Consider the following 56,021-nt stretch of genomic DNA (forward strand, 5'->3'; position numbering starts at 1 on the left):
GACCAGTTCGTCGAGGGTGGTGGTGATGCCGCCCTCGACGGAGTTCTCGATCGGCACGAACGCCGCCTCGGCCTCCCCGGCCCGCACCGCGTCCAGCGCGGACTGCACGGACACGTACGGGATCAGCTCCCGTGTGGCCGCCTCCGGAAGCCTGCGCAGAGCGGCTTCGGTGAAGGTGCCCTCGGGACCGAGATACGCATAGCTCGCTGGCATGACCTCACCCTAGCCTCAGTGCCGCGGAGCCCCTCATCCCTCCAGCAGCCCCTGCCCCACGTACTCCCCTTCCGCCGCCCCGCCCGGCACCGCGAAGAGCCCGCTGGACTCGTGGCGGATGTACCGGGACAGCGCGTCACCGCGGTCGAGCTTGCGCTGGACGGGGACGAAGCCGCGCAGCGGGTCGGCCTGCCAGCAGACGAAGAGCAGGCCCGCGTCCGGGACACCGTCCGTGCCGATGCCGTCGTGGAAGGACCAGGGGCGGCGGAGCATCGCCGCGCCCCCGTTCTGGTCGGGCCGGGTGATCCGGGAGTGGGCGTTGAGGGGGACCACCAGGTCGCCCTTGGCGTCCGTCTTCTCCAGGTCCATCGCGGTCGTCTCGGAGCCCCCGGTCAGGGGCGCCCCGTTGGCCTTGCGCCGCCCGATGACCTGCTCCTGCGCTTTCACCGTGAGCTGCTCCCAGTCGTCGAGGAGCATGCGGATACGGCGTACGACGGCGTAGGAGCCGTTCGCCATCCACGCGGGGTCTGCTGACGCGGGGACGAAGATCCGGCCATCGAAGTCCGGTTCCGCCGGCTTCGGATTGCGGGTGCCGTCGATCTGGCCCATCAGGTTGCGTGCCGTCATCGGCTGGGCGGTGGCGCCCGGTGAGCGGTTGAAGCCGTTCATCTGCCAGCGGACCTTCGCCGCGGCGCCCGCGTCCTTCTGGATCGCGCGCAGGGCGTGGAAGGCGACCAGGGCGTCGTCGGCGCCGATCTGTACCCACAGGTCGCCGTTGCTGCGCGCCCGGTCGAGCTGGTCGGAGGAGAAGGCGGGCAGCGGGTCGAGGGCGACCGGCCGCTGCTTCTCCAGCCCCGTCCGGGCGAAGAAGCTGTGCCCGAAGCCGAAGGTGATCGTCAGCGCGGACGGGCCGGCGTCACGGGCGACATCCGTGTCGCCGGACGCCGTCGCCTCGCCCGCCATCAGCCGCCGGGCCGTCTGCGACCAGCGGCGCAGCAGGGCCGCCGCGCCCTTGCGGCCCGCGTCGGCCGCCAGGTCGAAGGCGACGAGGTGCCCGCGGGCCTGGAGGCCCTGGAGGATGCCGGGCTGATGTTTCCCGTGAAACATCGCCTCCTCGGCGCCGAGCGAGGTGAGCGGGGTGGCCTCGGCGGGCCGGGCGGTGTACCCCACGGCTCCGCCGGCGGCGCCGAGCACGAGCCCGGTGGCACCGGCGGAGCCCAGCAGTCGGCGTCGCGAAAGGCCCTCCTTGGGGAGGGCGTTTTCCGCAACGCCGTCATTAACTGCCCTCTCGGCGGTCCGGGCCTCCGGGATGGACTGGTCAGCCATGGTGGTTCAGCCGATCTGCGCGTTCTTGGAGACGGTGGTCTGGTCGATGTCGGAGGTCCGCACGGTGACGGCGACCTTCCAGTCGCCCGCCATGGGGAGCTGCACCCCGCTGGCGGTCCAGTGGCCGGTGGTGATGCGGTCGGGGGTGACGGGCAGCGGTCCGATGTTCTTGGCCTCGAGGGTGAAGGACACCTTCACCTCGGGCACGTCGAAGGCACGCCCGTTGGGGCGCTCCACATAGACGTGCATCTCGTTGGCGCCGACCCGCGCGGGGTTGAGGTCGACCCGGACGATGCCCTTGCCGTCCTCGCCGCCGGTGTCGAAGGGGATGTCCAACGTGACCGCGGAGGACGTGTCCCCAGAAGGGGACGAGGAAGCGGACGAGGACGTGGCGGCCTTGGCCTCTTCCTCGGTGCGTCCGGGTTCGGTCTGGGTCAGCACGGTGGTGACGGCGAGCAGGACGACGGCGACGCCCGCCTCGGCGAGTACCGAGCGGCGCAGTCCGAACCGGTCGGGGTCGGCGTCCCGCTGCCGCTTGCGCCGGGCGGTGTCGACGGCGGCCTGCTGCCGGGCGAGCTGGGCGGCCCGCCCGGAGTCGGCGCCGGCCGCCCCCGCGCTGACGTGCGCCTTCTCCCGTACGACAGCCTCGTCCGCGTCGGCCTCGTCCGCGTCGGCCTCGTCCGCTGGCGACACATCCTTCGCGATCACGACCGCCGCCGTGTCCCCCAGGCGTGCCGTCCAGCGCCGTGAGATCCACGCGATGCCGACGAGCAGGGCGACGAGCCCGATCTTGACGAGCAGCAACTGGCCGTAGGTGGTGTCGGTGAAGGCGGACCAGGAGCCGAGCTGCCTCCACGACTGGTAGACGCCGGTCGCGACGAGGGTGACGACGGAGGTGAAGGCGAGGGTGGAGAAGCGGCGTACGGCGGAGCGCTCGATGGGGGTGTCCGCGCGGTACAGCGCCACGAGGAGGGCGCACAGCCCGCCTAGCCAGGCGGCGACGGCGAGCAGGTGGAGCACGTCGACGGGCATCGCGATGCCCGTCTGGAGGCCCGTGGAGGCGTGCTCGGCCATGGCCCAGCTCGCGGCGAGTCCGGCGGCGACCACGGTGCCGCCGATCGCGAGCCCGAAGGTCAGGTCGCGCTTCTCCTCGTCCTCGCGTTTGTCGTAGGCCCCGAAGAGCACGGCGATGAACAGCGCGGCCGCGCTGAGCAGCAGCAGTCGGGAGACGAGCGCGGCGCCGGTCTTGGTCTGTAGGACCTGGCCGAGCAGGCTCAGGTCGAAGACGTCGCCGAAGGTGCCGGAGCCGGTGTAGGAGCCGCGCAGGAGCAGCAGCAGAAGGGTGGCGGCGGCGAGCGCGAGCCATCCGGAGACGACGAGCCGCTGCACGGCCCGTACTCCGGAGCCGCGCTGCCAGCAGGCGAGGACGAAGGCGGCGCCGCCGACCATGACGATGAAGCCGGCGTAGGAGACGTAGCGGCCGAAGCCGTAGAGCCAGCCGACGACTCCGCCGCCGGCGGTCTGGTCGGAGACCGAGACGCTGGTCTGGGAGGGGGCGCCGATGGAGAAGGTGTAGGCGCCGGCGACGGGGTGGCTGTCCTCGGAGACGACCTGGTAGGTGACGGTGTACGTGCCGTCGGGCAGGCCGCTGTGCAGGGAGACGGCGTAGGTGGTGCCGCTGACGTTGGCCGGCTTGCCCTCGTCGACGCGCTTGCCCTTGGGGTCGAGGACCCGCAGCGAGCCGTCGGACATGGCGACCTTCTCGGAGAAGGTGAGCGAGACCTGGTCGGGGGCCTTGGCGACCACCGTCCCCTGTTGGGGGTCGCTGCCGGTCAGCGCGGCGTGCGCGGAGGCCGGTCCGGCGCCGGCGAGGAGCAGTCCGGTGGCCGCGAGGAGCAGCAGTACGAGGACCCGCACGCGGGGGGCGATGGTCTGCGTCAAGGTGGTGCCTCCCTCAGTGCCCGGTCTTGGGGGTGTACGTCGCGGACTTCACCGGCATCTCGACGGTGACCGGGTCGGAGTCGGCGAAGTGGAGTTCGACGGAGACGGTCTGGCCCTGCTTGGGCTGGTGCTTCAGCTTCTCGAACATGAGATGGGTGCCGCCGCTTTTGAACACGAGTTGACCGTGGGCGGGTACGTCGAGGCGGTCGGCCTGCCGCATGGCGGAGTCGACGGTCTCGTGCATGGTGACCTCGCCGAGGTCGCTGGTCACGGACGTCAGTTCGGCCTTCGTACCGCCCTTGTTGGTGACGGTGAGGAAGCCGGCGGCCATCGTGTCGGAGACCGGCTGCGGCATGTAGGCGCCGGCGACGGACAGTTCGGCCTCGCCGTCGTCGGAGGAACCGCAGCCGGTGAGCAGCAGGATCCCGGTCAGGCCGGCGCCGAGCAGGGCGGTGCGCCTCACGGGGTCTGTCCCTTGACGAGCTTGGGGAGGTCCTTGATGTAGTCGTCGACGGTGGCGTCCTCGGTGTAGAGGACGTATCCGCCGTCGGTCTTCGGGGAGAAGGCGACGACCTGGGTGCCGTGGGTCGAGACGATCTTGCCGTTCTTGTCCTTGTGCGGTGCCTCGATGGTGATGCCGAGGGTGCGGGCGCCGGCCTGGATGGTGGCGAAGTCGCCGGTGAGGCCGACGACCTGGGAGTCGATGCCCTTGAGCCACTTGCCGAGGGCCTTCGGGGTGTCCCGGTCGGGGTCGGTGGTGACGAAGACGATCCGCAGTGCGTCCTGCTGGGCCTTGGGCAACTTGCTCTTGGCGACGGCGATGTTGCTCATGGTCGTGGGGCAGACGTCGGGGCAGTTGGTGTAGCCGAAGTAGATCAGCGTGGGGCGGCCCTCGGTCTGCTCGCGGAGGTCGTACTTCTTGCCGTTCGTGTCCGTGAGGACGAGGTCCGGCTTCTCGAACGGCTTGTCGAGGACGATGGCGGCCTTGGTGTTGGCCGAGTCCTCGGAGACCACGGAGACGGGTGAGCCGGTGTCGTCACCGCTGCCGCAGGCGGTCAGGGTCAGGGAGGCGGCGGCGAGCAGCGCGGCCGCGGCGAACGTCTTCTTGCGCATAGAGAAATGTCCCAGATGTGAGTGCTCCGGCGTGCACCGGGGGCGGTACGGGCGGCCGTGCTACCCCCGGTGCGACGCGCGGACGGTCGGACTCAGGCGTCGGTGCCCGGGGTGGTGCGGCGGCGGCCGGCGAGCACGCCGTAGGCGACCCCGAGAGCGCCGACGACGATGCCGACGACGCCGAGGACGCGGGCGGTGGTGTCACTGCTGTCGGCGGGGGCAGCGGTCTCGGCGGCGGTGTTCTCGGCCGACTTGGAGTCGTCGGAGGTCTTCTCGGCGTCCGTCGAGCCGTGCGCGTGGCCGTCCTCGGTGGCCTCGGAGAGCGTCAGCACGGGCGCCGGGTTCTCCGGCTCCTCCTGGCCGTCCTGCTGGACCTCGATCCAGCGGACGACCTCCTTGTTGGAGTACGTCTGGATCGCCTTGAAGGTCAGTTCGTCGGCGTCCTCGGGGAGGGCGCCGACGGAGACCGGGAACTTCTGGAAGAAGCCCGGCTGGATGCCCTTGCCGGTGGCGGTCCAGGTGATCTTGGAGACGGCCTGGTCGATCTTCTCGCCGTGCATCTCGATGGGCTTGTCGAGCGTGGCCTTGGTGACCTTGACGTCCCAGCCGTCGATCGGCTCCGGCATCGCGGAGGCGAGCGGGTGGTCGGTCGGGAAGGTGACCTCGAGCTTGGTGGTCGAGGCCTTGTCGCGCTCGTTCGGCACCTTGAAGTCGACGACCGCGTAGCCGCCCTTGGCCGCGGCGCCCTCGGGCTGCACGCTGACGTGGGCGAACGCGGGGGAGGACAGGACGACGACGGCCGAGGCGGTGAGGGCGCCGACGGCGGCGACACGAGAGGTCTTCATGAAAAGGGGCACTCCACTTCGAGAGGTGATTCCGGTGATGAAGAGGGGTACGCGCGCGTGGAGGTGCCGACGGAGTCGGACACGGGCACGCGTACGTGGGCCGCACGACGGCGGCCTCCCCTTCCCGGGAAGTGGCGCGCGTCGTGTCAGGCGGCGAGGACGAGAGCGTCTGCGGCCGGGGGGCCGCGCCTGATCACCGTGTGCTGGAGTGCGGTGGTACGGGGTGTGGGCGGCGCGAGCAGCGCGGTGCGCGGCAGCGCCGGGCCGGTCAGCGGTGCGCCGGGCAGGCCGGCCCGCAGGGCGCGCACGAGGGCGAGCGCCCCGCGCAGGGACCGTACGAGTGCTCCCTCGGCGACCCCGTGCGCCGACAGTTCGGCCAGCCGCAGCAGGGCCAGGTCGCCGTGGCGCAGCAGCCAGCCGGCGGCCAGGGCCGCGAGGACGTGCCCGAGCAGCATCGGCAGGGACGGCAGCAGCGAGACGGAGGTACCGCCCGAGGTGGCGCCCCCGGACATGTCCATGTGCGTGTGCGTGCCCGGGTAGAGGCGCGCCTCGGTCAGGATGCGGGCCGCCTGGGCGGGGCTGATCGCCGCCATGGTGGTCCCGCAGACCAGCCGCGCGGCCTGCTCCACGAGTGAGGCGTCGGACATGGAGGGCATGGGGGACATGGAGGACGCAGGGGCCGTGGTGGTGTGCTGGCCCAGTCCGAACAGCGCGTGCAGTACGACCTGTCCGGTCGTGAGCAGCGCCGCGATGCCCGGCAGCGACCGCACGCGTCCGGCGAGCGGTGCCACGACCGCGACCACCCCGAGGAAGCCCGCGCCCAGGGTCCACAGCGGAACCGTGGCGCAGGAGGCGAGCGTGTGCCCGCCCGCGGCCAGCACGACGCAGACCGCGGCGAACACCGCGGCCCGCAGGACCCGGAGTCCGGTTCCGGTGCGCGCCGTAGGGGGGTGGGGGGCAGTCATGGCGGGCTCATCATCGCACTGGCCTTACCGTGGCCATACGGCAGGTCCACAAGATGACGTACGGGGCCTACGACCGGAAGATCACGTTCTGTGGCGAACCGGCCCCACATACCCCATTCAACGCCCCCTACGCATCCCCCATATGGGCGGCGTCACGTCAACAGTGTGCTTACACCCGGGCACGGGCGGCAATAGGTAACGGTATGTCGAGCCGCGGCCGGGAGGCTGGAGCATGAGCATCTGGTGGTCACTCCATCTGCGGCGCGAGGCTGCGAGCGTTCCGCTCGCCCGGCGGCTGCTGCTCGGCACCATGGAGACCGCGGGCGTCGACCCCGACATCTCCTACGACCTCTCCGTCGCCCTCAGCGAGGCCTGTGCGAACGCCGTCGAGCACGGCGGGGACACCGGGCACGGCGGCACCTCGGAGGCGTATCGCGTCACGGCCTATCTGGACGGCGAGAAGTGCCGGATCGAGGTCGCCGACTCCGGCCCCGGCTTCACCCGGCCCTCCCCGGCGCTGCGCCGCGCGCCCAGCGAGGCAGAGAACGGCCGAGGGCTGTGTCTGATCCAGGAACTCGCCGACCACGTCCACATCGGCAACAAGCCCGGCCGGGGCGGCGCGGTGGTGAGCTTCGACAAGATCCTCAAGTGGAAGAAGGACGCTCCGCTCATGGCGGTCTAGGGCCGCCCGCCGGCGGTGTCCGCGCGATCCAACTGCCGTTGTCAGTGCCTCTGGTTAGGGTCGCGGCATGGAGATCGAGCCCGAAGTGCTCCCCGGCGGTGTGGTCATGCGGCTCGCCGCGCCCGGCGACGCCGCCGCGCTGTGCGCCGCCTACGTCGACAACCGCGAGCACCTCCAGCCGTGGGAGCCGCGCCGCCCCGAGGACTTCTTCACGGTCGGCGACCAGCGGATACGCCTGGAGGCCAGGCTCCGGGAGTTCGCGGAGGGCCGGCTCGTGCCGTGGCACCTGGAGGCCGACGGGCGGATCGTGGGGGCGATCACGCTGACCGGGATCGTCCTGGGCCCCTTCCGCAGCGCCTATCTCGGCTACTGGATCGCCGCCGACCAGCAGGGCAGGGGGCTGGCGACGGCCGCGGTGGAGCGGGTGTGCGCGGTCGCCCGGGAGACGGTCGGGCTGCACCGGATCGAGGCCACCACGCTCGTGGACAACGCGGGTTCGCAGCGGGTGCTGGCGAAGTGCGGCTTCGAGCGGATCGGCCTGGCGCCGCGCTATCTGGCCATCGACGGCGAGTGGCGGGACCACCGGATGTTCCAGAGGATCCTGCACGACGACGATCCCCGGATGTGACAAAAGCCGCGTAAGCGCCGGTGAACGCAGGGAACTTCAGCTTCCTCAGCATTCACAGGCAGCTCTCAGCGTCCTCCGATCCCGCTGACGGACACCGTCCCTAACTTCCTGATCATGACGGGAAACCACAAGGACAAGACGATCACCCGGCGGCGCGCCATCGCCGTGACGGGCGGCACGGTCGCCGCGGGCGGTCTGGCCATCGCCGGCTACCAGTCGGCCTTCGCCGACACCGAGAGCACCGCCGACGCGACCGCCACCGCGTCGGCCACCAGCACCAGCAGCGCGTGCATGACGCTCATGACGAGCGTCACCGAAGGCCCGTACTACCTCGACGGCGCCCTGGTGAGGAAGGACATCACCGAGGGCAAGAGCGGCGTCCCGCTCACCCTGCGCCTGACCGTCGTCGACGCCACCGACGGCTGCACCCCGGTCCCCGGCGCGGCCGTGGAGATCTGGCACTGCGACGCCTGGGGCTACTACTCCGGCTACACCACCGCCAACCCCGGTGGCTCGGCCCCCGCCGAGAGCGAGGACGGCTCGACCGCCAACGACGCCACCTACCTGCGCGGTTACCAGATCGCCAACGGCAACGGGGTGGTCAAGTTCGAGACGATCTTTCCGGGCTGGTACACCCCGCGCACCTGCCACATCCACGTCAAGGTCCACACCGGCGGCGAGAAGGAGGACGGCACCTACGAGGGCGGCAAGGTCAACTACACCGGCCAGTTCTTCTTCGACGACGACATCGCCCAGGAGATCTTCACCCTGGAGCCGTACGCGAAGCACTCCGGCAGCTACACCACCCTCGACAACGACATGGTGTACGACGGCGGTGGCGCCTCCAGCGGCCTGCTCACCCTGAAGGCCGTGCACAAGAAGGACCCGTCCAAGGGCTACAAGGGCTTCCTCACCCTCGGCATCGACCCCGACGCCGAGAGCACCGGCGCGGGCAGCGGCGGCGGTGGCGGCGGCACGCCCCCGAGCGGCGCGCCGACCGGCGAACCGCCGTCCGACGCTCCGTCCGAAAGTGCCACTGCCTCGACCTCGGCGTCCTCGTAAGGTACGGCCATGAGCAGCCGCGAGGACGAAGCGCTGGCGCATGCCGCCGTGACCGCGCTGACCGGGCAGCTGGCCCTGGCTCCCAAGCCCGGGTTGCCCGATCCGCGCGACCTGGACGCACGGACCACCCGCCTGGACCACTGCGCCCTGCGCTGGTCGGCGAAGGCGCTCGTACCCGGCCTCGCGGCCATGGCCGCCGCCGCCCGCCGCACCGGCGAGCCGACTCCCGGACTCCGCGGCGAACTCGGCGCGATCGGCCGCTGCACCGAGCACTCGGTGGGCCTCGCGGGCGGCGGTCACCGGGGCGCCCTGTGGGCTCTCGGCCTGCTGGTCGCCGCGGCCGCCCTGAACCCCGGGGGCACGGGCTGGGACGTCGCCGCGACCGCCAAGGGCATCGCCCGGCACCCCGACAAACGGGCCCCGCGGCGCCCGTCGCGCGGCTCGTCGGTGTCGGCGAAGTACGGTGCGGCCGGGGCGCGTGGCGAGGCGCGGGCCGGATTCCCGCACGTACGGCGGGCGTTGGACGCGCTGGCCGCCGCCCGCAAGGCGGGTGCCACGGAGGCGGAGGCCCGCCTGGACGCCCTGCTCACCGTGATGTCCACCCTCCAGGACACCGAACTCCTCTACACCGCCGGTCCACTTGGCCTGCGTCACGTCCAGGCCGGCGCCCGCGGCGTCCTGGAAGCGGGCGGCACGGCCACGGCGGCGGGCGCGACGGCCCTCGCCGCCTTCGACGAGGACCTGCGCACGCGCGCGTGGAGCCCCCGCGGCAGCGCGGGGCTGCTGGCGGGGGCGCTGTTCCTGGACTCGCTTCCGGTACGCGCCGGTTCACCGGCCGCAGCCGCCTGAACGCCGGACAGCCGCCCGGACCCGTTCCGGGCGGCCACCCCTCGCCTCGGCCACCTGTCGGCTGACGAGCAGCGGCTGCCGTCGTTTGACGACCAGCGGCTGCTGTCAGTTGACGAGCACCGGCCGCGGGCCCGCCTCCGGCTGGGTGACGGCGACCCGGCGCCGCGCGGCCGGGCCCATGGCGTACGACGCCACGAGCGTCGCCGCTCCCAGCAGCAGCCATCCGGCCGTGCCCCACCCGAGCAGCAGCGTCGTCAGCACGAGCGGGCCCAGCGTCCGGGCCACCGTCACGCCGGTGCCGAAGAAGCCCTGGTACTCGCCGACCCGGTCGGCCGGCGCCAGCTCGAAGGACAGCTGCCAGGACCCGGCGGACTGCCCCATCTCCGCGACGACTTGAAGCACCGCCCCGGTGACCAGCGCCCCGGCGGCCACCCACGCCGAGCCGCCCGCCGACAGCGCGAACACCGTGCACGCGGCCAGCATCACCCACCCCGCCCGCCGCACCGCGCGCGTGGCCGACGCGAGCCCGGTGACCCCGCGCGCCATGCGCACCTGGAACAGCATCACGGCCCCGGTGTTGAGCACGAACAGCGCGGAGACCAGCCAGGCCGGCGCGTGGGTCCGCTCCGCGATCCACAGCGGCAGCGCGAGGCTGAGCAGCGGCATCCGCAGCAGCAGGACGGTGTTGAGGAGCGTGACGACGACATACCGCCGGTCGCGCAGGACGGCGAGGCCGTGACGTTTCCGCGTACCGGCACGAGGCGCCTGCGAAGACGTCGGCGAAGGCAGCCGCAGCAGCACCCCCGCGCACACCACGAAGCTCAGCACGTCCACCGCGAACACCCCGAGATACGCCGCCCGCGTCCCGGCCTGAAGCGCCAGCCCGCCCAGCCCCGCACCCACCGCCAGACCGGCGTTGAACGCCGACTGCAGATGCGCCAGCAGCCCCGTCCGCTCCCCGGCGGGCACCAGCCCCGCCAACAGCGTCTGCCGGGCCGCCGCCAGCCCCGACTGCGCGGCGGCATAGACGCACGCGGCCAGGACGAACGGCGCGAACCCGTGGACGAACAAAAACGCTGCCACCGCGCCCCCGGCCACCACCGCCAGCAGCACCGCCGTCCCGCGCGCTCCACATCGGTCCGCGAGCCGCCCCAGCGGCACCCCCGCCACCGCGCCGAGGGCCCACGCGAGGGTCAGCCCGAGCCCCACGCGCCCGGGGTCGAGGCCGACGACGTACGTGAAGTAGAGCGCCGACGTCACGAGGAAGGCACCGTCACCGACGGCGTTGGTCAACTGGGCGAGAGCGAGGACGCGTTGCGGCCCCCGGGGCGGGACGAGTGAGTTCGTCATACGACCGACGTTAGAAGCCGACTGGACCGACGGACAGGCCCACTTCTCAGCGCCTTTCCTGACCCAATCCGTCGAGCACTCGCCCCAGCACCTCCAGGGCCTGCGGATAGGCCCGCTCCCGTGGCGTCCCGTATCCCACGACCAGCCCCTGCGCCCGCCCGTCTCCGTCGTCCGGCGAGTGCCAGTGGTCGTCCAGCCGCCCCACCGCGAGCCCCGCCGCCTCGGCCCGCGCCAGGGTCTCCTTCTCGTCGGCGACCTCCACGAGGGCGTGCAGCCCGGCCGCGATCCCCCGCACCGCCCGCCCCGTCCCGAGCCGGTGCAGCAGTTGGTCCCGGCGTCGCCGGTACCGCAGTCGGCAGGCCCGTACATGGCGGTCGTAGGCATGGCTGTCGATGAGTTCGGCGAGTGCCAGCTGGCCGATGGTCTCGGTGTGGTGATCGCTGTGCAGCTTGGCGTCGGCGACCGCGTCGACCAGGTGCGGCGGCAGCACCATCCAGCCGAGCCGCAGCGCGGGCCCCAGGGTCTTCGACGCGGTGCCCAGATAGACCACGTGCCCGGGCGCCATGCCCTGGAGCGCGCCGACGGGCTGCCGGTCGTAGCGGAACTCGCCGTCGTAGTCGTCCTCGACGATCAGCCCGCCCCGCGCGCGTGCCCAGTCGGTGACCGCCCGCCGCCGCGAGGGATGGAGCGTCACCCCGGTCGGATACTGGTGCGCCGGCGTCAGCACGACCGCCCGCGCGTCCCCCAGCTCCCCCGCGCAGGCACCCTTCTCGTCCACCCGCACCGGCACGACCCGACCGCCACCCCGGCGCACCACCTCCCGGTGGAAGGCCAGCCCGGGATCCTCCATGGCGACCTCGCCGCCGTCGAGCACGCGCGTGAGCAGCGCGAGCCCCTGCACATACCCCGAGGTGATCACGATCCGCTCCGGCGGCGCGACCACCCCACGCGCCCGCCCCAGATACCCAGACAGCGCGGTCCGCAGCTCGATGCGCCCGCGCGGATCTCCGTAGTCGTACGCCAGCGAGGGCGCCGTGGCGATGGCCCGCCGCAACGCACGCAACCAGGCCGCCGCGGGAAAGGCCCCGACATCCGGACTCCCCGGCCGCAGATCGAACCGAGGCGCACGCGCGCGTGAGGCGACGGGCGCGGCCTCGGCATCGCCGACCGGAAGAGACGCCACCTGTGTCCCCGACCCCTGCCGAGCGGTCAGATACCCCTCGGCGACAAGCTGGTCGTAGGCCGCTTTGACGGTCCCCCGAGAAACCCCGAGCTCCTCGGCCAGCCGCCGAGTAGCGGGCAACCGGGCCCCAGGAGCGAGCCGCCCATCGCGCACGGCATCACGAAGGGCACGCTCAAGCCCCGACCGCCGCCCTTCAGCAGCGATCAGCTCAATATGCAGGTCCACTGCAACCCCCAAGGGGCGCGGGGAACTGCGCGACCAGCCCCCACACACCCGCACAACGTGACGAAAGGCCGGGCACCCCACTGGTACCCGGCCTTCAGGACAATCCTCAGCCCTTGAGAGCAGCCATCCAGCTCTCGACCTCGTCGGACCGCCGAGGCAGCCCCTCGGACATGTTCCGGTTACCGTCCACGGTCACCAGAATGTCGTCCTCGATCCGCACCCCGATACCCCGGTACTCCTCGGGCACGGTCAGGTCGTCGGCCTGGAAGTACAGCCCGGGCTCGACGGTGAGCACCATCCCCGGCTCCAGCGTGCCGTCGACATACGACTCCACGCGCGCGGCAGCGCAGTCATGGACGTCCATGCCGAGCATGTGCCCGGTCCCGTGCAGCGTCCACCGCCGCTGAAGCCCGAGCTCCAGCACCCGCTCGACGGGCCCCTCGACAAGACCCCACTCGACGAGCCGCTCGGTCAGCACCCGCTGCGCGGCGTCATGGAAGTCCCGGTACTTCGCACCCGGCTGCACGGCGGCGATGCCGGCCTCCTGGGCGTCGTACACGGCGTCGTAGATCTTCTTCTGGATCTCGCTGTAGCGGCCGTTGATCGGCAGCGTGCGCGTGACGTCGGCGGTGTAGTACGTGTGCGTCTCGACGCCCGCGTCGAGCAGCAGCAGGTCACCGGAGCGCACCGGCCCGTCGTTGCGCACCCAGTGCAGGGTGCAGGCGTGCGGACCGGCGGCGCAGATGGAGCCGTAGCCGATGTCGTTGCCCTCGACCCGCGCGCGGAGGAAGAACGTGCCCTCGATGTAGCGCTCGCTCGTCGCCTCGGCCTTGTCGAGGACCTTCACGACGTCCTCGAAGCCGCGCGCGGTCGAGTCGACGGCCTTCTGCAGCTCGCCGATCTCGAAGTCGTCCTTGACCAGCCGCGCCTCGGAGAGGAAGACCCGCAGCTCCTCGTCGCGCTCGGCGGTGACCTTGTCGGTCAGCGCGGCCTCGATGCCCGCGTCGAAGCCCCGTACGACCCGCACCGGGCCGGTTGCCTCGCGCAGCGCGTCGGGCAGCTCGCGGACGTCGGCGGCGGGGATGCCGTACAGCTTCTCCGCCTCGGTCAGGGAGTGCCGGCGGCCCACCCACAGCTCGCCCTGGCCGGAGAGCCAGAACTCGCCGTTCTCACGGTCGGAGCGCGGCAGCAGATAGATCGTCGCCTTGTGCCCGTCTCCCACCGGCTCCAGGACGAGGACGCCGTCCTCGGTCTGGTTACCGGTGAGGTACGCGTACTCCACGGAGGCCCGGAAGGCGTACTCGGTGTCGTTGGAGCGGGTCTTCAGGTTGCCCGCGGGGATCACCAGCCGCTCGCCCGGGAAACGCGCGGAGAGCGCCGCACGGCGGGCCGCGGTCTCGGCGGCCTGGGCGATCGGCTCCAGGTCGCGCAGCTCGGTGTCGGCCCAGCCGGACTTCATGTTCTCGGCGAGCTCGTCGGAGACGCCCGGGTACAGGCCGTTCTTCCGCTGCTTGATGGGCTCTTCCGACTCAGTCTCCGGGGTCTCCGGGGTGAGCTCGTCGGCCACGGTCATCCTCCTCGATACGGCACTGGACCTCCTCCATCGTACGGTCGTACGGAAGGGGGCCCAGGGCCGGAAGGCCTGTTACACGCCGCTGCCGGCGTTACACGGGGCGCTACTCGAAACGGGCGGCGAGCAGCACGACGTCCTCGTCGGAGTCCGCGGCGTCCAGTCCGTCCGGCAGCACCGTGCGCAGCACGTGGTCGGCGATCGCGTCCGGGTCGTGCCGCAGCGCCCTGGGCACTCCGGCGGCGGCCGCGTGCAGCCGGGCGAAGGCGCGGTCGGTGGCGTCGCCGGTGCGGTGCAGCAGCCCGTCGGTGTAGAGCAGAACCGTCTCTCCGGGTTCGGCCACCAGCTCCACGCTGGGCGCCTCCCAGCAGGCGAGCATGCCGAGCGGCGCCGACACGGACGTCTCCACGAACTCCGTGCGCCGCTCGCCGACCAGCAGCGGCGGGCAGTGCCCGGCACCGGCCAGCGTGATCTTGCGCAGCGCGGGCTCGCAGTAGGCGAACAGGGCGGTGGCGGAGCGGGCGGGCTCGGTCAGGCGCAGCAGCAGCTCCAGGTCGGACAGGACCGCGACCGGGTCCTCGCCCTCCATGACGGCGTACGCCCGCAGCGACGCTCTGAGCCGGCCCATCGCGGCGACCGCGCTGGGGCCCGAGCCGGTCACCGAGCCGACGGCGAGGCCGAGGGCCGCGTCGGGCAGCGGCAGCGCGTCGTACCAGTCGCCGCCGCCGCGCGGGCCGGTGCGGTGCCGGGCGGCGAGCTGGACACCGGCGACGCGGGGGAGCCGGGACGGCAGCAGCTCCTCGGCCATCGTCGCCATGGACGCGCGCGTGCGCTCGACCTCGACGACGCGGGCCAGGTGTTCGGTGGCGTAGCGGGCGTACAGGCCGACGAGATGGCGCTGGCGCTCGGAGGGCTCGGCCGGTTCGTCGTAGAGCCACACGGCGGCGCCCAGGCGGCCCGCCGCGTCCGACGACAGGGGCAGCGCGTAGCTCGCGGCGTAGCCGAGGCGGGCGGCGACCTCGCGGTGGCGGGGGTCGAGGCCGTCCTCGGCGAACAGGTCGGGCTCGGTGATCTCGCCGTCGCCGTCGGGCAGTCCCTCCAGGATGCGGCCGTACGACATGACGCTGCGCGGCACCGTCTCGATGTGACCGAGGTCGGCCCGGGCGAGGCCGAGGCCGATGGTGGTGTCGGGGCCGAGTCCGTCGCCGGGTTCCAGGACGACGAGACCGCGCCGGGCGCCCACCAGGGTGGCTCCGGCGCCCAGCAGTTCGGTCAGGGCGTCCGCGAGTGCGTCCGTGCGGGCCAGCCGTTCCGTGAGTTCATGGAGGGTCGTGAGGTCGGAGACCCAGCCGGCGAGCCGGTCCTGGAGCAGGGCTCCCGGGGCGCCCGGTGGAGGGGTCGATGAGGTGTCCGGGGCTACGGGCGCGGGCGCGACAGTGTGTGCGGGCGAGGGAACCGTTGAATCGATTCCGGCCACTTTCGGAGGGTGAGGGGCGTTCATGGCGTCCGGCTTTCCGACCGGTGCGTATTGCTCAAAAGCATCGCAAACCCCCATGTCATTCTGCGCCGCTAGCAGTGTCTCCACATGTACACGCACTCGTGAGGGGATGTCCAGCATTGTCCTGCCGGGATTCCTGGTGTCCATGGGTCACCGGTGCACCCCTTGCCGAAAAGCGAAGTTGGCTTGAAACTAACTCAGGTAACGCCTTATTGCGGTCGACTGGCCTTGCTCCACAGAGCGTCACAGCGGTCGTGATGGGTACGTACTCGGAGAAGGCCAGGGGTGGTTGACAACCTCCCGGAACCTGGTGACGGACCCGGGCGTCTTAGCCACCGACGACCGAGCCCCATCCTCCCGTGGCGGAGGCGAAGAGATACACGCGGGACGGCAAACGCCAGACTTCGCCACCCCCACGCCACGCCCATGCTTTTGATAGATGCAGTGTGGGCCCGGCTGCCGTGGACGCAGCCGACGTTCGGCCCATAGGGGTTCCCCTTGTCTCGGACAGGGGTGTGATGCGCCAACAGGTACGCACAGTGCAGTGATCGACACATGGTGTGATGTGGCCCACGGTGTTGCCAGCGGTGCAACGGAAAGGAACGAGCGCTCATGCGCGAGATCCTCGGAAAGGCACGCAGGCTCCTGTCCAAGCGGAACGACGGGGGGCCTGAGTTGATCAGCGCGGCCCTGACCTTCGCGACGGAATGGCAGTGGCCCGTACTCCCGGGCGCGGCACCGGACCCGCAGGGCCGGGCCCGCTGCTCGTGTCCCGACCCCGAGTGCACGGTGCCCGGGGCGCACCCCTTCGATCCGGGCCTCCTCGCGGCCACGACCGACGAGCGCATGGTGCGCTGGTGGTGGACCAACCGGCCCGCCGCCCCGATCGTCCTGGCCACCGGCGGACCGGCCCCCTGCGCGGTCTCCCTGCCGGCCCTCGCGGCCTCCCGGGCGCTCACAGCCCTCGACCGCCAGGGCATGCGCCTGGGCCCGGTGATCGCCTCGCACCACCGCTGGTCGATCCTCGTCAAGCCGTACTCCATGGAGCAGTTGGGCGAACTGCTGTACGCCAAGGACTTCGTCCCCGGCTCGCTGCGGTTCCACGGCGAGGGCGGCTACCTCGCCCTGCCCCCGTCCGAGACGGGCCACGGCGCCATCCGCTGGGAGCGCGCCCCGCTGCCCGGCTCGGCCTCTCCGTGGGTGCCCGACGTGGAGGCCGTGGTCGACGCGGTGGTCGACGCCCTCACTCGTACGGGTGTGAGCGCGCCCGAGTTGTAGGGGTGTCGGGCGCGCACGGAACCAGCCGTGCGCGCCTGGTCGTTATCGTCCCCTTCCATGAACCTTCGTCTCCTCGCCCTCTCGGGCGTCGTGGCATGCGCGGTCGCGCTGCCGCTGGCCGTGGCGTCCGCGGGGCAGGTGGGAGACGACGTCCGTGCGGCTGTACGACCGTCCGGACAGGACCGGTCCTCTGACGACAAGGCGCCGTCCGCCGCGCCCTCCCGTTCCCCCCTGCTGCTCGGCCTGGGACTCGCCACCGCCGCGCGCTGCGGGCCCGAACTCACCTCCGCGGACGGCATCGAGGCGCAGACCTGTGTGCTGACGCAGGGCGAGGAGACCTGGGCGCGGACCTACTACCGCAATGTCACCGGCGGCGCGCTGGACTCGGTGCTGAGCCTCATGGGCCCGGACGACCGGACCGTGCAGATGCGCTGTGCCGTGGGCGCGGGGGACGAGCCGGGGACCTGTGAGACACCCCGGGAGCCCACCCGGGGCGGACCGGAGGCCTACACGGCGGTCGCGGAGTTCGCAGGGGAGGCGGGAAGCGGGCCGCTGCTGCTGCGTTCCGGAAGCAACTCTTCGGCGTCTGACGGCAGTTGACGTGCCCCAGCGGTCCGTGAACGGAGGCGGGCAGAGAAAGACCCGGTTGCTGGCGACGGGGGATGCACCAGCAACCGGGCTACTCGAACGGTAACAAGAGATCGGCTGTTCGCAAATTCGATCTCGGAAGTTCGTCGGCTTTCCGGACACCGACTCACTTGGTCCGGACGGGAGTTGTGATCCGTTCCCAGCGATCCTCGAGTGCCGGAGCAGCTGACCGACCGGTCAGCCGCTGTCCGGTCTCGAACCTGTATGTCAGCTGAGAGTCACCTGTCGGTTGGTCAGGCCGCCCCGCGCGCGACGCTCGTCCGCGGTGAGCGGCGCGTCCGAGGCCAGGGCGGCGGTGAGCCGCTCGGCGAACTCGGCCGCCGGCTTCTCCACGTCGTCCGCCGAGACCCCGCTCGGCAGGTCCCAGACCGGCACGGTCAGGCCGTGGGCGCGGAAGGAACCGACCAGCCGGGTGCCCTCGCCGAGGCTGGACCTCCCGGCCGCGTGCAGTCGCGCTAGGGCGTCCAGAAGCTGCTCCTCGCCGTACGGCATGACCCAGCGCAGGTGGTTCTTCTCCGGCGTCTCGCACCAGTAGGCGGCGTCCACACCCTGGAGCTTCGCGGTCGGGATGGCCGCGGCGTTGGCCCGCTCCAGGGAGGCGGTCACCTCCGGGGTGGCGTTCTCCGCGTCCGGGACCCAGAACTCGAAGCCCTCGTGCACGACTGGCTCGAACACGCCTTCGGGGTCGAGGAGATCCTGCAGCCGTGGACCGTCGGCGGGGGCGCGGCGGCCCTGCACCGGGGTGCCAGGGTCGGCGGTGAGCGCACGCTGGAGGGTGTCGGCGAGGTCGCGGCTGATGTCCCCGGACGCCGTGTCGTTCTGCAGGCCCAGCAGGACCGAGCCGTCGTCGCGGCGCAGCGCCGGCCAGGCCATCGGCAGGACCGTGGCCAGGGTGACCGACGGGACGCCCTCGGGGAGGCCGCCCTTCAGGGGCAGCTCGACCGTGGCGGCCGGCACCAGCTCGCGCAGGGCCACCCAGTCGCCCTCACCGGCCAGGCCCTCGAACGGGCGCTGCACCAGCTCGGTCACCGCGTGCGCGGCGGCCCGGCCGTGACACGCCTTGTAGCGGCGGCCGCTGCCGCAGGGGCAGGGCTCACGGGCACCGACGACCGGGACCTCCCCGTCGGCGATCTGAGGGCGCTGGGCCTTCGTCTGGGGTCGCTTCTTGGCCATCGTGGGGTCTCCCGGTTACGGCTCGTCTCGTACGGCGGGAGCCTAGCCGTTCACGCCATGCGCGACGGGAGCCTGTGGACAACGTGCCGATGTGCCGGGTCGCCCCGGTGCGGCGAGCCCCGGCCCTCAGTCGAGGTCGGTGAAGGCGTCCGCGAAGTCCAGGTCGGGCATGGACGACACCGAGGGGGCTGTGACGCGCGTAGCGAAGTCGTCCCTGCGGTGACCGGCGTCCGGATCATGAACGTCGTCGTGCACGACCACCCACACCGTGATCTCGCCGCGGGCGTCGTCCCGGACGCCCCAGTCGTCGGAGAGCGCGGTGATGATGTTGAGCCCGCGGCCGCCGTGCGCGGTGACCGAGGGCGTGGCCGGAGCAGGGCGGGTGGGCCCGCCCCCGTCCGTCACCTCGACCGTGAGTCTGCCGCTCGGCTCCACGCGCCACGCGGCGCGGACGTCGCCGTCCCCGGCCAGGGCGTCGCCCAGCGGCCGGCCGTGTTTGCACGCATTGCTCAAGAGTTCGGAAAGGATCAGTACGGCGTCGTCGATGACCGTTTCCGACACACCGCCCGTCCGTAGCTGAGAACGCATCCGGTGTCTTGCTTCCCCCACGCCCGCAGGGCCATGGGGTACGGCCATGCTCGACGACGTGGGCACCTCCTGTGCCACCACCAACGCCACCCCCGAGACCTCCTTTGCCCCACGCCACGGTGTGGATGCCCCATTGGCCTGTACCGGAAACCGGCCAATCCAGGTCCGCCGACGCATTCGCCGCGATCGAACACGGACCGAACGCGCCGGTGCACTCCCTGTAATCGGATGGCCGGATTTCGGCGATTTGGCCGAGACCGAAGATGCTTCAGTCAACTCGTGGGGTCAAGGTTTCTTCACAGGTCTTTACCAGTGAGTCACCGTCAGGAGTCGGACCGGTCATCGCCCCAGTCGGCGCAGTACCGCGCGGGGCCGGTTGGTGATGATGGCGTCGATGCCCAGCTCGACGCAGAGATCGACGTCCTCGGGCTCGTTCACCGTCCACACGTGGACCTGGTGGCCGGCTCGTTTGAGCCGCTCGATGTAGGCCGGGTGATTGCGCACGATCCGGATCGAGGGGCCCGCGATCCGCACCCCCGCTGGAAGCCGGCCGTCCCTGAGGCGGGGCGAGACGAACTGCATCAGGTAGACCGTCGGCAGCGCCGGCGAGGCGGCACGCACGCGTGCCAGCGACCGGGCGGAGAAGCTCATGATCCGCACCGGGGAGTCGGCCGCCGTGGCGGGGGCCTCCAGCCCGAACCGCTTCAGCAGCACCAGCAGCCGCTCCTCCACCTGACCGGCCCATCGCGTGGGGTGCTTGGTCTCGATGGCCAGTTCCACCCGCCTGCCCGCGTCCGCGACGAGTTCGAGGAGCCGCTCCAGGGTGAGTACGGAGGTCTCCTCGCGGTCCTCGGGGCGGTGTTCCCAGTCCGGCTCCTCGTCCCGGTTCTTCCAGGAGCCGAAGTCCAGGGTGGCCAGCTCGGCCAGCTCCAGGGCGGAGACCGCCCCGCGCCCGTTGGACGTGCGGTTGACGCGTCGGTCGTGGACGCAGACGAGATGGCCGTCGGCCGTCAGGCGCACATCGCACTCGAGGGCGTCGGCGCCGTCCTCGATCGCCTTCTTGTACGCGGCCAGAGTGTGCTCGGGGGCCTCTTCGGAGGCTCCGCGGTGGGCTACGACCTGAATGCTGTGCTGCCGTGCGTGGGTCACCGCGTCATGGTGCCACCGCTGCGGGGTACGCGTCGCACGAGGTGGGCGACGATCGGACGAGGAGCGAGCGCCGAGATGCGACCGTTTCGTCTGGAAGGTCCCATATAAAGGATGGTCGCAGACCCACAGGCACCGCTTATGGTGCTCTGACGTCCTGTGGGAAAAGCTGACGGCATACAAAAGCACATGCACAGCTGCATCGCGCCGGACCGTCGGCAAGCGTGAACGAGCGTGACCGAGTGCGACCTTAGGACAACAGCCGTGGATCGAGGAGACAAGCTGTGAGCACCGAGAACGAGGGCACTGCCGTACCCCCGGCCCCGTCCGCACCTCCCGTGCCGGTGGATTCCCCCGCAGCCTCCCCGGCCTCCCCGCAGGCGAGCGCGCCCGACAGCGGCGCCCCGACGACCCCGCTCCCCACGACGCCTCCGCACGCCCCCGGCGCGCCGGAGCAGGAGCTGGTGCACGCGGGCCAGACGCCGGCCTACGCGTCGGCGGGATCGAGCGGCCCGCAGGGCGCGCAGGCCCAGCCGGGCTCACCGGGTGAGGGCACTCCGGGCCAGGCCTCCGGGTATGGCGCGCCGGGCCAGCAGGGTCCTGGTTATGGCGGGCAGGGCGAGGGCGCTCCGGGCCAGCAGGCGCCCGGCTACGGCGTCCAGGGCCAGGCCCCGCAGGCCGCGGACGCCTCCTGGCCGCCTCCGCCGCCCGCCACCCCGGCGTACGCCGACAGCGGCTCCGGTGGCGCCGGCGCCGATGGCTGGGGCGCCTCCTACCAGCAGCCCGCCCCCAAGTCGGGGCGCGGACGCGGCGGTCTGATGGCTGCTGTCCTGATCGCGGCCCTGGTCGCGGGCGGCCTGGGCGGCGGCCTCGGCTACACCCTGGCCAAGAACGACGACAACACCTCGTCGACGACCGTCGCCGCCTCGGACAGCGGCGGAGACGTCAAGCGCGACGCGGGCACGGTCGCGGGCGTGGCCGCAGCGGCCCTGCCGAGCACGGTGACCATCGAGGCCGAGTCGAGCAGCGGCGAGGGCGGCACCGGCACCGGCTTCGTCTTCGACCGCGAGGGCCACATCCTCACCAACAACCACGTGGTGGCGGACGCGGTGGACGGCGGCAAGCTGACCGCGACCTTCCCGAACGGCAAGAAGTACGACGCCGAGGTCGTCGGCCACGCACAGGGCTACGACGTCGCGGTGATCAAGCTCAAGAACGCGCCGGGCGACCTGAAGCCGCTGACGCTCGGCAACTCCGACAAGGTGGCGGTCGGCGACTCGACCATCGCCATCGGCGCCCCCTTCGGCCTGTCCAACACGGTCACCACCGGCATCATCAGCGCCAAGAACCGCCCGGTGGCCTCCAGTGACGGCACGGGCTCGAACGCCTCCTACATGAGCGCCCTCCAGACGGACGCCTCGATCAACCCCGGCAACTCGGGCGGCCCGCTGCTGGACGCCCAGGGCAACGTGATCGGCATCAACTCGGCGATCCAGTCGACGAGCAGCGGCGGCCTCGGCGGCAGCAGCCAGTCCGGCTCGATCGGCCTCGGCTTCGCCATCCCGATCAACCAGGCCAAGTACGTCGCCCAGCAGCTCATCAAGACCGGCAAGCCGGTCTACGCCAAGATCGGCGCGTCGGTCTCCCTGGAGGACTCCAGCGGCGGCGCGAAGATCACCGAGCAGGGCGCCAGCGGCTCCGACGCCGTCGAGTCCGGCGGCCCGGCCGACAAGGCCGGTCTGAAGCCCGGCGATGTCATCACCAAGCTCGACGACCACGTAATCGACTCCGGCCCGACCCTCATCGGCGAGATCTGGACCCACCAGCCCGGCGACAAGGTCAAGATCACCTACGAGCGTGACGGCAAGACCAGCACGGTGGAGCTCACCCTGGGCTCCCGCGAGGGCGACAGCTGACCTCACGCGCGCGGCCGTACCGCTGACCCCACGCGCGCGTGGGCACCGGTTACTCTTGTCCCCGCGCCGCCGGTCGACGAGCGGTGGCGCGGGGTGGGTTGCCCGAGTGGCCTAAGGGAACGGTCTTGAAAACCGTCGTGGCAGCGATGTCACCGTGGGTTCAAATCCCACACCCACCGCATGTGTTCGAAGGGGTGTCTCTCCAGGAGAGACACCCCTTCGGCGTTCTCACCGCGCGTCCCCGGGGCGCCAGCGGCCCGGCCGCGCCCTTCACCTTCGTCCCGGCGTGAGCGGCGGGTCCTGTAGGGCGTGGTCCTGGGCCAGTTCGTCCCAGGCCACGTCCCGGAGGGCCTCCTCGGCGTCGCAGCCCGAGGGCACGAAGGTCGTCGACTGGAACCAGACGACGGTGAGCCGGGAGCGGTACAGGACCGGGTCGTGGGACGGGTCCAGGGCCGTGGAGCGGAAGGCGCCGACACAGGCCACCGGCGGGAGCATCTCGACCGGGCCGTGGGCACCCGCGTACTGGTCGGGGTACTCGCGCGGCGGCGGGAGGAGGTGGAGGGGAGCGGTCGGGTAGGCGTGTGCGGCCGAGTGCAACAGGCCCTGGATCCTCACCTCGTTGACCGGTCGGCACGGATAGCCCTCGGGCAGTTCGCCGTACGTCGAGGAGAGCCGCAGTTCGGCGAGGACGACACTGCGGCCCGAGGCGAGGGTGAGGCGTGCCAGGGCCATGGTCGGCACTCCGGGACGGTGGCGCATCGTGCTCCCGTGGATGGTGCTGTACGTGGTGCCGCGGCATCCGTCCTCACGGGCGGTGCCCCGTCATGCGTGCCGCCGACGCGATCGTGGCGCGGGCCTCGCGTTCGGACAGGCCGGTGTTGAGGGCCGCCTCGACGAGGGGGTCCAGGAGGGCGGGGCCGATGCCGTCCTCGTAGGCACGGCAGGCCGCCCAGAACAGGCGGGTGTTGCGCTGGCCCTCGTGCGCGGCCAGGACGAACTGCACCAGGCCCTGCCCGTGGTCGCCGGTCGACGCGGGCGTGGGGTGGTGGGTGGTGCGGGGCGGCGGGAGCAGGAGGCGCAGCAGGGCCGGCGGGCAGGCCGCGGGCGCGAGGTGCGCCGTGCCGGGGGCTGTCGCGTACACGCCGTGGTCGGTGCGGGAACCGGGGCCGACGAGATAGCCGCCGGCGCCGCGGATGTCGATGCCGGGCGCCAGCCGCCCCGCGGAGTTGGGGACGACCACGTCGGGCGGGCCGCTCAGCCACAGATGGCGGCCGCCGCTCGGGGTCAGGACGACCACCGTGGCCGGGATCGTGAAGAGGTGGCGCAGGGCCAGTTCGCGCAGGGCCGTCGAGGAGTCCGTACCGGTTTTCGTGTCGAGGTCGACGCCGATCAGATGGTGGGGCGGGAGGCCGCAGGCGATGCCGTAGCCGGTCGCCCAGGGGGCCGCGGCGAAGAGTTCTCGGATGCGGGACGGGTCGGTGGCGGCGTCGTAGACCCCGTGCCCGAAGCGGCCGCACTCGCCGTGGCAGGGCGGGCCCGGCGCGGCCTCCGGGGTCGCGGGGGTCGGCGCTCCTGGGGTCGCGGGGGCTGGGATTTCGAGGTTCGCGGTGCCGTCGCGGTGCGGCGAACGCAGCGCCGGGAGCTTGGTCCGGGACAGGGGGATGACAGCCAGTCCGCGCTCGGCGGCGGACAGGGCGTGTGCGAGGGCCAGCGTCGTGGCCTGCCGGTCTGTGGTGGCCATGACTCCATTTTCGTACGGGTGTTCGAAAAAGGGAAGGGAGTTCGGCGGCGACTCGCCGGGCGGGGCGGATTGGCCGGAAAGGTGCCGGAACGCTTCACCTCTTGCGGCGCTTGGGGTGGAGATGCCCGGAGAGGGCTGGTCCGATGCCTTAGATCGCGAAAGGGGTTTATCGACTTGTCCTCACGCTTGAGGGGGAATGGTGGCTTCCGGGGTGGTTCGCCGGGGATTCGGTGGGCAACTCTGGTCTCGCGACGTCGTGAACGACACCGGGGCGGTCGGCCAACTGTCCTGGTAACAGGCTTACTTGACGTATTTCCGGCTCAAGCAGCCGGGTTCTGGAGGAAGAACATGGCAAGCATCCGTACCGCCCGCGTTATCGCCGCCGTCTCCGCCCTTCCGCTCGCCGCGGCTCTGTTCACCGGCGTCGCGACGGCGGACAACGGCGGCTTCGCGGACGACGGATCGAACGCGGGTGTCGCGAGCGTCGTCGGCAGCGGGGTCGGCGGCGCCAACAACGGCAACTCGTCCACCACGCAGCAGAACGCGGTCGGCTCCGGCGCCTCGAACCAGAGCAACACCGCGCAGGTCAACGGCTCCGCGTTCACGGCCATCAATCAGGGCAACGACAACACGTCCATCAATTTCACACCGCTGTGGTGGTGAGCCCGGGGTGAACCGAGGGGGTGTGCCGGGGGGTGGCCTGAGGGGGTGAGCCGAGGGGAGGGCCGGTGGACCGGGGGGTCGGCCGGCCTGATCCGCCGGGTGTGCTCAAAGGGGTGGTCGTGCGGCTGCGCGGCGGTGCTTCGGTGCCGCCGCGCAGCCGTTTTCGCATGACCTTGACAGCTCCGACTATCTGACGGACAGTCAGAAATCTTCTCGAAGTTCGTGGCCGGGTGGTGGGAACCCGGGCGGCGGCTGCGGTGTACCAGAAATGACAGAACGCGACGGGCGGGACGACAGGGTCGCGGAAGACAGAGCGAGACAGAGGAAGACAGAGGAAGGCAGAGGGGGAGGCTGAGGTTCATGGCGCACGAGCCGCGGGTGAGCGACGAGTTGGGCAGGCGACTGAAGGCGTACGAGGGCCGGACCGCCGCCGTCTCCGCCACCGGGAAGGACCCTGTCAACGCGCCGATGATCCGGCACTGGTGCGAGGCCATGGGCGACACCAACCCGGCGTACACCGGCCCCGACGCCATAGCGCCCCCCACGATGCTCCAGGCGTGGACGATGGGCGGCCTCTCCGGTCACTCGGGCCGCTCCTCGGCGTACGACGAACTGCTCACCCTCCTCGACGAGTCGGGCTGCACCTCGGTCGTCGCCACGGACTGCGAGCAGGAGTACGTCCGCGCTTTGCGCCCCGGTGACGAGATCACGTTCGACGCCGTCATCGAGTCCGTGTCGGACCGCAAGACGACAAAACTCGGCACGGGCTACTTCGTCACGACCCGCATGGACCTCCACGTCGGCCCCGACCTGGCCGGCACCCACCGCTTCCGCATCCTCAAGTACGCACCGGCACATCGGAGGGAGGGCCCACCGCGAGAGGAACCCGAGCGGGAGAAGCCCCCGCGTCCACGCCCCGTCGTCAACCGTGACAACGCCGGCTTCTGGGAGGGCGTCCGCGAGCGGCGTCTCCTGATCCAGCGCTGCACCGGCTGCTCCACCCTGCGCCATCCGTGGCTGCCCGGCTGCGCCACCTGCGGACACCCGGGGTGGGACACGGTCGAGGCGAGCGGTGCGGGTCAGGTCTACTCCTACGTCGTCATGCATCACCCGCCCTTCCCGGCCTTCGACCCTCCTTACGCGGTCGCGCTGATAGAGCTCACGGAAGGCGTGCGAATGATCAGCAACGTGATCGGGGTGCCGTACGAAGAGGTGCGGATCGGTATGCCGGTGCGGCTCGAATTCAAGGCGTACGACGAGGAGTTGGTGCTGCCGGTCTTCCGGGCCGAGGAAGAACGCGTCGCCGTCGGGGGAGGCCCCCGTGCGGCCCGGTGAGCAGCTACCGCCGTTGGAGATCCCGGTGACCCGCACGCTCGTCGTCGCCGGGGCCATCGCCTCCCGCGACTACCAGGACGTGCACCACGACGCCGAACTGGCCCGGCAGAAGGGCTCCCCCGACATCTTCATGAACATCCTGACCACCAACGGCCTGGTCGGCCGCTACATCACCGACCACTTCGGACCGACGGCCGTCCTGCGTCGCGTGGCCATCCGGCTGGGCGCCCCCAACTACCCCGGAGACACGATGGTGTTGAGAGGCGAGGTCGAGGAGGTCACCGAGGAGGCGGACGGCGACACGGCGACGGTCCGCGTGACCGGGGACAACGGCATCGGCAGACACGTCACGGGGACGGTGACGGTCACGGTCCCCTCGACAGGGGACGCGCCCTCGGCGGCCGACGCCCCTTCGACAGCCGTGCCCTCGACGGCCGCGGTGCCCTCGACAGCGGACGTGCCCTCGGAAGCGACCGCCCCCGCAGGAGGTGCCGGATGAGTGTGCGGACGCGGGACTCCCTCGGCGGGCGGGCGGCGATCGTCGGTGTCGGGGCCACCGAGTTCTCCAAGAAATCCGGGCGCAGCGAGCTGAGCCTGGCCGCCGAGGCGGTGCGGGCGGCGCTGGAGGACGCCGGGCTGACTGCCGCCGACGTGGACGGGATGGTGACGTTCACGATGGACACCAGCCCCGAGATCACCGTCGCCCAGGCCTGCGGCATCGGTGAGCTGTCCTTCTTCTCCCGCGTCCACTACGGCGGCGGCGCGGCCTGCGCGACCGTCCAGCAGGCGGCGCTGGCGGTAGCGACGGGCGTCGCGGAGGTGGTGGTCTGCTACCGCGCCTTCAACGAGCGTTCGGGGCGTCGCTTCGGCTCCGGGGTGCAGCACCGGGAGCCGTCGGCGGAGGGGGTCGCGCTCGGCTGGTCCCTGCCGTTCGGGCTGCTCACCCCGGCGTCCTGGGTGGCGATGGCGGCCCAGCGCTATCTGCACCTGTACGGCCTGACCCCGGAGGCCTTCGGGCAGGTGGCCGTCACCGCGCGCAGACACGCGGCGACCAACCCGGCGGCCTACTTCCACGGCCGCCCCATCACCCTCGCCGAGCACACCGCCTCGCGCTGGATCGTGGAGCCGCTCCGCCTCCTCGACTGCTGTCAGGAGACGGACGGCGGCCAGGCCCTGGTCGTCACCTCGCTGGAGCGGGCGCGGGACCTGCCGAATCCGCCCGCCGTCGTGGCAGCCGCAGCTCAGGGGGCGGGCCGGGCCCAGGAGCAGATGACCAGCTTCTACCGCGACGACCTGGCCGGCCTGCCGGAGATGGGCGTGGTGGCCCGCCAGCTGTGGCGGACGTCGGGGCTCACGCCGGCCGACATCGACGTGGGGATCCTGTACGACCACTTCACACCGTTCGTGCTGATGCAGCTGGAGGAGTTCGGGTTCTGCGGGAAGGGGGAGGCGGCGGACTTCGTGGCCGAGGGGCGGCTGCCGCTGAACACCCACGGGGGGCAACTGGGGGAGGCGTATCTGCACGGGATGAACGGAATGGCGGAGGGCGTGCGTCAGATCAGGGGGACGGCCGTGAACCCCATACCCTCGGCCCGCCGGGTCCTGGTGACGGCGGGGACGGGAGTGCCGACGTCGGGGCTGGTGCTCACGGCGGACGGATGATCCCGGCCGGGCCCGGCCGGGATCATCCGTGCCGGGCCCGGCCGAGCCCCGTCGGATGCCTCCGATCGCCTTCGACGACTGCCTCCGGTGGACGACCCCCAGGGGTCATCCCGCAGTAGTTCCCGGGCCCTCGTCCACCCTCAGGAGGTGGAGCCACCCCCACCCCTACAACCTGAGGCGGAGTCGTCTTCGGGACCTGCGGCCGATGAGCGGGAGGCCCCCTCGCTCCTAGCGTGGAGCCATGACCACACCCGTCTGCACCAGCGCTTCGGACGCCGCAGTACCGGCGAGGCAGACCCGCCCGCATGTGACGTACCCCTCCTTCTCGTCGTACGTGAAGGCACGCCAGCCGGTGCTGCTGCGTACCGCCCGGTCGCTGACCGCGAACCCGAGCGACGCGGAGGACCTGCTGCAGACCGCGCTCACCAAGACGTACGTCGCCTGGGAGCGGATCGAGGACCACCGCGCGCTGGACGGCTATGTGCGCCGGGCGCTGCTGAACACGCGCACCTCGCAGTGGCGCAAGCGCAAGGTGGACGAGTTCGCGACGGACGAGATCCCGGAGCCCGAGCCGCTGCCCGGCGGGGACGACCCGGCCGAGCAGCAGGCGCTGCACGACGCGATGTGGCGGGCGATCATGAAGCTGCCGGCCCGGCAGCGGGCGATGGTCGTCCTCAGGTATTACGAGGATCTGAGCGAGGTACAGACGGCGGAGGTGCTCGGGGTGTCGGTGGGGACCGTGAAGTCGGCGGTGTCGCGGGCCCTGGGCAAGCTGCGCGAGGACCCGGAGCTGGGCCTGGTGCGATAGCGGGCTCGCGGCGGACTCTCCTCGGCCCCGACGCGGGATCTCCTCGGTGCCGGCCTCCCCGGTACCCCCCGCCCGCTGTGAACGCAACGTGACGTGATCGATCACCGCGGCCTAGTGACATACCAAGCGGTATGTGAGCAGAATCAGCCCAACCCTTACTACCGCGTAGGCAATGTCGCCCCGGGAGGACGCCGTGCTGAGCACCATGCAGGACGTACCGCTGCTGATCTCAAGGATCCTGACCCATGGGTCGACGATCCACGGGGCATCACAGGTGACCACCTGGACCGGTGAGAGCGAGCCGCACCGTCGCTCCTTCGCCGAGATCGGCACCCGAGCGGCCCAGCTGGCGCACGCGCTCCATGACGACCTGGGTGTCGCCGCCGACGAGCGGGTCGCGACGCTCGCCTGGAACAACGCCGAGCATGTCGAGGCCTACTTCGCGATCCCCTCCATGGGCGCGATCCTGCACACGCTGAACCTCCGGCTCCCGGCCGAGCAGCTGGTGTGGATCGTCAACCACGCGGCCGACCGGGTGGTCATCGCCAACGGCTCGCTGCTCCCGCTGCTCGCCCCGCTGCTCCCGCACCTGAAGACGGTGGAGCACGTGGTCGTGACCGGCCCCGGCGACCGTTCCCTCCTCGACGGCTCCCACGCGCGCGTGCACGAGTACGAGGAGCTGATCGCCGCCAAGCCGACGACCTACGACTGGCCCGAGCTGGACGAACGCCAGGCCGCCGCCATGTGCTACACCTCCGGCACCACGGGCGACCCCAAGGGCGTGGTGTACAGCCACCGTTCGATCTACCTGCACTCCATGCAGGTCAACATGGCCCAGTCGATGGGGCTGACGGACCAGGACACCTCGCTCGTCGTGGTGCCCCAGTTCCACGTGAACGCCTGGGGTCTGCCGCACGCCACCTTCATGACCGGCGTGAACCTGCTGATGCCGGACCGCTTCCTGCAGCCCGCGCCGCTCGCCGAGATGATCGAGCGCGAGAAGCCGACCCACGCGGCCGCCGTGCCCACCATCTGGCAGGGGCTGCTCGCCGAGCTGACCGCCAAGCCGCGGGACGTGTCCTCCCTCGGTCAGGTCACCATCGGCGGCTCCGCCTGTCCGCCCTCCCTCATGGAGGCGTTCGACAAGCTGGGCATGCGGGTCTGCCACGCCTGGGGCATGACGGAGACCTCCCCGCTCGGCACCATCGCCCGCCCGCCGGCCCATGCGGTGGGCACGCCCGAGGAGTTCGCGTACCGGCTCACCCAGGGCCGTTTCCCGGCCGGCGTCGAGGCCCGTCTCACCGGCCCCGGCGGCGAGCGCCTGCCCTGGGACGGCGAATCGGCCGGTGAACTGGAAGTCCGCGGCAACTGGATCGCGGGGGCGTACTACAACGGCCCGGACGCCGAACCGCTGCGCCCCGCCGACAAGTTCAGCGAGGACGGCTGGCTGAAGACCGGCGACGTCGGCACCATCTCCCCCGACGGCTTCCTCACCCTCACCGACCGTGCCAAGGACGTCATCAAGTCCGGTGGCGAGTGGATCTCCTCGGTGGAGCTGGAGAACGCGCTGATGTCCCACCCGGACGTCACCGAGGCCGCCGTGGTGGCCGTCCCCGACGAGAAGTGGGGCGAGCGCCCGCTGGCCACCGTCGTCCTGCGCGAGGGCTCCGCCGCGACCTTCGAGACGCTCCGCGCCTTCCTCGCCGACGAGGGCCACATCGCCAAGTGGCAGCTCCCGGAGCGCTGGACGATCATCGAGTCGGTGCCGAAGACGAGCGTGGGCAAGTTCGACAAGAAGGTGATCCGCAAGCAATACGCGGAGGGCACCCTGGACGTCACCAAGCTCTAGAAGGCGCCTGTCGGCACCAACTGGCCCACAAGGCGGCTCAGTTGGTGCCGATCCGTGCCAGCAGGTCCACGATCCGGGCCTGCACCTCGGCGCTGGTCGACCGCTCCGCCAGGAACAGCACCGTCTCCCCGGACGCCAGCCGCGGCAGGTCCGCCTGGTCGACGGCGGCGGTGTAGACGACGAGCGGGGTGCGGTTGAGCTGCCCGTTCGCCCGCAGCCAGTCCACGATCCCGGCCTGGCGCCGATGCACCTGCAACAGGTCCATCACCACCAGGTTCGGCCGGAACTGCCCGGCCAGCGTCACCGCGTCGGCGTCGCTCGCGGCCCGCGCCACCTGCATCCCCCGCCGCTCCAGCGTCGCCGTCAGGGCGAGGGCGATCTCGGCGTGCTCCTCGATGAGCAGCACCCGCGGCGGATGCTGCTCGCTGTCCCGCGGCGCGAGCGCCTTCAGGAGTACGGCGGGATCGGCGCCGTACGCCGCCTCGCGTGTCGCCTGTCCGAGCCCCGCGGTCACCATCACCGGCACCTGCGCCGTGACGGCGGCCTCCCGCAGCGACTGGAGTGCGGTCCGGGTGATCGGCCCGGTCAGCGGGTCCACGAACAGCGCGGCCGGGAAGGCGGCGATCTGCGCGTCGACCTCCTCGCGCGAGTGCACGATGACCGGCCGGTACCCGCGGTCGCTCAGCGCCTGCTGGGTCGTCACGTCCGGCGCGGGCCACACCAGCAGCCGACGCGGGTTGTCCAGCGGCTCCGGCGGCAGTTCGTCGTCCATCGGCTGCGGCCGCGGCGGATCGGCGACCTCCACCGCCCCGCCCGGCCCGTCCAGCGGCTCGGGACCCTCGGCAGCGTTCTCGTCCGGCGCTCCTATGGCGTACGACCGTCCGGTGCCCTCGGTCATCTGCGCGAGCCGCGACTGCCCGGCGAGCGACGGCTGCGGTACCGCGGGCGCCGGTGCGGGCGCGGGGGCCTCCGGGGTGGGGTGCGGACGGCCCGCGGCCGGGTCGGGCGGGGTACCGAGCTTGCGGCGCCGGCCGGAACCTCCCGGCTGATGCGGCGCGGGCGTCGCCGACGTCTGCGGCTGCTGCACCTGGGCCGCCTGCCGGGTGAACGGCACGCCCTGCCCCAGCGTCCGCACACTGATCGCCCGCCCCTGCGTGGAGTTCGGGTCGACGGGCGCGGCAGCCTCGGCGGGCAACGGCTGAGCGGTACGCGACGGCGCCGGAGCCGTACCGGCGACGGCCTCGGGCGGCAACGGCGTCCCGGGCGCCGGGGTACCGGCGGACTGCGCGGCGGCCTCGGCACCAGCCGTGCCGTCGGCAGCGTCGGCGGCGGGCCAGGGCTGCGGTGCGGCCTCGGCCGGAAGCGGCTGCGCGGGAGCGACAGCCGCGGGCGGAGCCGGAGCCTGGGCCTGGGCGGGCAACGCGGTCTGGCCGGTGGCGTTCTGGGCCGGCACCGACACGCCAGGGGCAATACCCTGCGCCGGCACCGGCTGAGCCGGAACCGACTGGTCCGGAGCCGCCGTCACCTGGACGCCGGGCCCCGCGGCCGCCTGCTGCGGTACCGGAACCCCCGGCGCAGGCGCCCCTGCGGCCTCCGCCGGCTGGCCCACGGCCCGGCGACGCCGACCCGTCGGCCCGCTCGCGGGGTGCGGCTGCGGCGGAGTGTGGTCCTCGGCCTGGTCGTGCGGCACCGCGTCGTGCCGCCCGTCGTCGACGAACCCGGCCGCGGGCACGGCCTGCCCGGGAACGTGTACGGCGACCTGGGCGCCGGACGCCTGCGGTGGTACGACGGCCTGAGCCGGGGCTTGAACAGGGGCTTGAACAGGGGCCTGTTGCACAGGCACGGGAACGGGAACCTGCGAAGGCACGGCGGCCCCTTGCCCCGGCACCTCGGCACCAGCACTCTCGGGCCCCCGGTCCGCCTCCGCGGGCGGCAGGGCGAACACCGCACGCGGGCCTGCCTCCTGCGCGGCCGCACGCTCGTTCGCGGCGGCCAGCGCACGGCGCCGACGCCCGGTCGGCTGACCCTCGCCCCCGGCCCCGTCCCCGGACGCCACCGCGGGCAACGCGGGCGGCAACGCATGCTGCGCGGGCGCGGGCACTCCCTGTGCCGACACCCCCTGCGGCGGCACCCCCTGCGGCGGAACGGTCCCGCCCAGCCCACTGCCCACGGCCGCGGTACCCGCGGCATGCTCCGCGGCGGTCATGACGGCACCCTCGGAGACACCGGCACCAGCGACGGCGGCCGCGCCCCCGTCACCACCGGCGATCTCGGCAGGCCGCCCCCGCCGTCGCCCGGTACCGCCCGTCGCGTCCCCAGCCTCCACGCCCGCCTGCGCCGCGACCGGCTCCGCCTCCTGCGCCGTACGCCTCCTGCGGCGCCCGGTCGGAGCGGTGCCGCCACCGTTCTCGCCACCGCCCTCACCCGGGCCCTCGGCGGAGCCGTCGGAGTCGACGGGCAGGTCCTCGCTCTCCAGGAACGCGTCGACGGACGACCGCCGCGCCCGGCGCCGTCCACCCGCGTCGGTGGTCTCCGGAGCGGCCTCCAGCGCGGCCGGACCGGAGGCGGAGGGGTCGGCCGCAACCGCGCCCGCGCCACCCCCGATCGGCACTTCGAGGACGTAGGCGCTGCCGCTCATCCCCGGCACCTCATGCGTCTGGAGCACACCGCCGTGCGCCCGCACGATCCCGCGCACGATCGGCTCGTGCACCGGGTCTCCCCCGGCGTACGGGCCGCGCACCTCGATCCGTACGACCTCGCCGCGCTGGGCGGCGGCGACCACGACCGTGTTGTCCATGTAACCGCCCGCCGAGACGGGCGCGTTGCCCGTCGCGTCGACACCGGCGACATCGGCCACGAGGTGCGCGAGGGCGCGGGCGAGCAGCTGGTGGTCGACCTCGGCCTCGATGGGCGGCGCGTGCACGGCGAACTGCACGCGTCCGGGCCCGACGAGTTCGACAGCGCCTTCCACACCCGCCGCGACGACGGCGTCGAGCATCACCTTCGTCCGATGGACGCCGTCGGTGCCCGCGTCGAGCCGCTGGTAGGCGAGGACGTTGTCGATGAGCTGGGTGATCCGCGAGTACCCGGCGGAGAGGTGGTGGAGGACCTGGTTGGCCTCGGGCCACAACTGCCCCGCGTCGTCCGCCGCGAGGGCGGCCAGTTCGCGGCGGAGTTCGTCGAGGGGGCCGCGCAGCGAGGCGCCGAGCAGCGTCAGCAGCTGCTCGTGCCGGCCGGCGAGCGCCTCGTACCGGTCCTTCTCCCGTTCGCCCAGGGCGGCGTACCGCTCCTCGCCGGCGGCGAGTTCCTCCGCGTGCCGCTCCTGGAGCTCCTCGACCTCGGTGACGTGCTTCTGGCGCAGCGCGGTGAGTTCGGAGGCGTGCTCCTCGGAGAGCCGCTCCAGCTCGTCCGCGTGCTGCTTCTCTACGGTGGCCTTCTCCTCGGCGAGGGTGTCGTAGGGCCGCCGGTCGGTGAAGGTCATGACGGCACCGACGAGCTGGTCGCCGTCGCGCACCGGCGCGGTCGTCAGGTCGACGGAGACCTTCTCGCCCTTCTTCGACCACACCACCTGCCCGCGCACCCGGTGCTTGCGCCCGGAGCGCAGGGTGTCGGCGAGCGGGGACTCCTCGTAGGGGAAGGGCGTGCCGTCGGCGCGGGAGTGCAGCATCAGCTCGTGCAGCTCGCGCCCGCCGAGGTCGCTGGCCCGGTAGCCCAGTATCTGCGCGGCGGCCGGGTTGACGAGGACGATCCGCCCGTCGGTGTCGGTGCCGACCACGCCCTCCGACGCGGCCCGCAGGATCATCTCGGTCTGCCGCTGGGAACGCGCCAGCTCGGCCTCGGTGTCGACGGTGCCGGTGAGGTCGCGTACGACGAGCATCAGCAGTTCGTCGCCGCTGTAGCCGTAGCTGTCGTAGGCCTGCTGGCCGTTCTCCAGATTGGCGCTGGTGACCTCGACGGGGAACTCGAACCCGTCGGTCCGGCGCGCGATCATCCGGGTTGGCTTGGTCCGCCCCGCCGGGTCCATGTGATCGGGCCGCCGCATGGAGCCCGGGATCAGCTTGGAGTCGAACTCGGGCAGCAGATCGAGCAGCCCGCGCCCGACCAAGGCCGTACCCGGCGTCTCGAATGCCTCGAGCGCGATGGTGTTGGCGTTCACGACGGTCCCGTTGGCGTTGACCAGCACCAACGCATCGGGCAGCGCGTCGAGTATGGCTGCGAGGCGAGCAGCGCCTCGGGATGGCCTGCTGCTCACGAGACGCTTCCTCCCTGTTACCGCATCTTGCCGACCGCTCGGGCCATCTTGCCAACCGTCCCGCAGCGTGTCACGCGAGGGAGTCTAAGGGCTGCGGTTGCGCGCGGCCCCGGATGAGAGGGAGGTCGCACGACGAAGTGACGCAGAACGTGTGACCGACTCCCGCGACCTCTTCCTTCGTCCCCCGCGACCTTCGCGGTTCGTTCACGCCCTCGCTGAATCCGCCATGAAATGCCTGTGCGGACCCGGCGGGTGCACGCAGTCGCGTACCGCCGCGGGACTTACGGGGCCGCCGGACGCTTCAGGACCGCGGGTCGGGCAGCACCGGCACCATCCGGTCCCACCGCCCGATCTCGCACCCGTTGCTGCGGTCGTACGTCGCCTCGACGGGCCGCCCGGCCCAGGTCCCCGTGACATGCGCGGTGGCGGGGCCGCCGTACTGCATGGTGCAGACGCTGTCGTCGGGTACGGGGGCGAAGGCGTCCTTCCCCCAGCGGGTGCCGCGGTCGAGCGCGGCGCAGGCCCGGTCGGCGTCGGGGTGGGTGCCGCCACCGGGATGGCAGTACAGCTCGAAGGTCCCGTCCTCGCCGTGGCCGGCGTTCCTGACGGTGACGGTGAGGTGGTCGCCGGTGCCGAGGTCGTCGCGGGTGGGCGGTGGCATCAGGTCGAGGGCGGCGGCGGGCGCGGCGGCGAGGGAGCCGACGGCGACGAGGGAGGAGGCGCCGGCGACGAGCAGCCGGGCGAGCGGGGCGCGGGACTTCCGGAACAGGGACATGACCTGACTAACGCCGCCCGCCCCGGCCGGTTGCGCCACGGCCGTCGACCGCGAGAAGTGCTTTGCCCTGCGGCCCGCCTGCCTAGTACCGTGGGAGGCGATTGGTGACACCACGCTCGACTGTGTCATCATCTGCACGCACCACTCGCGCTCGCGCGGGCGGCTGTGCTGGAGGCGTCGCCTAGTCCGGTCTATGGCGCCGCACTGCTAATGCGGTTTGGGACTTAAATCCCATCGAGGGTTCAAATCCCTCCGCCTCCGCGCTTGATCACGAAGCCCCGGTCCTCAGACCGGGGCTTCGTCGTTGTCAGAAGAGGCCCCACATGGCGTTTTCGCAGGTCACAAGGGGTGCGGCAAACGGATTTCACATGGCGGCGGCAGTCATGTAATGTTCTTCCTGTCGCCGCGAGCGGCCCGGAAGGGCAAGGAACGGCGGGAAAACAGAACAAGCACTCGTAGCTTAACGGATAGAGCATCTGACTACGGATCAGAAGGTTGCAGGTTCGAATCCTGCCGAGTGCACATCGAGAGAGGCCCCGGAGAGATCCGGGGCCTTTCGCGTTTCGTGATGTTTTGGGGAGGGAGAGCGCGATGAAGGTCAGGGGCGGCGGCAGAGCGGGGCTCGTGGTGGTCGGGCTGGCGGCCGTGCTGGTGGGGTGCGGTCGTGGCGACGGAGGCGAGGAAGCCGGAGAGGCGCCGGAGTCGGCGTCCGCGTCTGCCTCCGTATCTGCGTCTGCGTCTGCGTCCGAGTCCGCGTCCGTGTCCTCGGCGGAGCAGGGGCGGCTCGCCCCCGATGTGCTGCAGAGCCGCTGGTGGTCCTGGGCGGCTTCGGAGCCCGAGTCGACCAACCCGGTCGCCGATGAGGACGGCGGTGACTGTGCGCGGAACCAGCCGAAGGACGTGTGGTTCCTGGCCGGCACCTTCGGTACACGGGCCCAGCGGAGCTGCCCGGTGCCCGCGGGCGTGCCGGTCGCCTTTCCCCTCGTGAACCGGATCGGCGGGCTCGAAGACTGCGCGCTGTTCATGGACGGCGTCGACGGATCGGCGGTCCTGGACGGCAGGAAGGTCAAGGCGGACGTCTATCGCGACGAGGCCGTGACCGTGGAGGGCGTCGCGAGCAATCCCGTCACCGGCACCGACCAGACGTTCGAGGGCACGGGCTGCGGGCTGTGGGTCCAACTGCCCGCTCTCAAGAGCGGTGTGCACTCGCTGAAGATCCGTGGCACTGCCGGGGACTTCGCGACGGGGGTCGACTACACGCTGACCGTGGCCGCCGCCTCGTAGCCGGAGGCCGCGTGCGGGAGCTCAGGCCGCCGCCCCGGCCAGCCGGTGGAAGGCCTCGATCGTGTGCGGGTGGGCGAGTTCGTCCAGCAGGTGGCGCCACTCGGGGTCGGCGGCGGCCGGGTGGGCCTGGTCCCAGGCGGTGAGCAGCGGGGCGAGTTCGCTGTCGTCGGCGGGGAACCGGGTGTGGGGCTGGGTGTTCATGGGAGCTTCCTTCCGGTGAGGGGTCGAGCCTCTGGGGCGGGACCCGTTTCCTCCGAAGGCCGTTGAAAACCTCTGGCTTCCACCATGCCGCGAGCCCCCTCGCGGAACCATGGAGTCGCCTACCGGGCCGGGGGTGTGGCCAGCCCCACCCGTCGGGTGCGGCTGCCCCGTGGCGGGGTGGCGGCGGCCCAAGTGCCGTGTCACTCCCGCCCGTTGAGGCGAACATATGCGCTTGTGTCGCATGTTCGAATGCGCCTAGTTTTTCACGTCATGACCATGACGAGAAGAACGATCCTGCGCGGCATGGCCGCCGCACCCCTCGCCGGTGCGGCCGCGAACGTCCTCGCCGCCGCGCCCGCCCACGCGGCGACCGTCGTCGCGAACCAGTACTCCCTGGCCGGCCGCACCTCCAACGAGCACGGCGAATTCGCCGCGCTGACGGCCGGGTTGGCGGCGCGGCTGACCAAGGTGGACGCCACCACCGTCATAGCCACCGCCAACCGCGACGCCGACCCGCTGAGCAGCGCACCCAGCACCGCCGAGGCCTTCCAGACCGGCTTCGCCTGGGACCCCGCCGACCAGGACGTTCCGTACTGGATACCCCAGGGCGTCACCACCAGCGCCGACGCCTACGGCAACGGCCGCTACCCGGACAGCGGCGGCGACAAGGTCGTCCTCGTCTCCTGGTACTTCGAGACCGACACCGACCCCGACACCCCGGGCGACGAGTACGCCATCGACAAGGGCATGCGCCTGACCTTCGTCGACCACAACACCGCCGCCGCGCCCACCTATCGGCACGTACTGCTCGTCGAGCCGGTCCGCACGGCCTCGGGTGCCTACTCCTTCGCGCCCGTGCAGAAGCACGCCGGCGGCATCATGTGGTACGGCAACCTGCTCTACGTCGTCGACACCTACAAGGGTCTGCGGATCTTCGATCTCAACACCCTGTTCACCGTCGAGACCGCGGAGAAGGACGTCTGCGGTCTGCACACCGACGGCAAGTACTACGGGTACGGCTACCAGTACGTCCTCCCGCAGAGCTACGCCTACGACAACGCCGGAACGTATCTGCGCTACTCGACGATCGGCCTCGACCGCGCCAGCACCCCCGACAGCCTGGTGATCGGCGAGTACTCCCTCGACGGCGTGGTCTCCTACAACGACCCCGGCCACACCTTCAACGGCACCGGCGCGCCCGCCGAGACGACGCCTCATGTCGTCCGCTGGCAGCTCGACTACACCGACCGGCACCCGGGTTCGCTCACCGCGACCGAGGCCGTCACCGTCGCCCAGAAGAAGATCCAGGGCATCGTCTCCCGCAACACCAAGCACTACCTCTCGGTGAGCGCGGGCCCGTCCACCAAGGGCGCCCTGCGCACCTTCACCTCCGGCGCGTCCACCGCCACCACCGTCGCCGACCTCGCCGTCGGCTGCGAGGACCTGAGCTTCCACAGCAGCGGGGCATCCGGCTGGTCGTACAGCGAGTCGGTGATCTGGAACGTCAGCGAGTACGACGGTCTGCGGTACGTGTACGCGGTGCGGGCGGACGGTTCCTAGCCGCCGTCCGCTACCAGGCGAGCCGGAGGTCGCCGTGGTGGAGGCGGGTGGCGGCCGGCAGGGGCCGTACGGTCGCCGTCTCCCCGCGGGTGCCCGTGAAGACGCACAACCGCAGCACCAGGAAGCGGCCGATGCCGGCGAGGCCGGAGGCGCCCAGATAGACGGCCTGCTCCCAGGCCAGGCCCGGTGAGGACTGCACGAAGTGCAGAAGGAACATCGCGGCGCAGGTCACCACGTAGGCCGCCGTCGCCGAGCCCGCCGACTGCAGATGCCGGCGGAGGCCCGCGCGGCGGCCGGTGCCGAAGGTGAACAGGGCGTGCAGCTCGGTGCACAGGATCGTGGACGCCACCGTGATCACGGCGTTGGCCGCCGCCCACGGCATCAGCAGCGCCAGCAGCGGGACCGCCGCGCTCGACAGCAGTCCGACGCCTCCGCCGCACACCACGAACCGGACGAAGGAGGCGAGCGGACCCACCTCGGGCTTCGCGTCCGTGCGTTCCGCGCGGTGCGTCTCCATGGTGGTGTCCTTCCGGGGCGGTCGAGGAGCTTGCTGACGTGCTCCACGATCTCCTCGTCCGCCGCGCGAAACGATGGTGTGCCCTCCCGGAACGGGGGTGGGGCCAGCTCCACCATCTCCCCTCCGCCGCCCCCTACTTGCCCTGCTCGGCCGCCTGCGCGTCCTGGCTCCGGAGCTCCTCGACGTACTCCAGGGCGAGCCCTGTCGTCCGGGTGAACCAGTCGTTCAGTACGGCGATCTCGGCCGCGGAGTAGTCGGCGAAGAGGGTGTCGAGGCGGGCGTAGTAGGGGCCGTACAGGGCCGTGAGGCGGGTGACCGCGGCCGGGACGGCGGCGACGCGGACGCGGCGGCGGTCGCCGGGGTCGGGGCGGCGGGTGATGAAGCCGCCGCGCTCCAGACGGTTGAGGATGCCGGTCATCGCGCCCGTCGTGACATGGGCGTGCTCCGCGAGGTCGCCCGCGGTGAGCAGGTCCTCGCCGGCCTTCAGGACACAGGCGAAGCAGAGCAGGTCGGTGACGTTCAGGCCCAGTCGCTGGGCCATTTCCTGCTGGCCGAGCAGGTGCGTCGCGATGAGGGAGTCCATCGACGACAGCGCCTCGGCCGGGGTGGCGGCGGGACGGGGCTTGGCGCGCATCTGTGGATTACCTATTACCTTAGATCGTGAGGGATTTAGCTGCTAAATTGCTTACGACGTGAGAGGTTCTGTCGTGGGCGGGAGGCTGCAAGGTGAGTGCGCACCAGTATGACGAGGGGCACACGGTCGCGGGGTGGACCGGGTGCGCCGTGGCCACGGCCGGTTGTGTCGTCCTGGGCCTCGGGGTGGTCATGGTGTCGGTCCCGGTGCTGGTGGTTGGGGGTGCCGTGGTGCTGCTGGGGCTTCTGGTCACCTGGGCCCTGCATCTCGCGGGCTGGGGCAAGCCGCCGGGGCGCCGGCCGCGGGAGCAGTGGGGGATGCGGGCGCGGGACCTGTCGGCGCGGGACGGGCATCCGGGGTGTGTGGGGTGCCGGTTGGCGGGGCGGGGGCGGCGAGCCGCGGTGCCGGTGGTCGCCGCTGCCGAGCCGGAGGTCGTCACCGTGGATGCCGGTGGCTGAGCGGGCCGTTGTGATGGGCCGCCGTGATGGGCGGTCGTGATCGGGGCCGCTGTGACGGGGCCATTGTGACGGGGCCGCTGTGATGGGGCCGTTGTCAGTGGTGCCCCCTACTCTCGATCGGGATGGCACAGGCATGGAAGTGCGCGGGGCTGCGCTGGTCGGCGGACGGTCCCGTGCTGACGTGGGACGGGGGCCGGCGCTCCGCGCTGACCTGGGGGAAAAGGGTGGCCTTCGGGGTCGCGGACGGGGGTGGACGGACCTGCGTGGGGGCGCGGGGGCACGCGTGTCCGGTGCGGGCGCCCGTGGCGGGGCGCAGTACGGGGGCGCGGTGCGAGGAGTGCGCGCGCCTCGACCGGGCGCACTCGGTGGCCGCCGACACGATCGCGGACGATCCGCGCCCGTACCACGTGTATCTGGCGTGGTTCGGCCCCGGGATGGTCAAGGTCGGGATCACCGCTGAGGAACGGGGTTCCGCGCGGTTGCTGGAGCAGGGGGCCGTCTGTTTCAGCTGGCTGGGCGTCGGTCCGCTGATGGCGGCGCGGCGGAGCGAGGAACTGTTGCGGGCCGCTCTCCGTGTCCCCGACCGGATTCCGTACGCCGACAAGCGCGCGGTGCGGTCCGCGTTGCCGGGGACCGAGGGGGAGCGGGCGGCCGAGATCGCGGAACTGCATGCGCGGGCGGTGGCGTTGGGCGGCTGGCCGGAGTCGCTGCGGGCCGAGCCGTTCCGGCCCGTGGACCACGTGGGGGTGTTCGGCCTCGCGGGGGTGCCGGCCGCTGTCGGAGCGGTGAGCGAGCTGGTCGCGGGCGGTGCGGTCGGCGGACGGCTGGTCGCCGCGGCCGGGCCGGATCTGCATCTGGGGACCAGGGGCGGGGTGGTCGTCCTGGACACGCGGTTGATGACGGGGTGGGGGCTGGTGCCGGTGGTGGAGGGGGCCGCGGTGGAACTTTCGGTGCCGGTGCGGGAGTTCAGGAGAGAGACGGGGGTGCAGGACGGGTTGTTCTGACGGGCCCGGGCGGCTGAGGGGCGGTTGACGGGCGACTGCTGGGAGGCGGATGGCGAAGACGGATGGCAAAGAGACGGATCCCTCCGGGATCCCTTTTGGCAAGGCGCCTGGACGGGGCGCCGAGCGGGGATCGATCGTGGATGCCATGAGCGATCACCGTATTGCCCCTGTCGCAGCCCATGAACCTCCGTACTACGCCGTCGTCTTCACCTCCCTGCGCACCGAGGGGGACGACGGGGAAGGCCCCGGATACGGCCCCACCGCGCAGCGCATGGGCGAGCTGGTCAAGGAGGTCCCAGGATTCCTCGGCGAGGACTCGGCGCAGACGCCGGGCGGGCTGTCGGTGACCGTGGCCTACTTCCGGGATCTGGCCGGTATCGAGGAGTGGCGGCAGAACGCGGAGCACCGGGAGGCCAAGGAGTACGGGCGGGCGCACTGGTACGAGCGGTACTCGCTGCACATCGCCCGGGTCGAGCACAGCCACAGCTTCCAGCGGGCTGAGACGAACGTGACAAAAGGGGGCTGAATCCGCCACCTGAGGCCGTAGGGCAGGCGCCGCCTTGGTGTTCCCTGTGAGTTTCTCAGGGAAATCACAGGAAGCCGAAAGCCTGCTCTCAGAGCCTCCCGACAGTGTGTTCACCATGACCACGACCTCGCCCCAGGGGCGCACCGAACTGCTGAGGCCGGACGGGAGCCCCGTCCGAGTGCTTGTGGTGGACGACGAGCTGTCGATCACCGAACTGCTGTCCATGGCCCTTCGTTATGAGGGCTGGCAGATCCGGAGTGCGGGGGATGGCACCGGTGCCATCCAGACCGCCCGGGAGTTCCGGCCCGACGCCGTCGTTCTCGACATGATGCTGCCCGACATGGACGGGCTGACCGTTCTCGGCCGCCTGCGGCGTGAGCTGCCGGACGTTCCCGTCCTCTTCCTCACCGCGAAGGACGCCGTCGAGGACCGTATCGCCGGGCTTACCGCCGGTGGGGACGACTACGTCACCAAGCCGTTCTCCCTTGAGGAGGTCGTGGCTCGGCTGCGCGGACTCATACGGCGCTCCGGCGCGGCCGACCGGCGGTCCGACTCCGTGCTCGTCGTCGGTGACCTCACCCTCGACGAGGACAGTCACGAGGTCTCGCGGGCCGGGGAGGGCATCCACCTCACCGCGACCGAGTTCGAACTCCTTCGCTTCCTGATGCGTAATCCCCGGCGTGTGCTCAGCAAGGCGCAGATCCTCGACCGCGTGTGGTCCTACGACTTCGGGGGGCAGGCCAATGTCGTCGAGCTCTACATCTCGTACCTGCGCCGCAAGATCGACGCCGGTCGCGAGCCGATGATCCACACCCGGCGTGGCGCCGGTTACCTGATCAAGCCCGCGGCGTCATGAGCGGACGACGACGGGAGCGTCCGCAGAAGAAGCGACTGGGCAAGCCGCGTACCCTGCGGGCGCGGCTCGTCGTCGCGTCCGTTGTGCTGATCGCCGTGGTGTGTGCGGTGATCGGGACCGTGACGACGTTGGCGTTGCGGTCGCATCTGTACGACCAGTTGGACAAGCAGCTGGGTGATGTCTCGGCGCGTGTGTACATGGGCAGCAAGCCGCCCGGCGAGGGGGACAAAGGCGTCGCGATCCCCCAGAGCTCCCAGACGAACAGTCTCAGCCTCGACGACTTCGTCAAGCGCGGCCCGCAGCCGGAAGGCACGATCATCGCCAAGGTCGTGAACGGCAGCATCACCGATGCCCGGGTCGGTGAGAAGGACGCGGACAACACCGACATCAGCGGGATGAAGGCCGAGAGCGTCAGCGAGGCCGCGCAGTCGGCGCTGAACGAGGTTTCCCAGGACGACGGCGAGCACACCGTCGACCTGCCCGGACTCGGCGAGTACCGCGTCGTGTTCAAGAGCACCGACGCCGGCAACAGCTACTACGTGGCCATCCCCACCACCGGCGTCAACAACACCCTCAACACCCTCATAGCCGTAGAAGCCAGCGTCACCGCCGCAGGCCTCATCGCCGCCGGTATCGCCGGTACCGTCATCGTCGGTGTGGCCACCCGCCCCCTGCGTCGCGTCGCCGCGACCGCGACCCGGGTCTCCGAACTCCCCCTCCACACCGGCGAGGTGAACCTCAGTGAGCGGGTGCCGGAGTCGGAGTGCGATCCGAGCACCGAGGTCGGCAAGGTGGGCGTCGCGCTCAACAGGATGCTGGACCACGTCCACGCCGCCCTGCACTCGCGTCAGCAGAGCGAGATGCGGGTACGGCAGTTCGTCGCGGACGCCAGTCATGAACTCAGGACCCCCCTCGCCTCCATCCGCGGTTACGCCGAACTGACCCGGCGCGGCAGAGAGCAGATCGGTCCCGACACCCGTCACGCGCTCGGACGTATCGAGTCCGAGGCGGGGCGTATGACGTTGCTCGTTGAAGACCTGTTGCTGCTCGCGCGGCTCGATGCCGGGCGGCCGCTCCAGTTCGAGCAGACCGACCTCATCCCCCTCGTCGTGGACACCATCAGCGACACCCGCGCCGCCGGCATGGAGCACAACTGGCGGCTGGACCTGCCCGACGAACCCGCGCTCGTCTCCGGCGACGCCGCCCGCCTCCAGCAGGTGCTCATCAACCTGCTCGGAAACGCCCGTAAGCACACGGAGCCGGGGACCACGATCACCGCCCGAATCCAGCGGCGCGGGCCCTGGATGTGTGTGGACGTCGAGGACAACGGCCAGGGGATACCGCCGGATCTGCTGCCGCATGTCTTCGAGAGGTTCGCGCGCGGTGACTCGTCGCGGTCCCGGGCCTCCGGGTCGACGGGGCTCGGGCTCGCCATCGTGCAGGCCGTGGCGACCGCGCACGGCGGTGCCGTGACCGTGGACAGCGTGCCGGGGCGGACCGTGTTCACGGTTCATCTGCCCGCGCTCGCGCCCGCGACGCCCCGCCCGGCGCCCGAAACGAACTGGCAATCGCACTCACAGGCACACCACAGTGCCAGCACATGGGTGCAACAGGGCACTTGACCACAGTCGGTGTCATGCGAACCGACTCTTCTCCCGGCACTCTGCCGGCGCGGGAGCACCTCCCGGCCGCAGATGCCGGTACGCCTGTCCTGGACGTAGTGATCCCCGTCTACAACGAGGAGAAGGACCTCCAGCCGTGTGTGCGGAGACTGCACGAGCACCTCACCCGCACCTTCCCGTACGCGTTCCGCATCACGATCGCGGACAACGCGTCGACGGACACCACCCCGCAGGTGTCCCAGCGGCTGGAGGCGGAGATCGCCGAGGTCCGGGCCTTCCGACTGGAGCAGAAGGGCCGCGGTCGCGCCCTGCGCACCGTGTGGTCCGCCTCGGACGCGCCGATCCTCGCCTACATGGACGTGGACCTGTCCACCGACCTCAACGCCCTGCTCCCGCTGGTGGCCCCGCTGATCTCGGGCCACTCCGACCTGGCGATCGGGTCCCGGCTCGCCCGCTCCTCACGCGTGGTGCGCGGTCCCAAGCGGGAGTTCATCAGCCGCTCGTACAACCTCATCCTGCGCGGCTCGCTCCAGGCCCGCTTCTCGGACGCGCAGTGCGGCTTCAAGGCCATCCGGCGTGACGTGGCGCAGGTGCTGCTGCCGATGGTCGAGGACACCGGCTGGTTCTTCGACACCGAGATGCTCGTCATCGCCGAGCGCGCGGGGCTCAGGATCCATGAGGTCCCCGTCGACTGGGTCGACGACCCGGACTCCACCGTCCACATCGTGAAGACGGCGACCGAGGACCTGAAGGGGGTGTGGCGGGTGGGCAAGGCGCTGGCCTCCGGCTCGCTGCCGCTGGACCGGATCGCGCGTCCCTTCGGTGACGACCCACGCGACCGCGAGATCAAGGACGTACCTAAGGGGCTGGCCCGTCAGCTCGTCGGGTTCTGTGTCGTCGGCGGGCTGTCGACGCTCTTCTATCTGCTGCTCTACAGCGCCTTCCGGCAGTTCGGCGGCTCGCAGGTGGCCAACGCGCTCGCGCTGCTGGTCTCCGCCGTCGCCAACACGGCGGCCAACCGCCGGCTGACCTTCGGGGTGCGCGGCAGCGGCGGCGCGGTTCGGCACCAGGCGCAGGGCCTCGTCGTCTTCGGCATCGGCCTCGCCCTGACCAGCGGTTCGCTCGCCGCCCTCAACGCGGCCAGCAGCAACCCCGCGCACTCCACCGAGCTGGCGGTCCTGATCGCCGCCAACCTCGCCGCGACCGTGCTGCGCTTCCTGCTCTTCCGGGCCTGGGTGTTCCCCGACCGCCGCGAGTCGACGGTCGTCGCGAGCCACACCCCCGCCCCCGCCGCACCACCTCTCCACCCGCCGCTGCCGGTGCGCGCGGGCGGCAACCACTTCACGTACGACGAGTACGACGACCAGTTCCGCGCCGGTGAAGCCGCGGACCGCACCTGGGGGGACGCCACCATGCAGTTGCAGCCGGTGCGTCCGACCGACACCGACCCGAGGGACGCCCGATGACCATCACCAGTACGGCCGTGCAGGAGCCCGCGGCTCCCCCGGCCCCGCCCGCCCCCGGGGCCGGCGAGCCCCAGCAGCCGTTCGTCAAAAGACTCTGGCGCGGCCGCCCCGAGGACCCGCGCTGGGCCCGCCCCGCCTTCTGGGGCCTGCTCCTGGCCACCGCGGTGCTCTACTTCTACAACCTGAGCTCCTCCGGCTACGCCAACTCCTTCTACTCCGCGGCCGTCCAGGCGGGCAGCCAGTCCTGGAAGGCGTTCTTCTTCGGCTCGCTCGACGCGGCCAACGCGATCACCGTCGACAAGCCCCCGGCCTCCCTGTGGCCGATGGCTCTGTCGGTGCGGATCTTCGGCCTCAGCTCCTGGGCGATCCTGATGCCCGAGGTCCTCATGGGCATCGGCTCGGTCGCTGTTGTCTACGCCTCCGTGCGCCGCCGCTTCAGCCCCGCGGCCGGTCTGATCGCGGGCGCCTCGCTCGCGCTCACCCCCGTCGCGGCGCTGATGTTCCGGTTCAACAACCCGGACGCGATGCTGGCCCTGCTGATGGCCGTGGCCTGCTACTTCGTGGTCCGGGCCGTGGAGGACGGCCGCACCAGGTGGCTGGTGTGGGCGGGTGTGGCGATCGGCTTCGCCTTCCTCGCCAAGACGCTCCAGGCCTTTCTGATCCTGCCGCCGCTCGCGATCGTGTACGCGGTCTGCGCGCCGGTGTCGCTGAAGAAGCGGTTCGGTCAACTGGCCGCCGCGACAGGCGCGTTGATCCTCTCCGGCGGCTGGTGGGTGGCGATCGTCGAACTGTGGCCGGCCTCCTCCCGCCCCTACATCGGCGGCTCCCAGAACAACTCGTTCCTTGAACTGACCTTCGGCTACAACGGACTCGGCCGGCTGAACGGCGAGGAGACCGGCAGCGTCGGCGGCGGTGGCGGCAACAGCGGCGGCCAGTGGGGCGAGACCGGCTGGGACCGGATGTTCAACTCCGAGATCGGCGGCCAGATCTCCTGGCTGCTCCCGGCGGCCCTGATCCTGCTGGCCGCGGGGCTGTGGGCGACCCGCAAGGCCCGCAGGACGTCCGTCACCCGCGCCTCGTTCCTGGTCTGGGGCGGCTCGCTGGTCATCACCATGGTCGTCTTCAGCTACATGGCGGGCATCTTCCACCAGTACTACACGGTGGCCCTCGCCCCCTACATGGCGGCCGTGATCGGCATGGGCGCCGGGCTCCTGTGGGAGAAGCGCGGCGAGATGTGGGCGTCGATCACGCTCGCGGCGGCGGTCGTGGCGGCCGCGGTCTGGAGCTACGTCCTCCTCAACCGCACCTCCGATTACCTGCCCTGGCTGAAGTGGCTGGTCCTCGTCGGCGGACTGGTCGCCGCGCTCGGCCTCATCTTCGCCGGCCGGATCAACCGCCAACTCGCCCTCGCGGCGGCGTCCCTGGGCCTGGTGGCCTCCCTCGCCGGTCCGACCGCGTACACCATCAGCACCCTCCAGGAGGGCCACACCGGCTCCATCGTCACGGCCGGTCCGGCCGGCGCGAGCATGATGGGCGGCGGCGGTGGCGGCCGGGGCGGTGGCCCCGGCGGCGGTGGCGGCTTCCCGGGCGGTGGCCAGAACAGCCAGCAGGGTCAGCAGGGTCAGCAGAACGGCCAGCAGGGCAATGGCTTCCCCGGTGGCGGCATGCCCGGCCAGAACGGCAACAGCAACGGCAACTCCCAGAGCCAGCAGGGTCAGGGCGGCCAGAGCCAGCAGGGCAACGGCTTCCCGGGTGGCGGTCAGACGGGCGAGGGCGGCGGCATGGGCGGCGGCGGTGGCGTCGGCGGTCTGCTGAACGGCGCGACCGTCTCCGACGAGGCCAAGAAGCTCCTGGAGACCGACTCCGGTGACTACACCTGGGTCGCGGCGGCCATCGGCGCCCAGAACGCGGCGAGCTACCAGCTCTCCACCGGCGACCCGGTGATGGCGATCGGCGGCTTCAACGGCACCGACCCGTCCCCGACGCTGGCCCAGTTCAAGCAGTACGTCGAGGACGGAAAGATCCACTACTTCATCTCGTCCGGCTCCGGCGGCGGCATGGGCGGCAGCAGCAGCGGCACGTCCTCGCAGATCACCTCCTGGGTCGAGGCCAACTTCAAGAAGGTGACGGTGGGTTCGTCCACCTTCTACGACCTGACACAGAAGGCGAGCAGCTGACGCAGGGAACGAGAGAGGGCGGCGACCACGGCGGTCGCCGCCCTCTTCGTCGTACGGCGGGAAATCGCGTTGTACGCCGTATAGGAATCGTTCTACGGTGTACAGCATGTCCGCTCCCACAGCAGTGACCGTCTCTCAGGGCCATCCCCAGCGCTGGCTCATCCTCGGTGTCATCTGTCTCGCCCAGCTGACCGTCGTCCTCGACAACACCGTGCTGAACGTCGCGATCCCCTCGCTCACGCGTGAGCTGGGCGCGGCCACCTCGGACATCCAGTGGATGATCAACGCGTACTCGCTGGTGCAGTCCGGGCTGCTGCTCACCGCGGGCAGCGCCGCCGACCGCTACGGCCGCAAGAAGATGCTGATCGCCGGCCTGAGCCTGTTCGGCGTCGGTTCGCTGATCGCCGGACTGGCCGACAGCACGGGCCAGTTGATCGCGGCGCGCGCCGGGATGGGCGTCGGCGGAGCGCTGTTGCTGACGACGACCCTCGCGGTCGTGATGCAGATCTTCGCACCCGAGGAGCACGCCAAGGCGATCGGCATCTGGGCCGCGGTCAACGCGCTCGGCTTCGCCTGCGGCCCGCTGCTCGGCGGGTTCATGCTGGACCACTTCTGGTGGGGCGCGATCTTCCTGGTCAACCTGCCGGTCGCGGCAGTGGGGTTGGTGGCGGCCGTGACGCTGGTGCCGGAGTCCAAGAACCCGCGTGGCGACCGCCCTGATCTGCTCGGCGCGTTGCTGTCGACGATCGGTATGGCGTCCCTCGTCTTCGCGATCATCTCCGGTCCGGAGCACGGCTGGACATCGGGACGGGTGCTGCTGACGGCGGCCGTCGCGGTGGGTGTGCTCGCCGGCTTCGCGTACTGGGAGAGCCGGATCGAACACCCCATGCTCGACCTCCAGTTCTTCCGCGACCGCCGCTTCACGGGCGCCATCGCCGGCGCGGTGCTCATCACCTTCGGCATGGGCGGTTCGCTCTTCCTGCTCACCCAGCACATGCAGTTCGTCCTCGGCTACGGCCCCCTGGAGGCGGGCCTGCGCACCGCGCCGCTCGCTCTGTCGATCGTCGTCCTCAACTTCTCGGGATTGGCGGCGAAGTGGGCGACGCGGCTGGGCAACCCGGCCGCCATCGGACTCGGCATGGCGCTGATGGCGGGTGGACTGGCGTCCATCGCCACGGTGGCCTCCGGCGGTTATGCGGGGACGCTGGTGGGGCTGTTGCTCATCGGGGCGGGGGCGGCTGTCGCCAATCCGGCGATGGCGCACGCGATCATGAGCTCGATACCGCCGGAGAAGGCGGGGATCGGGGCGGGGATCAACGGGACCGTTGCCGAGTTCGGGCAGGGGTTGGGGGTTGCGGTGCTGGGGGCTGTGCTGAGTTCGCGGTTCGCCGCGCTGGTTTCTGTGGCGGCGTCGTCTTTGCCGGCGGCGCTGGCCGAGGCGGGGTCGGCTGGGGAGAAGGTGCGGATTACGGAGGCGTTCTCTTCTGGGCTGGAGAGCAGTTTGCTGGTGGGGGCGGTTGCGGTGTTGGCGGGTGGGGTTGTTGCCGCTGCGCTGTTGAGGAGGGCTGAGCGGGGAGGGGGCGCCCAGTAGCTCGGGGGATGCTGTGTGGTTGCGGCTGCGGGTTCGTTGTGGCTGGTCGCGCAGTTCCCCGCGCCCCTGAGGGGGCGCTTAAGCTGATCGGCGTTTGTAAAGCTAGGAAGGTGCGCCATGGTGGAGGCGGGGCAGCGGGCTGCGCGTACCAGTGTGTGGCTGGAGGGCGGCAAGGCGCGGCGGGGTGGTCAGCCCTCCGGGCTCGATCGGGAGCGGATCACCGACGCCACCGTGCGGCTTCTCGACCGTGAGGGGCTGGCCAAGTTCTCCATGCGGCGGCTCGCCGCCGAGCTGAACGTGACCGCGATGTCCGTCTACTGGTACGTCGACACCAAGGACGACCTCCTCGAACTCGCCCTCGACGCCATCTACGGCGAGCTCGACCTCCCCGACCCGGAGGCGGACCGCGAGGACTGGCGCGGTCAACTGCGCACGCTGGCCCGGGGTTACCGGTCCCTGCTGGTCCGGCATCCCTGGATCTCCCCGCTGGTCGGCACCTTCCTCAACATCGGGCCGAACAGCCTGGCCTTCTCCCGGGTCATCCACGGAGTGATCCGCCGCACCGGTCTGCCCGCGCACGGGGTGGCCGCGGCCATCTCCTCGGTCTTCCAGTTCGTGTACGGCTTCGGCACGATCGAGGGCCAGTTCAACGCCCGTTCCGCCCAGGTCGGCATGACCCCGGACGAGTACTTCCGGGACGCGATGAGCGCGGTGAGCCAGGCCCCGCAGACCGCCGACCTCGTCAAGGAGGCCGAGGACATCATGGCGGCGCGGGGCGGCGACACGGTCGAGGAGATGTGGGAGCGGGACTTCGCCTTCGCGCTGGACCTCCTGGTCAAGGGCATCGAGGCGATGGCCGAGCAGAGCCCCCCGGGTTCCTAGGCCTCCGGCGGGGCCAGTCGCGCCGGGAAGCCGCCCGTCGCCACCGGCCCCCACTTCTGCGGCGTGACCCGGATGATCGACTTGCCCTGTTTCACCATCGCCGCCCGGTACTCGTCCCAGTCGGGGTGCTCCCCGGAGATGTTGCGGAAGTACTCCACGAGCGGTTCGACGGAGTCGGGCGAGTCGATGACCTCGGCGGTCCCGTCGATCTGCACCCACGGTCCGTTCCAGTCGTCGCTCAGCACGACGACGCTCACCCGCTCGTCGCGCTTGGCGTTCCGGGTCTTCGCCCGGTCCGGGTAGGTGGACACCACGATCCGCCCGGAGTCGTCGACCCCGCAGGTCAGCGGTGAGGCCTGCGGGCTGCCGTCGGCCCGGCGGGTCAGCAGCAGGGCGCGGTGACGCGGCCGTACGAAGTCCAGCAACTCGTCGAGGGAGACGCGGGTGTTGGTAGCGATGTTCGGAGCCATGGCTCCACCCTAGGCCTGCGGAGGCAGGGACTCCCCTTGCACCGCCTGGATGTCGAGCTCCACCCGCAGCGTCGTACCGATCGCCGCGATGCCCGCCTGCACGACCTGGTTGTAGTTCATGGCGAAGTCGTCCCGCCGCAGCTCGGTCGTGGCCCGGAACGCCGCCCGGGTCCCGCCCCAGGGGTCGGCGCCGGTGCCGAGGTAGGCGAGGTCCAGGTCGACGGGGCGTACGACACCGTGCATGCCCAGTTCTCCGTGGACCGTCCAGCGGTCGGCGCCCGCCAACGAGATGCCCGTCGACCGGTACGTGATCTCGGGGTGCACCTCGACGTCCAGGAAGTCGGCGGACCTCAGGTGGCCGTCCCGCATCGCGTTGCCGGTGTCGATGGACGCGGCCCGGATCACGGCCTCCACCCGGGACTTGGTGACGTCGTCCGGCGCGATCTCGATCGTGCCGGTGAAGTCCGTGAAGCGGCCGTGGACGCTGGAGATGCCCAGGTGCTGGGCGACCGCGCCGACGCTGGAGTGGGCCGGGTCGACGGTCCAGGGTCCCGGCGGCGGGAGTTCGGTGCCGCCCTGCCGGGCCAGGGTGACCGTGCCGACCTCGGCCCGGCCGCTCGCGGTGACGATCGCGCTCGACGCGGCGGGCGCGTAGCCGACGGCGGTGACGATGACGGTGTACGCGCCGGGCGCCAGCGGCTCGGGATCGCGGATCGCGCCCTCGTCGTCGGCCTCGGCCCGCAGCACCTGGGTGCCGGTCATGTCCGTCACCGTGACGACCGCGTGCGACACGGCCCATCCGTCCCGGGTGCGGATCCTCGCGGTCAGTCCCATCTCAGCTCTCTCCTCACACAGGCCGGCCCGTGGAACGCGCCTCCGCTCGAAACGCGCTCCACGGGCCGGGGTATTCAGTGACTCACTCGCCGGGGTGCGCGAGCTCTATGTCGTGGCCGTCGGCCCCCCGGCCGGCCACCGTCAGGGCCGTCGCGACCGGCGGGTAGCCCGTCGCGATGACCGTGTACTCGCCGCCGTCCAGGTCGGTGAAGGCGTACGCCCCGTCCGACCCGGTGGTGGCGGTGCCGACCACGTTGCCCGCCGCGTCCACGAGGGTCACCCGTGCGTCGGCCAGCGGACCGTGCGGCGCTCGTACGACGCCCTGGACCTGGGCGCCCGACTCCAGCTCGACCTCGACCCGGGTCACACCGGTGCCGCCGACCTCGACGGGCAGCGCCCGCGGCCGGTACCCGGCGGCGTTCACCGCGACGGTGACGGCACCCGGCACCAGCTCGGCGAAGCCGAACTCGCCCTGCTCACCGGTGGTCCCGGTGGCCAGCAGATCGCCGCGGACGTCGGTCACGATGACCATGGCGTCCTTCACCGGCAGCGCGCTGTCGGCGGCCCGGACGACACCGTTCAGCCCGCTCGTGCCGCTGAGCAGGATGTCGTACGCCACCGGCTCGCCGCCCACCACGACGGTGGACGCCTGCGGCTGGAAGCCGTCCGCGGAGGCGATCAGGACGTACGAGCCGACGCTCGGCGCCTCCACACCGTACGAACCGTCGGCCTGGGTCACCGACCGGCCCAGCTGCCGTCCCGCGAGGGAGATCAGCGTGACCGCGGCCTGCGGGACGGGCGCGCTCTCGGCGCCGCGGACATGGCCGCGGACCGGGATGCCGCCGCCGGTGGAGGCGGTGGAGGCGGTGGGGGCGGTGGGGGCTTCGAGGGTGGCGACCGCGGCGAGCTTCTGCGTGCCCTCGGCAGCCGCGGTGGGCTGCGTCTCGGAGGTGGCGGCCCAGCTCGGGACGCGCTCCTCGGAGGCCGTCTCGGTCGCCGTCTCCTCGGCGGTCACAGCCGGGGTCTCTTCCGTGGCCGGAGTGGCCTCCTGCGCCAGGGCGCCCTTGGTGCGCAGCGGGACCTCCTTGATGAACAGCGTGATCAGGAAGGCGATCGCCGCGAGGGCGGCCGCGATCAGGAACACGTCCGCGATGCCGTGGCCGTACGCGCTCTCCATGACCGTGCGCAGCGGCCCGGGCAGCGCGTCCATGTCCGGGATCGAGCTGGAGGAGCTACCGGAGGCAGCGGCGGCGTACTTGGGGCCGAGGGCGGTGATGCCGTCCGTGGCGTAGTCGGTGATCTTGTTGGCCATCACGGCGCCGAGCACCGAGACGCCCATCGCACCGCCGAGGGACCGGAAGAAGGTGACCGTGGAGGACGCGGAACCGAGGTCCTTGGGCTCGACCTGGTTCTGGGTGCACAGCACCAGGTTCTGCATCATCATGCCGATGCCGAGACCCAGCAGGGCCATGAAGATCGCGGTCTTCCAGTAGTCCGTGTCGTAGCGGATGGTGCCGAGCAGACCGAGGCCCGCCGTGATGAGCACACCACCGCTGACCAGCCAGGCCTTCCAGCGGCCCGTGCGGGTGATGAACTGCCCGGAGACGGTGGAGGAGACGAACAGACCGCCGATCATCGGGATGGTCAGCACCCCGGACATGGTCGGGGACTCGTCGCGGGCCAGCTGGAAGTACTGGGCGAAGAAGACCGTGCCGGAGAACATCGCCGTACCGACGAACATCGAGGCGATGGACGAGAGGGTGATGGTCCGGTTCCTGAACAGCCGCAGCGGGATGAGGGGCTCGGCGGCCTTCGACTCGACCAGCACGAAGATCAGGGCGAGCGCGATCGAACCGCCGACCATGGCGTACGTCTGCCAGGACAGCCACTCGTACTTGTCACCGGCGAAGGTGACCCAGATCAGCAGTAGCGAGACCGCGGCGGCGACGAAGAACGCGCCGGCCCAGTCGACCTTCACGTTCCGCTTCACGACCGGCAGGTGCAGGGTCTTCTGCAGCACGATCAGCGCGATCACGGCGAAGGGCACACCGACGTAGAAGCACCAGCGCCAGCCCAGCCAGGAGGTGTCGGTGATGACACCGCCGAGCAGCGGGCCGCCGACGGTGGCGACGGCGAAGGTCGCGCCGAGGTAGCCGGAGTAACGGCCGCGCTCACGCGGGGAGATCATCGCCGCCATCACGATCTGCGCCAGGGCGGAGAGACCGCCGACGCCGATGCCCTGGACCACCCGGAAGGTGATGAGCATGCCGGCGTTCTGGGAGAGGCCGGCGGCGGCCGATCCCAGCACATAGATGACCAGCGCTATCTGGACGAGCGCCTTCTTGCTGTAGAGGTCGGCGAGCTTGCCCCACAGCGGGGTGGAGGCCGTCATCGACAGCAGGGCGGCGGTGACGACCCAGGTGTAGGCGGACTGGCCGCCGCCGAGGTCGCCGATGATCTCCGGGAGGGCGTTGGAGACGATCGTGGACGACAGGATCGCCACGAACATCCCGAGCAGCAGCCCGGAGAGCGCCTCCATGATCTGCCGGTGGGTCATCGGGGTGTCCGCCGAGTGCCCGGCGCCTCCCCCGTGCTTGGCGTGAGCCCGCACACCGGCTGGTGTGGTCGTTGCCATGGGCTTCCTTGTCTTAAGTGTTTGCGGGTGTACGGGTGGGATCGTCAGAGGTGGGGTGGGCGGCGCGGCAGTCGTCGAAGCTGGCCCGGAGCCGGGCCATGAGGCCGCTCAGCTGGGCCACCTCGGCGTCGCTCCAGTCACTGAGCCGCTCGGCGAGCATCCGGCAGGTCCGCTCCGACAGCTCGTCGAGCTGGGCCAGCCCCGTCGGGGTGAGATGCAGGATGCGGCCGCGCTTGTCCGCCGGGTCGGGGGAGCGCCGGATCCAGCCGCGCTCGGCGAGATGCGCCGCGTGCCGGCTGGTCACCGACATGTCCACGGCGAGCAGCTCGGAGAGCTTGCTCATGCGCATGTCCCCGTGACGGGCGAGCAGCGTCAGCACGGCGGCGGAACCGCTCGGGCAGTCGGACGGCAGGATCCGCCCCATCTCCCGTTTCACGGCGCCGAAGGCACTGAACTGACGCATCAGCTCCTCGTACTGCGCCTGTCCGGCCATTCCACCTCCCGTATTCGTTGCTTGGGGCAACCATAGGAGCGGTTGGTTGCTACAGGCAAATAAAACGAGGTGGGTGCGACATAAAAACTTGGCAAAGGCAAGTATTGCGAGCGTAAATGCCCAGGTGGAACGGCGGTGGAGTCGATCGCCGCCTGCCTACACCTTGGCTGGTCACAGCGGAGCCGCACCCGCACTTGGGCCGCACCGCCTCATTCGCTAGTCTCTCGCCCCATGGCTAACCCCCAGGACCCCCAGGGCAACTACGACCCCGCCGGCAGCACCCAGATGTTCCGCGCGTTCGTCGACGAGGGCCCGCAGGGCCGCCAGCAGGCGGCCGCCGCCGCCCCCGCCTCCTCCGGCCCCCGCGTCGGCCTGATCATCGGTGTCGTCGTCGCCGTGGCGATCGTCGCGGCGGTGGCCTGGCTGGCGCTCAAGTAACGCGCACCGTCCGAGGGGCTACTCCCAGCGGACGTCGACGTCCCGCGTCTCGATGTGCATGCCGAGCGGCACCCGCCACGCCTCGACGCACACCGTCCACGTCCGCTCCTTCCGCGCGCCGCCCTCGATCGGCGCCGGAAGCCCCACCTGCGACTCGACGGTCCCCCAGTCGACCCCGAGCGTCCCGATGATGTGCGTACCGAACCCGACGGTCCCCGAACGGACCGCCGCGCCGCCGGAGTTGCGGAAGACGAGCGTCACGTCCTCGCACCACCGCTGATCGGTGGCGGCCCGCACGGGGTCGCCCCAGGTGAGGGCGGCCGGGGCGGTAGTAGGAGGCGTTGTCGGCGTCGTACGAGGAGCGGTCGGCGTCGCGGACGGCGAACTGGGCGTCGTACGACCGGACTCGGTGTCGCTCGGCTGTCCGGCGCTCGGCGTCCGAGGCCTGGCATTCTTTGAAGCTCCGGCGTGTGTGGGGGAGTTGCCCGTAGGCGTCTCTTCGAGCGGCACCACCCGCACGCCCCCCGTCGGCTTCACGGCCGTGGGCGTTCCCCCCGCCGGGCCGACGGCCACGTAACCCTCGCCCGTGCTCCCGCAGGCGGCCAGCGCCGCGCTCAGACAGACGACGGCCGCCGATGCGCCGACCGCGGCGCCCCGACGGCCATACGTCCATGTCGTACGCGGCATCGGGCCATAGTGGCTGACGCCCCGTCAATTATGAAGAGGTCAGTCGGAGATGAGACCTTCCCGCAGCTGCGCCAGGGTCCGGGTCAGCAGCCGGGAGACGTGCATCTGGGAGATGCCGACCTCCTCGCCGATCTGCGACTGGGTCATGTTGGCGAAGAAACGCAGCATGATGATCTGGCGCTCGCGGGGCGGGAGTTTGGCGAGCAGCGGCTTGAGGGACTCGCGGTACTCGACGCCCTCCAGGGCGGTGTCCTCGTAGCCGAGGCGGTCCGCGAGGGAGCCCTCGCCGCCGTCGTCCTCCGGGGCCGGGGAGTCCAGTGAGGAGGCCGTGTAGGCGTTGCCGACCGCGAGGCCGTCGACGACGTCCTCCTCGGACACGCCCAGTACGGTGGCGAGTTCGGC

Annotated in this window: 52 protein-coding genes and 3 tRNA genes (2 of these 55 running past the window's edge); 28 read left to right on the forward strand and 27 right to left on the reverse strand. The window is 71.4% G+C overall.

The genetic code is table 11. The features are described 5' to 3' along the window. The 7 genes from pheA to OG885_RS23370 all read right to left on the reverse strand — a co-directional run. Positions 1–213, reverse strand: partial view of a prephenate dehydratase gene (gene pheA / locus OG885_RS23340; protein WP_405734654.1) — the 5' portion only. It extends 720 nt beyond the left edge of the window; only the first 213 of its 933 coding nucleotides appear in the window; the start codon lies at positions 211–213; the stop codon falls past the left edge of the window. A gap of 33 nt (positions 214–246) precedes the next feature. Continuing rightward, the gene (efeB, locus tag OG885_RS23345) at positions 247–1,539 is read right to left on the reverse strand and encodes an iron uptake transporter deferrochelatase/peroxidase subunit (protein WP_405734656.1); all 1,293 of its coding nucleotides are present in this window, start codon (positions 1,537–1,539) and stop codon (positions 247–249) included. A 6-nt stretch (positions 1,540–1,545) separates the two neighbouring features. Next, positions 1,546–3,480 carry a copper resistance CopC/CopD family protein gene (locus tag OG885_RS23350; protein ID WP_405734658.1) on the reverse strand — a complete coding sequence of 645 codons (1,935 nt, stop codon included), beginning with the start codon at positions 3,478–3,480 and terminating at the stop codon, positions 1,546–1,548. Positions 3,481–3,493: 13 nt separating this feature from the next. Further along, the gene (locus OG885_RS23355) at positions 3,494–3,943 is read right to left on the reverse strand and encodes a copper chaperone PCu(A)C (RefSeq protein WP_405734660.1); all 450 of its coding nucleotides are present in this window, start codon (positions 3,941–3,943) and stop codon (positions 3,494–3,496) included. Next, the gene (locus OG885_RS23360; RefSeq protein ID WP_405734662.1) at positions 3,940–4,593 is read right to left on the reverse strand and encodes an SCO family protein; all 654 of its coding nucleotides are present in this window, start codon (positions 4,591–4,593) and stop codon (positions 3,940–3,942) included. The genes OG885_RS23355 and OG885_RS23360 overlap by 4 nt, the downstream gene beginning before the upstream one ends. A gap of 92 nt (positions 4,594–4,685) precedes the next feature. Beyond that, on the reverse strand, positions 4,686–5,438 hold the full coding sequence (locus tag OG885_RS23365) for a YcnI family protein (protein ID WP_405734664.1): 753 nt from the start codon (positions 5,436–5,438) through the stop codon (positions 4,686–4,688). A gap of 146 nt (positions 5,439–5,584) precedes the next feature. Continuing rightward, a complete protein-coding gene (locus OG885_RS23370) occupies positions 5,585–6,403 on the reverse strand; it encodes a hypothetical protein (RefSeq protein ID WP_405734666.1) in 819 nt (272 codons plus the stop codon). 232 nt (positions 6,404–6,635) lie between these two features. On the opposite strand from OG885_RS23370, the gene OG885_RS23375 reads away from it, so the two are divergent. From OG885_RS23375 to OG885_RS23390, 4 genes are all read left to right on the forward strand, one after another. Then, on the forward strand, positions 6,636–7,085 hold the full coding sequence (locus OG885_RS23375) for an ATP-binding protein (RefSeq protein WP_405734668.1): 450 nt from the start codon (positions 6,636–6,638) through the stop codon (positions 7,083–7,085). 67 nt (positions 7,086–7,152) lie between these two features. Then, entirely contained in the window at positions 7,153–7,713 is a 561-nt protein-coding gene (locus OG885_RS23380; protein ID WP_405734670.1) for a GNAT family N-acetyltransferase, read from the forward strand. Positions 7,714–7,827: 114 nt separating this feature from the next. Beyond that, positions 7,828–8,775: an intradiol ring-cleavage dioxygenase gene (locus OG885_RS23385; protein WP_405734672.1), complete on the forward strand. Its 948-nt coding sequence runs from the start codon at positions 7,828–7,830 to the stop codon at positions 8,773–8,775. 9 nt (positions 8,776–8,784) lie between these two features. Continuing rightward, complete coding sequence (locus OG885_RS23390; RefSeq protein WP_405734674.1) at positions 8,785–9,624, forward strand: triphosphoribosyl-dephospho-CoA synthase; 840 nt, start codon at positions 8,785–8,787, stop codon at positions 9,622–9,624. A 105-nt stretch (positions 9,625–9,729) separates the two neighbouring features. On the opposite strand, the gene OG885_RS23395 is transcribed toward OG885_RS23390, so the two are convergent. From OG885_RS23395 to OG885_RS23410, 4 genes are all read right to left on the reverse strand, one after another. Then, positions 9,730–10,974: an MFS transporter gene (locus OG885_RS23395; RefSeq protein WP_405734676.1), complete on the reverse strand. Its 1,245-nt coding sequence runs from the start codon at positions 10,972–10,974 to the stop codon at positions 9,730–9,732. A 46-nt stretch (positions 10,975–11,020) separates the two neighbouring features. Then, positions 11,021–12,394: a PLP-dependent aminotransferase family protein gene (locus OG885_RS23400; protein ID WP_405734678.1), complete on the reverse strand. Its 1,374-nt coding sequence runs from the start codon at positions 12,392–12,394 to the stop codon at positions 11,021–11,023. Positions 12,395–12,488: 94 nt separating this feature from the next. Next, entirely contained in the window at positions 12,489–13,949 is a 1,461-nt protein-coding gene (locus OG885_RS23405; RefSeq protein WP_405734680.1) for an aminopeptidase P family protein, read from the reverse strand. Positions 13,950–14,058: 109 nt separating this feature from the next. Beyond that, entirely contained in the window at positions 14,059–15,570 is a 1,512-nt protein-coding gene (locus OG885_RS23410; RefSeq protein WP_405742834.1) for a PP2C family protein-serine/threonine phosphatase, read from the reverse strand. A 492-nt stretch (positions 15,571–16,062) separates the two neighbouring features. Between OG885_RS23410 and OG885_RS23415 the strand changes: the two genes are divergently transcribed. Further along, complete coding sequence (locus OG885_RS23415; RefSeq protein WP_399953526.1) at positions 16,063–16,728, forward strand: bifunctional DNA primase/polymerase; 666 nt, start codon at positions 16,063–16,065, stop codon at positions 16,726–16,728. A 57-nt stretch (positions 16,729–16,785) separates the two neighbouring features. After that, positions 16,786–17,328 carry a hypothetical protein gene (locus OG885_RS23420; RefSeq protein WP_405734683.1) on the forward strand — a complete coding sequence of 181 codons (543 nt, stop codon included), beginning with the start codon at positions 16,786–16,788 and terminating at the stop codon, positions 17,326–17,328. A gap of 255 nt (positions 17,329–17,583) precedes the next feature. Here the strand turns inward: OG885_RS23420 and OG885_RS23425 are convergent, their stop codons facing one another. From OG885_RS23425 to OG885_RS23435, 3 genes are all read right to left on the reverse strand, one after another. Beyond that, positions 17,584–18,549 carry a DUF5926 family protein gene (locus OG885_RS23425; protein WP_405734685.1) on the reverse strand — a complete coding sequence of 322 codons (966 nt, stop codon included), beginning with the start codon at positions 18,547–18,549 and terminating at the stop codon, positions 17,584–17,586. A 126-nt stretch (positions 18,550–18,675) separates the two neighbouring features. After that, a complete protein-coding gene (locus OG885_RS23430) occupies positions 18,676–19,314 on the reverse strand; it encodes an ATP-binding protein (protein WP_399953532.1) in 639 nt (212 codons plus the stop codon). Positions 19,315–19,476: 162 nt separating this feature from the next. Beyond that, positions 19,477–20,286, reverse strand: a complete 810-nt coding sequence (locus OG885_RS23435; protein ID WP_405734687.1) for a glycerophosphodiester phosphodiesterase — start codon at positions 20,284–20,286, stop codon at positions 19,477–19,479. Between the two features lie 281 nt (positions 20,287–20,567). Between OG885_RS23435 and OG885_RS23440 the strand changes: the two genes are divergently transcribed. Together OG885_RS23440 and OG885_RS23445 are read left to right on the forward strand one after the other, a co-directional pair. Next, positions 20,568–22,199 (forward strand): trypsin-like peptidase domain-containing protein, encoded by a 1,632-nt coding sequence (locus OG885_RS23440; protein WP_405734689.1) that lies wholly within the window; start codon positions 20,568–20,570, stop codon positions 22,197–22,199. Between the two features lie 92 nt (positions 22,200–22,291). Continuing rightward, positions 22,292–22,378, forward strand: a tRNA-Ser gene (locus OG885_RS23445). 91 nt (positions 22,379–22,469) lie between these two features. Here OG885_RS23445 and OG885_RS23450 read toward each other — a convergent pair. Continuing rightward, positions 22,470–22,931, reverse strand: coding sequence for a hypothetical protein (locus tag OG885_RS23450; protein ID WP_405734691.1), 462 nt, complete (start codon positions 22,929–22,931; stop codon positions 22,470–22,472). 73 nt (positions 22,932–23,004) lie between these two features. Continuing rightward, positions 23,005–23,940, reverse strand: coding sequence for a bifunctional DNA primase/polymerase (locus OG885_RS23455; RefSeq protein WP_405734693.1), 936 nt, complete (start codon positions 23,938–23,940; stop codon positions 23,005–23,007). Between the two features lie 348 nt (positions 23,941–24,288). On the opposite strand from OG885_RS23455, the gene OG885_RS23460 reads away from it, so the two are divergent. The 6 genes from OG885_RS23460 to OG885_RS23485 all read left to right on the forward strand — a co-directional run bounded on the left by OG885_RS23460 (position 24,289) and on the right by OG885_RS23485 (position 30,257). Then, positions 24,289–24,603 (forward strand): hypothetical protein, encoded by a 315-nt coding sequence (locus tag OG885_RS23460; protein ID WP_329337234.1) that lies wholly within the window; start codon positions 24,289–24,291, stop codon positions 24,601–24,603. A 360-nt stretch (positions 24,604–24,963) separates the two neighbouring features. Continuing rightward, entirely contained in the window at positions 24,964–25,938 is a 975-nt protein-coding gene (locus OG885_RS23465) for a bifunctional MaoC family dehydratase N-terminal/OB-fold nucleic acid binding domain-containing protein (RefSeq protein WP_405734696.1), read from the forward strand. After that, the gene (locus OG885_RS23470) at positions 25,925–26,437 is read left to right on the forward strand and encodes a MaoC/PaaZ C-terminal domain-containing protein (RefSeq protein ID WP_405734698.1); all 513 of its coding nucleotides are present in this window, start codon (positions 25,925–25,927) and stop codon (positions 26,435–26,437) included. The genes OG885_RS23465 and OG885_RS23470 overlap by 14 nt, the downstream gene beginning before the upstream one ends. Continuing rightward, positions 26,434–27,600 carry a lipid-transfer protein gene (locus tag OG885_RS23475; RefSeq protein ID WP_405734700.1) on the forward strand — a complete coding sequence of 389 codons (1,167 nt, stop codon included), beginning with the start codon at positions 26,434–26,436 and terminating at the stop codon, positions 27,598–27,600. The genes OG885_RS23470 and OG885_RS23475 overlap by 4 nt, the downstream gene beginning before the upstream one ends. A 241-nt stretch (positions 27,601–27,841) precedes the next feature. Further along, the gene (locus tag OG885_RS23480; protein ID WP_399953556.1) at positions 27,842–28,408 is read left to right on the forward strand and encodes a SigE family RNA polymerase sigma factor; all 567 of its coding nucleotides are present in this window, start codon (positions 27,842–27,844) and stop codon (positions 28,406–28,408) included. A gap of 172 nt (positions 28,409–28,580) precedes the next feature. Beyond that, a complete protein-coding gene (locus OG885_RS23485) occupies positions 28,581–30,257 on the forward strand; it encodes a long-chain fatty acid--CoA ligase (RefSeq protein ID WP_405734702.1) in 1,677 nt (558 codons plus the stop codon). A 37-nt stretch (positions 30,258–30,294) separates the two neighbouring features. On the opposite strand, the gene OG885_RS23490 is transcribed toward OG885_RS23485, so the two are convergent. Together OG885_RS23490 and OG885_RS23495 are read right to left on the reverse strand one after the other, a co-directional pair. Next, positions 30,295–34,509, reverse strand: a complete 4,215-nt coding sequence (locus OG885_RS23490) for a PAS domain-containing protein (RefSeq protein ID WP_405734704.1) — start codon at positions 34,507–34,509, stop codon at positions 30,295–30,297. A 301-nt stretch (positions 34,510–34,810) separates the two neighbouring features. Then, on the reverse strand, positions 34,811–35,284 hold the full coding sequence (locus tag OG885_RS23495; RefSeq protein ID WP_405734706.1) for an SSI family serine proteinase inhibitor: 474 nt from the start codon (positions 35,282–35,284) through the stop codon (positions 34,811–34,813). Between the two features lie 170 nt (positions 35,285–35,454). On the opposite strand from OG885_RS23495, the gene OG885_RS23500 reads away from it, so the two are divergent. From OG885_RS23500 to OG885_RS23510, 3 genes are all read left to right on the forward strand, one after another. Continuing rightward, positions 35,455–35,545 (forward strand) — tRNA-Ser (locus OG885_RS23500). A 188-nt stretch (positions 35,546–35,733) separates the two neighbouring features. Then, a tRNA-Arg gene (locus tag OG885_RS23505) sits at positions 35,734–35,806 on the forward strand. Positions 35,807–35,875: 69 nt separating this feature from the next. Next, positions 35,876–36,568, forward strand: coding sequence for a signal protein (locus OG885_RS23510; RefSeq protein ID WP_405734708.1), 693 nt, complete (start codon positions 35,876–35,878; stop codon positions 36,566–36,568). 21 nt (positions 36,569–36,589) lie between these two features. Here OG885_RS23510 and OG885_RS23515 read toward each other — a convergent pair whose 3' ends face one another. Next, positions 36,590–36,769 carry a hypothetical protein gene (locus OG885_RS23515; RefSeq protein ID WP_405734710.1) on the reverse strand — a complete coding sequence of 60 codons (180 nt, stop codon included), beginning with the start codon at positions 36,767–36,769 and terminating at the stop codon, positions 36,590–36,592. 276 nt (positions 36,770–37,045) lie between these two features. On the opposite strand from OG885_RS23515, the gene OG885_RS23520 reads away from it, so the two are divergent. Continuing rightward, positions 37,046–38,329 carry a hypothetical protein gene (locus tag OG885_RS23520; protein WP_405734712.1) on the forward strand — a complete coding sequence of 428 codons (1,284 nt, stop codon included), beginning with the start codon at positions 37,046–37,048 and terminating at the stop codon, positions 38,327–38,329. 10 nt (positions 38,330–38,339) lie between these two features. Here OG885_RS23520 and OG885_RS23525 read toward each other — a convergent pair whose 3' ends face one another. Together OG885_RS23525 and OG885_RS23530 are read right to left on the reverse strand one after the other, a co-directional pair. Next, the gene (locus tag OG885_RS23525) at positions 38,340–38,846 is read right to left on the reverse strand and encodes a hypothetical protein (RefSeq protein ID WP_405734714.1); all 507 of its coding nucleotides are present in this window, start codon (positions 38,844–38,846) and stop codon (positions 38,340–38,342) included. Positions 38,847–38,979: 133 nt separating this feature from the next. Beyond that, positions 38,980–39,480 (reverse strand): MarR family transcriptional regulator, encoded by a 501-nt coding sequence (locus OG885_RS23530; RefSeq protein WP_405734716.1) that lies wholly within the window; start codon positions 39,478–39,480, stop codon positions 38,980–38,982. Positions 39,481–39,572: 92 nt separating this feature from the next. On the opposite strand from OG885_RS23530, the gene OG885_RS23535 reads away from it, so the two are divergent. From OG885_RS23535 to OG885_RS23575, 9 genes are all read left to right on the forward strand, one after another. Continuing rightward, a complete protein-coding gene (locus OG885_RS23535; protein WP_405734718.1) occupies positions 39,573–39,938 on the forward strand; it encodes an HGxxPAAW family protein in 366 nt (121 codons plus the stop codon). A gap of 122 nt (positions 39,939–40,060) precedes the next feature. Then, entirely contained in the window at positions 40,061–40,942 is an 882-nt protein-coding gene (locus OG885_RS23540) for a DUF2797 domain-containing protein (protein ID WP_405734720.1), read from the forward strand. A gap of 145 nt (positions 40,943–41,087) precedes the next feature. Continuing rightward, a complete protein-coding gene (locus OG885_RS23545) occupies positions 41,088–41,468 on the forward strand; it encodes an antibiotic biosynthesis monooxygenase family protein (RefSeq protein WP_405734722.1) in 381 nt (126 codons plus the stop codon). Between the two features lie 115 nt (positions 41,469–41,583). Further along, the gene (locus OG885_RS23550) at positions 41,584–42,324 is read left to right on the forward strand and encodes a response regulator transcription factor (RefSeq protein WP_026179246.1); all 741 of its coding nucleotides are present in this window, start codon (positions 41,584–41,586) and stop codon (positions 42,322–42,324) included. Then, on the forward strand, positions 42,321–43,946 hold the full coding sequence (locus OG885_RS23555; protein WP_405734724.1) for an ATP-binding protein: 1,626 nt from the start codon (positions 42,321–42,323) through the stop codon (positions 43,944–43,946). The genes OG885_RS23550 and OG885_RS23555 overlap by 4 nt, the downstream gene beginning before the upstream one ends. 14 nt (positions 43,947–43,960) lie before the next feature. Next, entirely contained in the window at positions 43,961–45,412 is a 1,452-nt protein-coding gene (locus OG885_RS23560) for a glycosyltransferase (RefSeq protein ID WP_405734726.1), read from the forward strand. Then, complete coding sequence (locus OG885_RS23565; protein ID WP_405734728.1) at positions 45,409–47,589, forward strand: ArnT family glycosyltransferase; 2,181 nt, start codon at positions 45,409–45,411, stop codon at positions 47,587–47,589. Before OG885_RS23560 ends, OG885_RS23565 begins: the two co-directional genes overlap by 4 nt. A 106-nt stretch (positions 47,590–47,695) precedes the next feature. After that, complete coding sequence (locus OG885_RS23570; RefSeq protein WP_405734730.1) at positions 47,696–49,180, forward strand: MFS transporter; 1,485 nt, start codon at positions 47,696–47,698, stop codon at positions 49,178–49,180. Positions 49,181–49,297: 117 nt separating this feature from the next. Next, positions 49,298–50,062 (forward strand): TetR/AcrR family transcriptional regulator, encoded by a 765-nt coding sequence (locus OG885_RS23575; protein WP_405734732.1) that lies wholly within the window; start codon positions 49,298–49,300, stop codon positions 50,060–50,062. Here OG885_RS23575 and OG885_RS23580 read toward each other — a convergent pair. The 4 genes from OG885_RS23580 to OG885_RS23595 all read right to left on the reverse strand — a co-directional run bounded on the left by OG885_RS23580 (position 50,059) and on the right by OG885_RS23595 (position 54,494). Next, on the reverse strand, positions 50,059–50,532 hold the full coding sequence (locus OG885_RS23580; protein ID WP_405734734.1) for a PPOX class F420-dependent oxidoreductase: 474 nt from the start codon (positions 50,530–50,532) through the stop codon (positions 50,059–50,061). The two genes, OG885_RS23575 and OG885_RS23580, sit on opposite strands and share 4 nt — an antisense overlap. 9 nt (positions 50,533–50,541) lie before the next feature. After that, entirely contained in the window at positions 50,542–51,366 is an 825-nt protein-coding gene (locus OG885_RS23585) for a YceI family protein (protein ID WP_405734736.1), read from the reverse strand. Between the two features lie 82 nt (positions 51,367–51,448). Next, a complete protein-coding gene (locus OG885_RS23590; RefSeq protein ID WP_405734738.1) occupies positions 51,449–54,001 on the reverse strand; it encodes an MFS transporter in 2,553 nt (850 codons plus the stop codon). Between the two features lie 13 nt (positions 54,002–54,014). Continuing rightward, positions 54,015–54,494 carry a MarR family winged helix-turn-helix transcriptional regulator gene (locus OG885_RS23595; protein WP_405734740.1) on the reverse strand — a complete coding sequence of 160 codons (480 nt, stop codon included), beginning with the start codon at positions 54,492–54,494 and terminating at the stop codon, positions 54,015–54,017. 231 nt (positions 54,495–54,725) lie between these two features. On the opposite strand from OG885_RS23595, the gene OG885_RS23600 reads away from it, so the two are divergent. Further along, on the forward strand, positions 54,726–54,932 hold the full coding sequence (locus tag OG885_RS23600; protein ID WP_405734742.1) for a hypothetical protein: 207 nt from the start codon (positions 54,726–54,728) through the stop codon (positions 54,930–54,932). 18 nt (positions 54,933–54,950) lie between these two features. Here OG885_RS23600 and OG885_RS23605 read toward each other — a convergent pair whose 3' ends face one another. Both OG885_RS23605 and OG885_RS23610 read right to left on the reverse strand, forming a co-directional pair. After that, entirely contained in the window at positions 54,951–55,619 is a 669-nt protein-coding gene (locus tag OG885_RS23605) for a hypothetical protein (protein WP_405734744.1), read from the reverse strand. A gap of 39 nt (positions 55,620–55,658) precedes the next feature. Beyond that, on the reverse strand, positions 55,659–56,021 hold the end of the coding sequence (locus OG885_RS23610) for an RNA polymerase sigma factor SigF (RefSeq protein ID WP_405734746.1). 531 nt of this gene lie beyond the right edge of the window; 363 of the gene's 894 nt are visible here — the last part of the coding sequence; its start codon lies off the right edge, out of view — the gene reads right to left on this strand; it ends in the stop codon at positions 55,659–55,661.

The sequence above is a fragment of the Streptomyces sp. NBC_00028 genome (assembly GCF_045041065.1).
Taxonomy (GTDB): Bacteria; Actinomycetota; Actinomycetes; order Streptomycetales; family Streptomycetaceae; genus Streptomyces.

Bases quoted from the DNA above. Each gene is read 5' to 3' on its own strand.
- OG885_RS23465 (WP_405734696.1), top strand. From the start codon at position 24,964: ATGGCGCACGAGCCGCGGGTGAGCGACGAGTTGGGCAGGCGACTGAAG.
- OG885_RS23370 (WP_405734666.1), bottom strand. From the start codon at position 6,403: ATGACTGCCCCCCACCCCCCTACGGCGCGCACCGGAACCGGACTCCGG.
- OG885_RS23570 (WP_405734730.1), top strand. From the start codon at position 47,696: ATGTCCGCTCCCACAGCAGTGACCGTCTCTCAGGGCCATCCCCAGCGC.
- OG885_RS23410 (WP_405742834.1), bottom strand. From the start codon at position 15,570: ATGCTGGACATCCCCTCACGAGTGCGTGTACATGTGGAGACACTGCTA.
- OG885_RS23360 (WP_405734662.1), bottom strand. From the start codon at position 4,593: ATGCGCAAGAAGACGTTCGCCGCGGCCGCGCTGCTCGCCGCCGCCTCC.
- OG885_RS23590 (WP_405734738.1), bottom strand. From the start codon at position 54,001: ATGGCAACGACCACACCAGCCGGTGTGCGGGCTCACGCCAAGCACGGG.
- OG885_RS23495 (WP_405734706.1), bottom strand. From the start codon at position 35,284: ATGTCCCTGTTCCGGAAGTCCCGCGCCCCGCTCGCCCGGCTGCTCGTC.
- OG885_RS23430 (WP_399953532.1), bottom strand. From the start codon at position 19,314: ATGCGTCGGCGGACCTGGATTGGCCGGTTTCCGGTACAGGCCAATGGG.
- OG885_RS23595 (WP_405734740.1), bottom strand. From the start codon at position 54,494: ATGGCCGGACAGGCGCAGTACGAGGAGCTGATGCGTCAGTTCAGTGCC.
- OG885_RS23515 (WP_405734710.1), bottom strand. From the start codon at position 36,769: ATGAACACCCAGCCCCACACCCGGTTCCCCGCCGACGACAGCGAACTC.
- OG885_RS23605 (WP_405734744.1), bottom strand. From the start codon at position 55,619: ATGCCGCGTACGACATGGACGTATGGCCGTCGGGGCGCCGCGGTCGGC.
- OG885_RS23390 (WP_405734674.1), top strand. From the start codon at position 8,785: ATGAGCAGCCGCGAGGACGAAGCGCTGGCGCATGCCGCCGTGACCGCG.
- OG885_RS23415 (WP_399953526.1), top strand. From the start codon at position 16,063: ATGCGCGAGATCCTCGGAAAGGCACGCAGGCTCCTGTCCAAGCGGAAC.
- OG885_RS23600 (WP_405734742.1), top strand. From the start codon at position 54,726: ATGGCTAACCCCCAGGACCCCCAGGGCAACTACGACCCCGCCGGCAGC.
- OG885_RS23530 (WP_405734716.1), bottom strand. From the start codon at position 39,480: ATGCGCGCCAAGCCCCGTCCCGCCGCCACCCCGGCCGAGGCGCTGTCG.
- OG885_RS23375 (WP_405734668.1), top strand. From the start codon at position 6,636: ATGAGCATCTGGTGGTCACTCCATCTGCGGCGCGAGGCTGCGAGCGTT.
- OG885_RS23550 (WP_026179246.1), top strand. From the start codon at position 41,584: ATGACCACGACCTCGCCCCAGGGGCGCACCGAACTGCTGAGGCCGGAC.
- OG885_RS23420 (WP_405734683.1), top strand. From the start codon at position 16,786: ATGAACCTTCGTCTCCTCGCCCTCTCGGGCGTCGTGGCATGCGCGGTC.
- OG885_RS23365 (WP_405734664.1), bottom strand. From the start codon at position 5,438: ATGAAGACCTCTCGTGTCGCCGCCGTCGGCGCCCTCACCGCCTCGGCC.
- OG885_RS23455 (WP_405734693.1), bottom strand. From the start codon at position 23,940: ATGGCCACCACAGACCGGCAGGCCACGACGCTGGCCCTCGCACACGCC.
- OG885_RS23380 (WP_405734670.1), top strand. From the start codon at position 7,153: ATGGAGATCGAGCCCGAAGTGCTCCCCGGCGGTGTGGTCATGCGGCTC.
- efeB (WP_405734656.1), bottom strand. From the start codon at position 1,539: ATGGCTGACCAGTCCATCCCGGAGGCCCGGACCGCCGAGAGGGCAGTT.
- OG885_RS23575 (WP_405734732.1), top strand. From the start codon at position 49,298: ATGGTGGAGGCGGGGCAGCGGGCTGCGCGTACCAGTGTGTGGCTGGAG.
- OG885_RS23385 (WP_405734672.1), top strand. From the start codon at position 7,828: ATGACGGGAAACCACAAGGACAAGACGATCACCCGGCGGCGCGCCATC.
- OG885_RS23425 (WP_405734685.1), bottom strand. From the start codon at position 18,549: ATGGCCAAGAAGCGACCCCAGACGAAGGCCCAGCGCCCTCAGATCGCC.
- OG885_RS23450 (WP_405734691.1), bottom strand. From the start codon at position 22,931: ATGGCCCTGGCACGCCTCACCCTCGCCTCGGGCCGCAGTGTCGTCCTC.
- OG885_RS23480 (WP_399953556.1), top strand. From the start codon at position 27,842: ATGACCACACCCGTCTGCACCAGCGCTTCGGACGCCGCAGTACCGGCG.
- OG885_RS23540 (WP_405734720.1), top strand. From the start codon at position 40,061: ATGGCACAGGCATGGAAGTGCGCGGGGCTGCGCTGGTCGGCGGACGGT.
- OG885_RS23485 (WP_405734702.1), top strand. From the start codon at position 28,581: ATGTCGCCCCGGGAGGACGCCGTGCTGAGCACCATGCAGGACGTACCG.
- OG885_RS23525 (WP_405734714.1), bottom strand. From the start codon at position 38,846: ATGGAGACGCACCGCGCGGAACGCACGGACGCGAAGCCCGAGGTGGGT.
- OG885_RS23475 (WP_405734700.1), top strand. From the start codon at position 26,434: ATGAGTGTGCGGACGCGGGACTCCCTCGGCGGGCGGGCGGCGATCGTC.
- OG885_RS23510 (WP_405734708.1), top strand. From the start codon at position 35,876: ATGAAGGTCAGGGGCGGCGGCAGAGCGGGGCTCGTGGTGGTCGGGCTG.
- OG885_RS23555 (WP_405734724.1), top strand. From the start codon at position 42,321: ATGAGCGGACGACGACGGGAGCGTCCGCAGAAGAAGCGACTGGGCAAG.
- OG885_RS23580 (WP_405734734.1), bottom strand. From the start codon at position 50,532: ATGGCTCCGAACATCGCTACCAACACCCGCGTCTCCCTCGACGAGTTG.
- OG885_RS23560 (WP_405734726.1), top strand. From the start codon at position 43,961: ATGCGAACCGACTCTTCTCCCGGCACTCTGCCGGCGCGGGAGCACCTC.
- OG885_RS23585 (WP_405734736.1), bottom strand. From the start codon at position 51,366: ATGGGACTGACCGCGAGGATCCGCACCCGGGACGGATGGGCCGTGTCG.
- OG885_RS23565 (WP_405734728.1), top strand. From the start codon at position 45,409: ATGACCATCACCAGTACGGCCGTGCAGGAGCCCGCGGCTCCCCCGGCC.
- OG885_RS23460 (WP_329337234.1), top strand. From the start codon at position 24,289: ATGGCAAGCATCCGTACCGCCCGCGTTATCGCCGCCGTCTCCGCCCTT.
- OG885_RS23545 (WP_405734722.1), top strand. From the start codon at position 41,088: ATGAGCGATCACCGTATTGCCCCTGTCGCAGCCCATGAACCTCCGTAC.
- OG885_RS23395 (WP_405734676.1), bottom strand. From the start codon at position 10,974: ATGACGAACTCACTCGTCCCGCCCCGGGGGCCGCAACGCGTCCTCGCT.
- OG885_RS23520 (WP_405734712.1), top strand. From the start codon at position 37,046: ATGACGAGAAGAACGATCCTGCGCGGCATGGCCGCCGCACCCCTCGCC.